The following is a 56206-nucleotide window of genomic DNA, read 5'->3' on the forward strand; positions in this document are numbered from 1 at the left end:
AGGAAATACACGGTGCGGAAGAAGTTCACTCCGCGGACCTTGGCGTTGACCAGCAGCGCCATGATCAGGGCCACCCCGGCCTGCAGCGGGACCACGATGACGGCGAAGTGCCCAGGCATCAGAATGGATCCGGGAACAGGTGCAGGCCCGTTACGGCATCGACGTGAACAACACGGGAGCGGACGAGGCGTCCGTTTCCGAAGCCCTCGTCCGGGCACAGCAGGCCCGCTCCGAAGCCGAAAGTGAACGGCCTAAAGCCTCAGCTGCCCGCACCGATGAAGCAGTCGCCGCGGCCGCGGTTGCAGGCGCCAACCGACAGGACGGGGCGGCACAGAAAGCCGAGGCCGAGCCTGCCTACGACTCCCACGAGCGGCGTCAGCAGCTCGGCGAAAGCCTCGAAGGTAAGGGCGATCGCGAAGCGGTCAACTCCCGACTCCTGGCAGACAAACACCAAGCCGCGCCGGCGACGGCGGCCGTGGCCGACAAGCCCTCATGGGCAAAGACATCAAAGATGGCAAAGCAGAGCGGCAAGGGCAAGACACTGGAACGCGGCGGGCTCGAACGTTAGGACACGGCACGCAAGCCCGCCAAAAGGGCCGTGCCCGTCCAGATGACCAGGGCAACCAGATTGCCTAAGCTGGACCAGGGTGGAAGGGCCTAGGTGGCCGCGACATCCATCCGGGCATTGGTGGGAGCCACGACGAAGTTCGAGACGAAGCCTATAAGCAAAGCAAATCCAGCTGCACGCCACACAGTCTGTGAGCTTCGGGTGCTGCAGGTTGCCTTCGGTGTCGCCGGATCGCTGATGGTGCCCATCGTCAATGTAGTCGGCACCGGACAGGCTTCCACCGTTGTCTCTGTTGCCCTGCATCCGTGTTGTGGAATTGGCGAAGCTCCCGTCAAATAGCGGTTGACCGGAGCTTCGCGACAACTATGCCCAGAGGACCCTCGGGATTGCCTGTGAAAGAGACGTTGCCCGTTAGCGACCGTTCGATAGGTTTCACTTCGGCGGCCGGCTGTTCGGCCACCTGGGCGCGCACCAATTTACGACGCCGGCCAAAGATCGTTCGCAGACAGCGGAGGCGAGAGGCTTCATCAGCACGCTGTTCGGCAGTTTGTCGGCCCTGCATCGCCGGCGTGCGCCGGGAAGACCAGCCTGTGCCGCCGTGAACGTATTTGGCGCCGATGAGTCATGAGTACGGCGCTTTGAATGTGTTGAAGTCGGAATGCGAAGACCTCGGCTGCTGGGCAGGCTTCATGGACAGCCCGGCGACTGGACCGACTGGCCTCCGAAGTGCGTGGGGATCATACGCAGCAAGTCTGCCAACTATTTCAGGACCTACAGGGAGGATGCTTCCTGCAGTCCAAGTCCCCGGGTCTCGGGCGCCATGCGCAGGCTGACAAGGAACCCCACCAACGTGATGGCCGCTGCGATGAGCATGGTCGTTCCGATTCCGAGCTCCGTCAGTGAGAGGGGAACAAGGTAGGTTCCGGCCGCCGCCCCAATCCGGCTCAGCGACGATGCGAGCCCGACGGCGGTGCCCCGTACCTCGGTAGGGAAGAGCTCGTTGGGGTAGACCCATTGCAGGATTTGCGTTCCGCCAATGAAGAGCGCGTACGCGGCGAAGAGGATCATGGTCACGGCGGGAGGGGCCTGGGGAAAGACACCCAGCCCCAGCAGGGCAAGGCCGGACCACAGGAAACTGTGTAGGATCACCTTTCTGCGGCCGAGGCGGTTGATCAACAGGACGAACACCAGCGTCCCCAGCAGGAAGAGGACCGTGATGAACGCGGATCCGACGTTGGCCATGGATCCGCCAAGTCCGAGCGCGTCGAGGATCCTGGGGGCGAAGGCGTAGATCGCGAACAGCGGAATGATGGAACAGGTCCAGAAAACGGAAATGAAGAAGATACGCCCACCGTACCCGGACCGGAACAGGACGCTGGCATTCACTTGCTCGCCCGGGTCCGCGTCGAAGCTTTCCAGTCTCACGCCTTCACCGAAGACCTTGGCCACGACGGCTTTCGCTTCGTCCAAACGGCCCTTATTAGCCAGCCATCGGGGAGACTCCGGAGTGCCATGTCGGAGGATGAGGAAAAACGCGGCTGGTACGGTGGCGCTTGCCAGCATCCATCGCCACCCATCATGTCCCGCCTGTAGAAGCAACTCCCCTACGATGTAGGCAACCGCGGCGCCCACAAACCACATGACGATTAGGCTACCCACCAGTGGTCCCCGATATTTTCGCGGAGTGAACTCAACCAGCAGCGACGTTGCGATCGGATAGTCGGCGCCCACCGCAATGCCAATAAGGAGCCGGAGCACGAAAAGCCAAAGAGCATCCTGAACCCAAAACTGAAGAGCCGAGCACACGACGATCGCGGCGAGGTCGAGCGTGTAGAGGGTTTGCCGTCCGAACTTATCGGTCAGCCATCCGCCGAGGAATCCGCCAATGAAGATTCCTACGAGCGCGGAGGCGCCGATGAGGCCTTCCCAGTAGACCGTCAGTTCGAGTTGTGGAGCCGCTTGGACCAGGGCAATTCCGATGATGCTCAAGACGTAGCCATCAAGGAAGGGGCCGCCGGCTGAATAGACAGCCAGCCGTTTATGGAAACTGTTGAGGGGAAGGTCCTCTACGTTTACTGGTAGTGACATCACCTTGAGTGTCCTACAAAAAGACCGATCCTGACGAGATCGTTCCGGGCGATAGATGCCTAGCGTGGAACGAGGCGCTTCTCGAGGCGCTGGCGGGCGCTTGTCAGCGACTCCTTGGTCAGCTTGGTGGCGGCCTTGGCATCCCTTGCACGGGCGGCTTCCAGGATGGCGGGTTGCGGGGTCCAGAGGCTGTCGTCGTCGTGCTCGATTGCTTCTGTGGCACCTATGACTTTGTAGGGCCGGCACTGAAGCCAGAGGTTTTCAATGACGTCCATCAGGACCGGGTTGCCGCCTGCTGTGTACAAGGTGCGCAGCAGGTCTTCGTCGTCATCCAAGGCGTCCCACACGCGACGTTCTTTGACTGCTTTTTGCATACGGGCGCAGGCTGCCTCCATTCGGTCCACGTCAGCGTCAGAGACGTTGGCAGCTCCACGCCGGGCGGCCTCAATTTCCAATGTGGCCCGTACTTCGTAGATATGGATCAGTTCACCGACGGTAAATTCACGAACCACTGCGCCGCGGTGGGCGGCCACGCGTGTAGCAAGCCCGGTCTCTTCAAGGCGGCGGATGGCCTCCCGGACGGGCATCACGCTCGTGCCGACCATTTCTGCAACGTCCCGGACCCTTAAGGGGGAGCCGCCGGCCAATTCGCCGGTGAGAATGGCGGTGCGCAGGGCCTCATAGACTTGATCCGCTACAAGGGTGGGTGTGATCGAAAAGGCCGGAGAGGATCCGGACTGAGGCCCCACCAAGGCCTTCTTGATTTCCTGTTGTTGAGCAGCATCCGCTTTTTTTCCTGGCATGGGAACGATCCTATGGCGAGTCGTCCTGTTTTGCTCCCATTGCCGGTGTCGATGGCATGCAGACAGCGCTTGTTCCAAAAAATGTTCCTCCAAACTATTGCGTGATTTGTGATCACATATCTAAAATAGAACCAGAGGCGGAAAGCACGCCAGAGGGAATTCAAGAAAGCAGCAGCGGCACGCAGCCGCTGCCTCATCACCCGACAGAGGCCGGGCCCCAAGGACAAGACTTGTCCAAGACCACTAAGACCAGGAAACCGCAGCCATGAAGAAGCTGACAGCCCCAAGGAACACCCAGCAGCGTCTGCACTACGACGCACATCCGGCCCTGAAGCAGGAAGCCGCGGACCGGCGCACATGGACAGGTTGCGCCGGCGGAGAGTTTTCGCTGGACTGCCCGTTCTGCTGGAATCCTGAATCCAGCCGTGAGGGCATCGTGGTCGACCAACTGTGCTGATATCACTGAGGACAGAATGCCTGAACTTCACGCGGGCCCCGAACCGCATCATATGCTCCCGGGCAAACCATTTCCCGGCAGCCTTTCCGGAACGCGTGTGGCTGGCATCGCAGATCGCGTTGGGACGCCGGTATGGATCTACGATGCCGGCACCATCAGGGACCAAGTAGACCATCTTCGACACTTCGACGTGATCCGGTACGCGCAAAAGGCAGGCTCGAACATCCACATCCTTCGCCTCATGCGCGAACTGGGCGTGCTGGTAGATGCCGTGTCTGCTGGCGAGGTTCACAGGGCGTTGACCGCCGGATACATGCCAGGCACTGCTGAGGAGCAGATCGTCTTTACGGCAGATTTGCTGGACCTCGAAGCACTGAAGCTGGTGGCTGACCGACGGATACCTGTGAACGCCGGTTCGCCGAAAATGCTGGAACAGTTGGGAAGGGTCTCGCCCGGACACCCCGTGTGGCTCAGGATCAACCCGGGATTTGGACATGGTCATAGCCGCAAGACGAACACAGGTGGCGATCACAGCAAGCACGGCATCTGGCACGAGCGTCTGGGAGAAACCCTGGGCCTGGTGGACCTTCACGGGCTTAAGCTTGTGGGCTTCCATATGCACATCGGCTCCGGCGTGGACTACTCCCATCTCGAGCAGGTGTGTGATGCCATGGTTGAGCAGGTCAAGCGACATGGCCGGGACCTTGAGGCGATATCGGCCGGAGGCGGCCTCTCCATTCCTTACGCTCCGGACGACCCGACTGCGGACACCGAGCGGTACTTCAATGCATGGGACGCCGCGAGGCATGAGATCAGTGACTACTTGGGCCACAGCGTCAGGCTGGAAATTGAACCAGGACGGTTCCTCGTGGCGGAGTCAGGAGTTCTGGCCTCAGAAGTCAGGGCGAAAAAGCAGGTTGCCCACAACCGATTCCTGCTGGTTGACGCGGGTTTCAACGACCTCGTCCGGCCGGCCATGTATGGTAGCGGGCACCAAGTGACCATCCTTGCGCCTGACGGATCACACTGCTCAGGCCCGCTATCCAATGTCGTCCTTGCCGGGCCGCTTTGCGAGGCCGGCGACGTCTTTACGCAGTCCGACTCGGGCGACGTTCAGGCCATGCAGCTGCCCGAAGCCGTCATGGGCGATCTGGCGGTTTTCCATGACACCGGCGCCTACGGCTCCAGCATGTCGTCAAACTACAATTCCCGCCCGCTGATACCGGAGGTCCTTGTCGACGGCGACAGCACGACGCTGATACGACGTCGCCAAACGGTTCGCGAACTTATCAGCCTCGAAACGGAGGCGCCGGGTCAGCTTCGCTGAATCCCCTGCTTCTCTAACAGGAAAGGTTGCCTCCGGCACGGCAATGCCGGGCTGGAGGCAACCTTCATAAAACTGGTTACAATTCTGGCCCGTATCCACCTCCGCCCGCGGTCTGAATGGACAGGCCATCGCCCGAGGTGAGTTCCGACGTCGACATCGCTTCCAACTCCCGGACTTTGCCGTCTGCGGCCAGCCGCACCACTGCGGGGTGTCCGGGGCTGCCGCCTTCGAGGCCCCACGGCCCTTCGGCAACCCTGCCGGTGGCAACGACGGCGGTGGCGCGTCCACGGGTGAGCGTCAGTTCGCGGATGAGACCGTCGCCGCCTCGGTGGCGACCATTCCCGCCGGTGCCCCGCGCAACCGCATAGCGCTCGACGCGTAGCGGATATTCGCGTTCGATAACCTCGCAGGGAGTGTTTCGTGTGTTGGTCATGTGCGTGTGGGTGGCGTCCGCACCTGCCTGGGAGGGGAGGGCTCCTTGGCCTCCGCCGTAAGTCTCCACGTAGGAGAAGTACCTGCCCGTGACGTCATCCTGGCCGCCCACCGTGAGAATGCTCATGCTGCCGCTGGAGGCTGCAGGGACGATGCCAGGGGCGAACGAGTGGAAGGCGCCGAGCAGAACGTCCACGATTCGTTGGGACGTCTGGGTGTTGCCATTGGCCACTGGTGCCGGGAAAACGGCCGAGACCAGGGAACCGGGACGGGTAGTGACAGTAATGGGGGCCATCAAGCCCGCGTTGGACGGCAGCGTCGGGTCCGCCAGGAGTTTTACGACATAGGCCACACATGCCTCGGCCACCGCATAGGAGCAATTCATGGCGCCGCGGACCTGGTCTGCCGTCTCGGACAGGTCAACCCGCAGTTCGTCGCCGATCTTTTCCACAGTGGCGATGATCGGGATCTGAATCTTGCGTACGCCGTCGTGCTCGAGGTAGTCCACGAACCGTCCCCGTCCATCGGGCAAGGATGCCAGCGCGGCCCTGGTCCGCCGTTCGGCGTACTCGATCAGCGCATCCGTGGCCGCCGAGAAATGCCCGGATCCCCAGTCCTCGACCAATTCGAGCACGCGGCGCGCTCCGAGCCGGTTGGCGGATACCTGAGCCATGAGGTCCCCGCGGGTTTTGTCTGCCGTTCGGACATTGGTGAGCATGAGTGCCAGGATGTCCTCGCACATTTCGCCCTCGCTGATCAGGCGAATCGGGGGAATCCGGAGTCCTTCCTGGAAGATCTCGGTGGCATGCGTCGCCATGGAACCAGGGGTAATGCCGCCGACGTCCACATGGTGTGCCATGTTCGCGACCACGGCGAGCAGCTCTTGGCCGCGGAACACTGGAGTGATGACGCAAGTGTCGGGAAGGTGGGAGCCTCCCAGGTAGGGGTTGTTAGTGATCAGGACATCCCCGGGGCGCAGCCTGTCGGCGCCGAATTCCTCGAGCGCCCGTCGGATCAGGGTGGGCATGAGTCCAAGGTGTAGGGGGATGTGTTCGGCTTGCGCGATGAGATGGCCGTTGGGGCGGTAGAGCCCGGCCGAGCAATCCCTGCGGTCCTTGATGTTGGGGGAGTAGGAGGTTCGGATCAGCGCCATGCCCACCTCTTCGGCGATGGATTCGAGCCGGTTCCTGGCGATTTCGAGATCGACGGCGTTGAGGGTTTGGGTCGGGTCGGGGACCAGCAGTTCCTGAACAGTCACAGTGCTGCCTCCTTCGTGTAGATGTGGAGGAAGCCGAAGTGATCAGTGCGGCATTCCTGTTCGGGGTTGACCACGATGGTCGAGTCGAACTGCTCGATGATGAGAGGACCCGCGACGGCCTGCCCTTGGGCCAAGTGGGAGCGGTGGTAGATGGGCGTATCCCTCCATTCGCCAGAGAAGTACACAGAGCGGCTGGAGACCGGGACCCCGTGTTCAGCGACTGTGTATTCGGACAGCCTGTCTGCGGTGGCCGAAGGATCGATGGCGGTGACCCTGACTGCCACGATTTCCATCTCGGCGTCGGAGTCGGCAAAACCGTACCGTTCTGCATGGGAGGCATCCAGGGACGAACGGACCACGCTGAAGTCGGGGGAATATGCCACCGTCAGTTCGTAGCTCTGGCCAACGTACCGGGCGTCCAGGAACCGGAGCAGTTTCACCGGAGACTTGCCGCGTTCAAGCTGCTCACGGCCGGCTGTCTCCAGGCTGAGGAACCGCGCTTCGAGATCATCCATTTCCTGCGGGCTGCGGATGAGGGTGCTGGCGGAGAAATCGTGCCGGACCGGTGCACCCAGCATTCCTACTGCCGAAGCGATACCAGGCATGGGAGGTACGACGGCGGACTTCATGCCCATCTCCACGACGAGATCTGCGCCGTGGAGCGGTCCCGCTCCGCCGAATGCCATGAGGTCGCAGCCGCGGATGTCGATGCCCCGCTCGATGCTGACCTTGCGCACGCCGCGGGCCATGTTGGAGTTGATGACACGGATGATGCCTTCGGCTGTTTCCTCCGTGGAGAGTCCCAGTTCCTGTCCGAATTCCTGCATCCGTTCCCTGGCCGCAGTGACGTCCAGCTTCAGGCGGCCACCCAGCAGGGCCTCGCCGAGCCGGCCCAGGACGGCATGGGCGTCCGTGACGGTCAGTTCGGTGCCACCGCGTGAGTAACAGATGGGACCTGGCGTGGCTCCTGCGCTTTGCGGTCCGACGCGGAGTCCGCCGCCGGAATCGCGCCAGGCAATGGAGCCGCCGCCGGCGCCGATGGTGTGGACGTCCACGGTTGGTAGCCTCAGCGGCAGGCCTCCGATTTCGCCCGAGATGATTTCTTCGGGGCTGCCGTCGCGGATCAGGGCGATGTCGGTGCTGGTCCCACCGATGTCGAAGCTGACCACCATGGGGAGATCCAGTTGGCTGGCCCATGATGCTGCGCCCACCACGCCGCCGGCGAGGCCTGACAGCACCGTGCGTGCGCTTTGGCTTCTTGCCGTTTCCGGGCTGAGCAGGCCGCCATTGGACTGCATGATCCACAGTTCAGAGTTGGCTGCCGTTTCCTCCACCTTGGTTTCGAGCCGCCCAATGTAGCTGTCGATCTTGGGCTGGACGTAGCCGTTGATCACGGCCGTGGATGTCCTTTCGAACTCACGGATTTCCGGGGAAATGTCGGTGGCCGCCACCACCAGGGGAACAGCTCCGGACTTCCGCAGGAAGGCACTTATCAGCCGCTCGTGATCGGGATTCGTGTAGGCATTGATCAGCGAGACGATGACGACGTCCAGCCCCGCGGCCTTGATGGCTGCAGCCAGTTCCACCAACGCGTCCTCGGTGGGGATGGTGAGGGGCTCGCCCTCGGCTGAGATTCGTTCGTGGACCTCCCAGACATCTTGGTGGTGGACCAAGGGGGTGGTGCGGCGCACCGTCTGATCGTAGAGGGAAGGCCGGGTTTGGTAACCGATGTCCAGAATGTCCTTGAAACCCCGGGTGGTGACCAGGCCCACGCGTGCGCCGGTCCTGGTGATGACAGTGTTGGTTGCGACGGTTGTTCCGTGGATGAGCCGGCTGACGTTCTCTGCGTCCACCTCCATCTGTTCCAGGGCTCCCGAGATTCCGCTGATGACCGCTTCGTCCGGGGCGTGGGGTGTGGAGGAGACTTTCCAGACGAAGATGCTTCCGTCAGGGCGTCGAACGGCTACGTCGGTGAATGTTCCGCCGGTATCTACGGCAATCTGGTGATCTTCGGGCAATACAGTGGTCATGGGGTCCTACTTCTCGCTCGTGGAGCTGGTAAGCGTGGGTTCTGTGGCCGTGGTGTGTTCGGCAGGAAGTGGGTCCTCGAGGATGTTCTTGTTCCGAGTCTCGGGAAGCATGGTCAAAGCGACGCAGCCCAGTAAGGCGCCGATCGCTCCGACCCACAGCACTGCCTGTCCGAGGCCGATGGCTGCGCCGAGGGTTCCCACGGTGAGTGGGCCGAAGGCGGCGATGGCGCGTCCCACGTTGTAGGCAAATGCCTGGCCGGTGGCCCTCATGGCCGTGGGGAAGAGTTCAGCCAAGTAGGAACCGGTGCCGCCTGCCTGTCCGGAGGCGAAGAAGCCGAGGACGAAAGTTACGGCCAAGCCGATTTCAGGCTGGGCAATTGGCGTCAGGACGAAGAGGGCGATGCTTGCGGCGGACCCGAGGAAGAAGATGAGGAATGTTGGGCGGCGGCCAATAGCGTCGTGGATGACTCCCGAAGCCAGGTAACCAACGAATGACCCGGCGATGGCAACCCACGTGTAATTGGCGGTTCCGATGACCGACATTCCGCGTTCGGTCTTGAGGAACAGTGGAAGGAAGACGAACACTGAGTAGTAGATTCCCTGGATTCCCACCCCAAGGAGCGTTGCGAAGAGGGTGATCTTGAGCTGCTTGGCGCTGAAGAGCGGCGAGAAGCTTCCCTTCTTGCTGCTGCGCGACGTCACGTGCACGGCGTCCTTGGTGGTCCTTCGGATGAGGAATGCGGCCAGGGCGGGCAGCACGCCACAGACAAACAGGTATCGCCAAGCGACCTCTGAGGGTGCCACGGTGAACATGAACAGGTAGGCGGCTGTCGAGACGGCCCAGCCAATGGCGTAGCAACTTTGGACGAAGGCAAGGGCTTTGCCCCGGTTCTTTGGATTTGCGTACTCGGCCACAAGAGCGGCGCCAACGGCCCACTCGCCGCCGAACGTGACGCCCTCCAGAATGCGCCAAATCAGGAACTGGGTTGAGTCTTGCGAGGTGGCTGTCAGTGCAGTGAAGATGCTGTAGCCCAGGATGACCCAGGTGAGCACCCGGACGCGGCCGAACCTGTCAGCCAACGCTCCGCAGACAACGCCACCGAAGGCGGAGGCGACGATGCTTAATGCGGTCACCCATCCGGCGGAAGCGGTGGTCATGTTGAGGGCGGGGAGCGCGGCGGTGAGTGCAAAGCCGTACATGGTCCAAGTGAAGCCATCCAGGCCCCAACCCATGCCGGCTGCAGTTATTGCCCGTCGCTTCATTTTTTGATCCGTTGTGACGCCGTTGTCAGGGACGCTTGTTGTGGGGTTCATGGCACCTCCATTTTTAGTATACGAACCGAATACTAAAATACTGTGGCCTGCATCACGAAGCAAGGGGTGTGCGGATAAAAGTCGTTGGAGTCCTGCAGCGTGACGCTCTCGTCATCAGGCTGATCCCGGGTTTCGAGGCATTCGTGGCAGCATGGAGACATGCCCAAGCGACACCGCAGTTCCATGGATCAAGCCGCCGCTGAGATCCGTTCCCGCATACTCGACCTTCGCCTGATGCCGGGCGAGAAACTCGACGACATCGGCCTTGCCGAAGACATCGGGCTGAGTCGAACCCCTGTACGGGAAGCGCTGTTCCAGCTCAGTTCCGAGGGCCTCATTGAAGTCGGGCTCCGGGGCGGATTTACTGTGAGGGGGCTGGAACTCGTGGACATCCGCGAGCTCTTCGAAGCCCACCAGGTGCTGGCCCGTTGTGTATCCAGACTTGTGGCTGTGCGCGCCACACCCGAGGATCTGGACCGTCTGGCAGCAGCATCCCTTGCCGTTGATCGTGCAGTGGAATCTGAAGACCCGGGGGACATTGCTTCCACCAACGCACTGTTGCACCGGCTGGAGGCTGAAATTGCCCGCAACGGGTACCTTGAAATGCTCGCGGGCCGGGTACACGGGCTGGGGCAGCGGTTGTCCTACCTCAGTTTCGGGGGCAAAGGCCTCGCGGAGGAAGGCTTGAAGGCGCATTACCAAAAGGCTTGCCATGATCACGCGGACAGCCTTGAGGCGTACCGCAGAAGGGACGCGGATACGGCGGAGAAAATCGCAGCCCGGCACGTCGCGTTGTTCCGCGGGCGCATCATGGACTTCCTCGCCAGCGGGGCATTGGATGGAGTATCGCTGGACAGCCTCGCCGTCGAGGGCGATTGATTCTCTGACGACGCTGGCGCCCTCGCTGCGCGGTGCCGCCGTCGGCGACCCTAAGAAAAGCTGGCGCCCGCGTCAGGCGGGTGCAGCCACGTGGCTGAGGTCCGCGGCTGTCTGGCGCGTGCTGTTGAGGAACCGGGAACGTGCATCCTCTGTGGCGGCGCGCTCGAGGGGAACCATGGTGGTGACGACACCGGCGAGGCTGTTTGTCTCGCTGAAGACGGGGGCGCTGACGCCCCAAACGCCGGGTGCGAGGGCGCCGGAGCTGGTTGCGTAGCCGCGCTCCCGGATATTTGAGAGGTCGGCACTGATGGTGGCTTCTTCTTCCCTGCTCAGGAAATGGCTGGCAAGAATCTCGTCGCTTTCCTCATCCGGCAAGAATGCAAGGATGGCTCGTGCACTTGCCCCATTCAAGAGGGGGCGGGAGCGTCCGGCAGCGTAGCTGCAACTGAGGATGTGGGTGCTTTCCACCGATTCGACGCAGAGGGCTTCGCGGCTGCTCTGCACCAGGTAGGCGGCCAGTTCGCCGGTTTCACGCGACAACTCCTCCAACCTCTGTCTTACCAAACCCTGTGCCAGAGCCTCCTGGTGGTAGTTGTCCGCTAGCCGAATCACTTCAGGTCCGGCCGAGTAGCGGCCGATGACCTGGCTTTCCACCACGAATCCCGCTTGCAGCAAGGTCTGCAGGTGCCGGTAGACGGTGGATGTGGGAAGCCGGAGAAGGCCCGAAATCTGCGTGCTGCTGAGGCTGCGGTGACGGGCGAAGAGGAGCAGGATGGACATCGCCGTTCCGCGTTCGTCCCGCCGTTTGGGGGATGCCGCCAGCGCGGTCTGGCTTGACGGGATGGCCTTTCGGGTGAGGATTCGTTTCTTCATGGGAGAACTTCCGAGGCTGTGTGGAAGGCCGGAGGGGGCAGCAGCCGCCGCCTGGGCATACTCAGGCGGCGGCTGCTGGAGAGCCGTTGGGAACGTTGCGAGGGACCCGACGGCGGTTGGAGGCTGAGTGCGCCAAAGCGCACCCGGCCGGTCAGGGGAGGCCCCGTCAGTGGGGCCGCGGTTTTTTACTGGGCGAGGTACGGCTGCCGCCATTCGCTGGACGGCGAGAAGTTCTCGTGGATGAACCGGCCGCTAAGCCACCGCTGCAGGGCCAGCCGGGAACCGGCCTTGTCATTGGTGCCGGAGCCGCGGCCGCCGCCAAAGGCGACCTGTCCCATGAGGGCGCCGGTGGGCTTGTCGTTGATGTACGTCATGCCCGAGGCGTTGCGGAGCTTGTCCAGGGCAAGCGAGACGGCGCGACGGTCATTGGCAAAGATGGACAGGGTCAGGGCATAGTTGCTGGTCTGGTCCACCAGGTCCAGGACGGACTCCCACTCGTTGTCCTCGTAAACGTAGACCGTCAGGATGGGGCCGAAGAACTCTTCGCTCATGGTGAAGGCGTGCGGATCGGTGGTCTCGAAGATCGTGGGTTCGACGAACCACCCCTCTTCGGCGTGGACGCTGCCGCCGGCCAGGAGGGTGTGGCTCGGAAGGGCCTTGGCTTTCTCGAGGGCACCTTCCAGTTTGCGGAGCGAGGTCTCGTCGATGACTGCTCCGAGGAACGTCTCGTGCTCGGCCACATCGCCCACGCGGAGCGACTTGACGGTCTCGACGAGTTCGTCCTTGATCTGGGTCCAGATGCTGCGCGGGATGTAGGTGCGTGATGCCGCGGAGCACTTCTGGCCCGAGTACTCGAAGCCACTCCGAACCAGGGCAGCGCGCAGGGCATCGGCGTCGGCGCTCGGGTGTGCCACCACAGCGTTCTTGCCACCCGTTTCGCCTACCAGGCGGGGGAAGGAGCGGTACTGGTCGATGTTGTCACCGGCTTTTTTCCAGAGGCTGCGGAACACGTCCGTGGAACCCGTGAAGGTCAGGCCCGCAAAGTCCGGGTGGCTCATCGCCTGGTCGGAGATCGCACGGCCCGAGCCGTGGACGAGGTTGATCACACCTGGCGGAACGCCGGCTTCCTCGAACATCCGCATAAGGACGTCATTGCTGAGGGCCGCCTTCTCGGAGGGCTTCCAGACAACGGTGTTTCCCATGAGTGCGGCAGTGGTGGGAAGGTTGCTGGCAATGGCGGTGAAGTTGAACGGGGTGATGGCCAGGACGAAGCCTTCCAGGCCGCGCTGGTCCAGCGAGTTGCCTTCGCCCTGCAGGGACTCGGGCTGATCAGCGAAGATCTGCTGGGCGAGGTGGGCGTTGTAGCGGAAGAAGTCCGCCACTTCGCTGGCGGCGTCGATCTCTGCCTGGTGGAACGTCTTGGACTGCCCGAGCATGGTGGTGGCTACCAGTTCGTCCCGGTACTTGCCGGCGGCCAGGTTTCCGGCGCGCAGGAAGATCGCGGCGCGTTCCCACCAGGGAGTCCGGGACCAGTCGTGCTGGGCGGCCAGGGCTGCGTCGATCGCAGACTGGACCACTGCCTCATCGGCCGTGGGGATGCGGCCCAATACCTGGGAGTGGCGGTGGGGAGCTGTGACGTTGCGCAGCTCCCCGGTCATGGAGCGTACCCCGTTGATGACGTGGGGCAGGTCGCGGACGCTGGATGAGACCTCGGCGATCATCTTCTTGACCGAGGCCGCCTCCGGTGAGCCGGGACGGAATTCCCGCGACGGCTCGTTATAGGGCGTAGGGACCTTGAAGTTTCCAGTAACGCTGACAGATTGGGTGGACATTATCTGGGTTTCTCCTTTTGGACGTTCCCGGGCCGGGGCCGCGGGTTGGTTATTGGATTTCGAGCCGCAGCTCCAGCCGGCGCAGCGCGCTGGCCAGGGAGTCCGCGGTGATGGTGGCGGCTGCGGCAGTGTCGCCGTCGAGTAGTGCCTGAACCAAGGCTGGTTGCGGAGTCCAGAGCGTGCTGTCGTTCTTGGCAAGGGCCTCCGTTGCGCCGATCACCTTGTAGGGCCGGCACTGGAGCCACAGCTGTTCGATGGTGCTGACGAGGACGGGATTGCCCGAACCCCGGTACAGGGTCCGGAGCACATCCTCATCCAGGTCCAGGGCGTCAATGATGTGCCCTTCGGCAACGGCCTTCTGCATCCTGCCGCACGTGGCTTCCATCTCCCGCAGGCTACTTCGGCTGACATGGGGAGCTCCCTGCGTGGCAGCCTGCACCTCGAGGATGGTCCGTACGTCGTAAATGTGGATCAGTTCAGTGGCAGTGAACGTCCTGACCACCGCACCCTTGTGGGGGATGCGGGTGGCCAACCCTGCTTCTTCCAGGCGGCGGATGGCCTCCCGGACCGGCATGACGCTGGTGCCCACCATGGCCGCCAGGTCGCGGACCCGAAGGGGTGACCCGGATTCCAAAGTGCCAGTCAGTATGGCGTTCTCCAGGACCTCATAGACCTGGTCAGCCACCAGCGTGGGGGTGACTGGACTCGTCATTTGAAGGCTCATGGACATCTCCGTTTCTAACTGCACGCCCGTAATTCTGATATGTGATCACATTCAGTCTACGGCAATCCCAGATCAGCCTCCGATCAGGGATCGAAGGAAAAGCAGCAGGTTGGCTGGCTTCTCAGCCATTCGGCGCATCAGGTACGGGTACCACTGCGTTCCATAGGGGAGGTACACGCGGACGCGGTATCCGTCGCGGACCAACTCATCCTGCAACTTCCTCCGGACTCCGTACAGCATCTGGAACTCGAAGCTTCGCTTGTCCAGTCCAAACTCGGCTGCGGTTTCCTTGATGACGTCGATGCAGGTGTCGTCGTGGGTTCCGAAGGCCGGGTCCGGCAGGTGCCGCAGCGCCCAGCGGGAGAGATACTTGTACTGCTCGGTGACCTCGTCCGCATCGCACAGTGCAGCGGAGGAGGACTCGTCAAAGGCGCCTTTGACAAGACGGATCCGGGGCTTGATTTCTGTAAAGGACAAAAGATCCTCGGGCGTTTGGCGCATGTTCGCCTGAATCGCGACCCGGGTATTCGGGTGGTCCGGAAGAATGCTCCTGTAAATAGCAAGCGTTTCCCGGCCCACCGAGCTGTGCTCCATATCCACCTCAACGGTCGCCCCGTGAGTCGCCGCTGCGTTGAGGAGCGCCTTCAGGTTGTTCGCACATTCCTGGGGGTCGATCATGATGCCCAGTTGCGAAAGCTTCACCGAGACGGTCGAGCCAGGAGCCTGGCCCCGGATGTTCTCGATGGCGCCCTGATATTCCTGGGTGGCAGCCTTGGACTGGGCAAGGTGGTGGACCGACTCGCCCAAAAGGTCCAGGCTGACATCAATACCTGCCTGATTCAGGGCCTTCGTGGCAGTCCAGGCTTCTTCCAGTCCGCGTCCCGCAACATACCGGTCAACGATGGGGCGGGTCAGCCGGTTGCGCGTGGCAATGGCTTCAAGTTTCTTATTCTCTGCGACATGCAGGAGAAGTCTGTTCGGCATAGCTGTACTTCCTAAGAGTCGCCGCGGCGGGACCGCGGTTCCCGGCTGCCGGCCATTCCCTGGATGCGGGGACCGGGCACTTAATGTGGCCCAACTCTCTTTCGAGTGTTGTTCAAACCACAGTAGCTTGTGATCACAAATCACACAATGGCTAGTTTTCAATTTCATGAAAAAGACGTTCGGGGCTTGAGGGCAGGGGCGTTTCCGTGCTTAGCTCTCTGCTACCACCGGCTTCACATGGATGATGAGCCTGCATCGGCGCGGGTCATGAAACAGGTGGTTGTCCGACCCTTTCGAGTTCGTTTGAGGGCGCCTAGGTGCCCTGCGGAACTTGAATGGATACCCATGTTTTTAAGTCATTGCACTTGTCCTGCCCGCGCGGCCCTTCTCCAGGCGCGGTGTTCACGTTGAGCACTGTCACCCGCGCATCCCGCCACGCAGGTCTTGAAGATGGGTCACTGACGCCCTTCCACCGCAAGCTCACGGTCTATTCCTCCGGCGGTCCCTTCCTGGACGGCTACATCATGTCGATCATCGGGGTGGCCATGCTCCAGATCAGCGACTACATGCACCTCTCAGTTGTGTGGGAGGGCGTCATCGGCGCCTCGGCGCTGGTTGGAATCTTCCTCGGAGGATTCGTCGGGGGGTGGCTCTCGGACCGTTTCGGCCGGCAGGTCCTCTACACGCTGGACTTGGTCGCGATCATCGTCTGCTCAGTGCTGCAGTTCTGGGTGGAGGGCCCGTGGATGCTGCTGTTGCTGCGCGTCGGAGTGGGCATTGCAGTGGGAGCCGACTATCCGATTGCCACGACTCTCTTGACCGAATTCCTCCCGCGCCGTCACCGCGGTCCTGCAATTTCCTTCCTCATGATCATGTGGTTCCTGGGTGCCGCTGTTGCCTATGTGGTGGGTGAATGGATCAGCGGACTGGGTGGCGAAAGTTGGCGGTGGATGCTGGCCAGCGCGGCCCTTCCTGCCCTCGTTATTGTCTGCCTGCGGCACGGCGCACCTGAGTCGCCGCGTTGGCTCATCCAGAAGGGGCGGCTTGCGGAAGCAGAAGTTGTGCTCAAGAAGGTCTTTGGTCCCTCAGCCAACATCAATGAACTGGAAGAGCAACAGGGCGGATCCGTCCGCGCACGGGACCTGCTCAAGTCCGGCTACTTGGGCCGCGTGGCATTCGTGACCACGTTCTGGACCTGCTCCATCGTTCCGCTCTTTGCGGTCTACGCCTTCGGCCCCCGCATACTGCAATCGATGGGATTCGATGAAGACAGCGCCAAGACCGGCACTGCCGCAATCAACTTCCTGTTCCTCGCTGGATGCCTTATCTGCGCGGTCTTTATCAACCGTTCCGGCCGTCGAAAGCTGGTTATTCACAGTTTCCTGTGGTCCGGTGCTGCCCTGGTGATCCTTGGCCTGTTCCCGGGAGCTCCGGGACCGGTGATCCTGGTCCTCTTCGCTTCCTACGCCATCGCAATCGGAGGCGCCCAGATCCTCCAGTTCGTCTACCCGAATGAGCTCTTTCCCACATCCATTCGGGGGAGCGCGGTGGGTCTTGCGTCCTCCCTCAGTCGCATCGGGGCTGCAGCGGGAACGTATCTTGTTCCGGTGATGCTCTCGGATCTCGGCATTGGCCCCACCATGCTGATTGCGGCAGGCATTACAGTCCTGGGTCTGCTCGTTTGCCTCAAGTGGGCACCGGAAACCAAGGACCTTGACCTCTCGGCAGCCGCCCGACTCAAGTAGCTCAGCGGCTGCCCTCGAACCATCACGCCATCATGAAAGGAATCACCCATTGAACAGGCTTCCAACAGCGGCCACGGCACTGCCTAACGAGGACGATGTCTGCAGGGGCGGCCTTGAAGTGGACGGCTGCGTCTACTGCACGGGACCTGAGACGGATTAGGATCCGTCGGCGGACCTGGCAACTACACAGGGCGCACCGTTGCGATAGCCACAAGGCACCCTTCGGCTTCAAGCTCCTCGGATTGTGCGCCCAGGACCAGCGTGGCCAGGTCCGCCAGTTTCCTGCCATCAGATAATGCAGCCGTGCCTTCCAGGACGGTTGCCGCAACAATGCCGGTGCTGGGATCCAGCGCCACCTTGCCGTCCAGCCGCTCAACGCTCATCGATCCGGTGCAGGAGCCACGGGGGGTCATAAGATTCAAGCCAAGCTGGGGCTCAGCCGTATCGAGTTCGACCGTTACGGCTGCTTCTCCCGTGAACTTAACTTTCTGACCCAGCCGCAAAGTGCATTCCAGGCCGTCTACGTTCAGTGTCAAAGGTCCGTAGCTTGCGAGCGTGAAGACCCGGTCGATCCCGGGAAGCAGCGAAAAATCTGCCGCCCGGGTCAGTTCGGCCAGGCTGAGCCGCCACTCGTAGGCCACGGAGCGCATGTCCGAAGAGCACTCGGGGCCGCTCTTGGTACTGACGCTGATTTCCTTCGTGTAGCCGGCGCGGTTGGCCCAAGGGGCTGGCGGCAGTTCGTGTGGCAGGGCGATGCGGGCGGCGTGCTGGGCGGTCATGGGCTTCCTTGCGGGCTCGGGCGGCGTGGTTGGAACGAGTTTACAAAGCTGTTACATCAAACTATTGACCTGATATGTGATCACAGATTACATTTTACGTGTGACCCCAACCACATTCGACCACCGTTCCCCGGAGGCCGATCTTCCCGGCACTGAACGCCAGGGCTAAAGACCACCAGTCGGCAGGCGAAAACCCGCCGGCACCAGCGCCTCCCGGCGCCCATCTGGAGGATGAGTACCCAGTGATCGACAATCAACAAGACCGGACCCAAGCTGCAACCGGCACAAACGCGACGCAGAACGTTCCGCAGCTGCAGCTGAAGAACATCCACAAGGAATTCAACGGAAACACTGTCCTGGCCGAGGTCTCATTGGACGTCAACGCCGGCGAAGTCGTTGCTTTCATCGGTCCCAGCGGCGCAGGCAAGAGCACGCTGTTGCGCTGCGTGAACTACCTGGAGACGCCATCGAGCGGCGATCTGCTGATCGACGGCAAGCCCACGGTAAAAATTGCTTCCAAACCGACGCGTAATGAGCTGATGAAGCTGCGTCGCCAGGTGGGCATGGTTTTTCAGTCCTTCAACCTTTTCCCGCACATCAGTGTGCTGCGCAATGTGGCCCTTCCGCAGGAGCGGGTCCTGGGCCGTTCCCGCAAGGAAGCCGAGGAACGGGCGATGGAGCTGCTGACCCGGGTCGGCCTTGGAAACAAGGCCGACGCCCGCCCGAGCAAATGCAGCGGGGGGCAGCAGCAGCGCATTGCGATCGCCAGAGCACTCGCGCTGGACCCCGAGATCATGCTCTTTGATGAACCGACGTCCGCCCTTGACCCTGAACTGGGCGGGGAGGTGCTGGCGGTCATGCAGGAACTCGCGGCGACCGGCATGACGATGCTCGTGGTGACGCATGAGATGTCCTTCGCCCGCAGGGTCTCCGACCGTACAGTTTTCATGGCCGACGGACGCATCGTGGAGCAAGGCGCCCCCGAGCAAGTGTTCGGCGCACCCCGCGAACCCCGTACCAAGAAATTCCTTGAGGCGGTGCTGGAACGGTGATCGAGGCAATCCCCTTCCTCCTCCAAGGCCTGGGCACGACCGTGATCATCACCTTCGGTTCATTCCTGATCGGTGCAGTGTGCGCCGTGCCTGTCGCACTGGCTCGGCTTTCCGAGATCGCACCGCTTCGTTGGGCGGCCACGGCCTTCATCGAGGTTGTCCGGGGCATTCCCCCGATTGCGTGGATGCTCATCCTTTTCTACGGGCTTGGACGTTACATCACGCTGCCGCCCCTTCTGGCTGCTTGCCTGGCCCTGGGAGCCGTTTCCACTGCCTACCTTGCCGAAAATTACCGTGCCGGTATCCAGGCCGTTGCCGGCGGGCAATGGGAAGGAGCCGGCGCACTCGGACTCTCCAACGGAGACACGTTCTGGCGCGTCATTGCGCCGCAGGGTATCGGTGTTGCGTTGCCGCCCTCGGCCTCCTACGCGGTGGGACTGCTGAAGGATTCCGCCGTCGCTTCCGTCATTGGTGTCAGCGACATAGCCTTCCAGGCCCTGACCCTGAACCAGCAGGGCAACCCGGGCCTCCCGATCTTCCTGGCTGCCGGCGTCGTCTACCTGATCGTCAGCGTCCCCATGGCTGTCCTTGCCCGCAAAGCTGACACCTTCATCCGAACCCGAAGCGCGGTGTGAACATGATTGAACAATGGATTCAATGGCTGCCGAGCCTCCTTTCCGGCCTCCAGACCAGCCTCGCAGTAACCGGTCTTAGCCTCCTACTGGGCCTGCCGCTGGGCCTTGTGTTCGCCTTCGGGATGATCTCCCGTACCCGCATCCTGCGCCAGGCGACCATTCTCATCGTCGAGCTCGGTCGCGGTATTCCGCTGTTGGTTGTCCTGTACGTTGTCTATTTCGGTCTGCCCGACGGCGGTATCGTGCTTGAGTCGTTTGCCGCGGCCGTCGTCGCCATTGCCTTCAACACCGGTGCCTACACCAGCGAGATCTTCCGTGCCGGACTCCTCAGCGTTCCCCGCGGCCACATCGAGGCCGCCCAAAGCCTGGGACTGAACTGGACTGATGAAGCCCGCTTCATTGTCCTCCCACAGGCCCTGAGAGCGATCGTTCCCCCGCTCATGTCGTACAGCGTCATCGTGTTCCAGGCCACAAGCCTTGGCTACGCGATCGCCCTTCCGGAATTGCTGAACAGCGCCTACCAGATCGGTTCGGTGACCTTTGAATTCCTGAGCGTCTTTATTCTTGCCGGACTTATCTACGCTGCGCTGTCCATCGTCGTATCGCGCTTCGTAGACGCCATCCACAGCAAGACCAGCAACTAACCCTTCCCACCTCTCCAGGAGCATCTTCCATGCGTAAGTTCACAATCACCGCCGTCATGTTCGCAGCGGCCCTGCCGCTGGCAGCCTGCGGCGGCACGTCAAGTACCGCCAACACCGTCGCGGCCGACTGCACCCCGGTGGTGTCCGGCGTCGAAACCGCCACCAAGGGCAAGCTCACCATGGCCGTCGCGGAGTACCCGCCGTACGTGTCCATGAAGGGCGGCTCGCTCTCCGGCGTCGACGGCGAAGTCCTCAAACGGGTGGCAAAGGATCTGTGCCTCGAGCCCGATGCCAAGACGTCCAGCTTCACGGCCATCATTGAATCTGTAAAGAACGGCAGCGTCGATCTGTCGGCCGGCAACTGGTACATCAATGAAGAACGCGGACAGCAGTTCGCCATCAGTAAGCCCGTGTACCTGGACAAAATGGCCCTGGTGACATCGAGCGGCGCGGACACCATCGACGCCGTGGCCGGCGGCACGGTGGGCACTCCGCAGGGATACCTGTGGGTCGGCGACCTCCAGAAGACCCTGGGCACTGACAAGGTCAAGCTCTACGCCACCGAGGACGCTGTCTACCAGGACGTGAAGTCCGGCAGGGCCGGCGCTGGCGTGATGACGTACGGCGCTGCACTGCAGTTGGTCAAGAACAACAACGACAACAAGCTGAAGGTCGCCGAACTCAAGCCGGACGAAAGGATCCAGGCTTCCGTAGGCGCGGCACAAACCGCCGTCCTGGTGAACAAAGGCAAGACCACTTTGCGGGACGCCGTCAACCAGGTCGTCGAGAAGATGCGGGAGGACGGGTCCCTCAAGAAGGCGCTCGAAGACAACGGCCTGCCAGGCACGGCCGCTGATGTGAAGGCTGCTGCCGGCAGCTGATCCGCAGACGGCGTCAAAGCAAGAGGCGGTTGGATCCCTCCAGGGGATCCAACCGCCTCTGCTTTGCCCGGGTGTTAGGGGGAAGCCTCGGTTACGCCGGCTGCGTCGCTGGCGCGCAACACACGGTAGCCATGCTCCTTGTCATAGCCATGAATCTCCCGCGTGTCCAGGGCAGCCATGAAGTCCAGCACGTTCGGGGTGATGAGTTGTCCCGGCACAAGGACCGGGAAGCCTGGAGGATAGGGTGTCACGAAGGCCGCGGAGATGACCTCGTGTCCTTGGGAGATCCGTTGGCGGACCCCGGCGTCCGTCAGGTACTCGCAGGCATCCGGCTTGTAGGTTTCAAAGTATGCCGTGCGAATACATCCGTCCGGCAGGGACTCGTCTGTCCGGAACCGTGTGGCGAAGCTGCTGAAGTCCGGCAGCGGTGGTGCTCCCTTGGTGAGCCGGGAGACCATCCGGCTGTGCGCCATCCTCGCGCGGGGACTCCGTGACTCCGCGGTGGAATCGAAGGACTCGGCGAGTTTGACCAGCACCTCGATCAGGTAGGCCACTGAACTGCGCGAAGTCCCGATGTTGGTCATGAACAGGACGCTGTTCCGGGAGGTTTTGTTGACCTGGATCCCGTGTCCGTCCATGAGGTGTTGGTGTTTGAAGGTATCGCCGTCCACGCCCGTTGCCCCGATGTACATGGTCAGTCGGCTCGGATCGACCACGAACTCATCGTTCTGCCAGGACTCGGCCATGCATGCCAGGCCGTCCACCAAGGGCATCGGGGAGTCGGTCTCACGGAATTCCTCCGGAACCAGCTCCTGGGTGTTCAGGATGCGGAAGTACTTTCGCAGCAGCGGATGCTGGTCGATCGCAGTGGCGACGCTCACGGCGAGGTCTGCCTGCTTCTGCACCAGTTCGCAGCCTTCGAGTTCGGCCTGCCGGCGCCCGATGTCCAGTGAAGCCAGGATCTGGTAGTTAGGGGACGTGGAGGTGTGGGTCATGTAGGCCTCGCGGAAGGCTTCTTCGCTCAGGCGGGCGAAGTCCTGATCGTAGACGTGGATCATGGAGCCCTGACGCAGGGAGGTCAGAGTCTTGTGCGTTGACTGCGTTGCGTAGACGCGGATCCTGGCTTTGTCCGGGTCCGGCACCAGCCGGGTGTCCAGCCACAGTTCGTCGTTCTTAGGTTCGCCCGTTTCGGGGTCGTAGAGTTCTGCGGCTTGGGCTGCGAACCGTTCCCGTGCTGCGGGGTCGCGGAACCGACGTTCCAGTGTCTGGCTGGCGGCCATCGCGGTGCGGCGGCGATAGATCGGATGGAACCCGGCGAAGGCGAACCAGGCTTCGTCCCATAGAAAGACCAGATCGGGCTTGATGGCCAGGCACTCTTCCATGACGCGTTCGACGTCGTAGACGATGCCATCGAAGGTGCAGTTGGTCAGGGCCAGCATCTTTACTTCGTTGAGGCGCCCGGCCGCGCGGTAGTCCAGCAGCATCTTCTTGATCCGGGACAGGGGCACGCCGCCGTAGAGTGAAAACTCGTTCATGGAGTAGGCCTCAAGGTAGGCCACTTTGGCGCCGGCCAGGAGCAGGGCGTAGTGGTGGGACTTGTGGCAGTTCCGGTCAACGAGGACGACGTCGGCTGGTGCCAACATCGCCTGGTGGACGATTTTGTTTGCGGTGGAGGTGCCGTTGGTGACAAAGAACGTTTGACGGGCGCCGAAGGCCCTTGCGGCCAGGCGCTGCGCGTCCCGGATCGATCCGTGAGGGTCCAGCAGTGAATCCAGACCGCCCGACGTCGCCGAAGTTTCAGCCAGCAGCAGGTTCAGGCCGTAGAACTCCTCCATGTCCTTGATCCATTTCGAGTTGGACACGGATCCGCCCCGGGACACGGGTAGTGCATGGAAGACTCCGCCGGGCCGTCTGCTGTGGTTTTGGATGGCAGTGAAGAACGGCGTTTCGTAGCGTTCGCCGACGCCTCGCAGAATGGACAGGTGCATTTCCAGGCTGTCCGCGCGCAGGAAGATCCTGCTGAAGCGGCTGGTGAGGGAACCGCCCAGCTTCTCAATGGACACGCCCGCTACCAGGTAGAGATCCAGGCTCGGACGTAATTCGGCGGCCTTTTCGGCAAGTATGAGTATTCTCTGGATGGGGCGGGCGGGATCCAGGTCCCGCGGGCCGTTGGCCGAAACAAAGTCGCGGATGTCCTGCTCCAAGGGCCGCCGCGAGCGGGTCATGAAACCGGGCCGGATGACACAGGCCTGGATATCGGTGTTCAACAACAGCGCAGCAACTGCATCTTCATAGCTGGGAACGATGTTGATCTCGTAGACAAAGGGATCCTGGGGGCGTCTTTGGCGCAGCATTTCCCGGACGAAGGCGGCACCGTCCGCCGGGGTGCAGTCGTCCACCAGCAGGACTTCAAAACGGGGCCGGCTGTCTGCAGTTCCCGTGGAGTCATTATCTGGGGGCCGTGAGCCGCCGGCGGGTGACGGCAATCGGCGCCGCTGCTTGATGCGCTCAACGGCCTCGCCCAATGCGGGAAAATCGCCTTCTTCCGTGAGGGTTCGGAGTTCGTCAATGGCAGCGAGTCCCGGGTTGGCCCAGTGGCCCTCCACCAGCTCCAGGCGGTCAAGGACACGAAGGATGTCCTCGCTGAGACGGAGGCTTGTTTCAGGGGAGAGGTCGCTGCCCATCTTCTCTGCCGTGTACGTCAGGTATTCCCATAGGTCTTCACGCATTCGCCACACATTGTGGGTTTTTGTTTCGCTGGTGCCGTCGACGGTGTACAGGTCTGGTGCAGCCGGATTCAACTGTATTCCTTTACTTTTGGGGAGCCTTGACGTTGTCTTTGTTGACAACGCGATGCCCGGGCTCCCGTGGTAACGAGTGGAGAAAAGGGAAAGAAAGGGAGGCTATAAGGCAACAGGAGAGCACCCGCGCCGAACAGGTCGACGCGGGTGCTCATATGCAGTTAGGCCATTAGTGCGTGAAGGGCATCAGCCAGGGTTCGTGCCCCGGTTTCGGCATCCTCGTCGACCACGTGTTCTTCAGGGGAGTGGGACACGCCGCTCGGGTTACGGACAAAGACCATGGCTGTTGGAACGTAGGGCGCCAGGACGCCGGCGTCATGGCCGGCTCCGGTGTCCAGGACGGGGGCCTGCGGCAGGGCGAGTTGGAGTTTCTTCTGCAGTCCGGGATCGAAATGAACGGTGCGGCTCAGCGACTCCTCCCGGAGCTCGACGCCGCAGCCTTCCTCGGCTGCAATGACCTGGGCCTGTCCGTGGATGCGCTCCACGAGGGCAGCTGTCACGGCGTCGTCGGGGTGCCGGACGTCCAGCCAGAAGTCAACACGCGAGGCGATGACGTTGGTCCCGCCAGGCACGGGCTGGAGCCGTCCGACCGTCGCCCGGGCGTGGGCCTGGTTCCGGGCGATGTCGCGGATGGCCACCACCATCCTGGAGGCCGACACCATGGGGTCATGCCGGTCGGCCATCAGCGTTGTTCCGGCGTGGTTGCCTTGCCCGTGGACGCTCAGGCGCCAGCGTCCGTGTCCGAGGATGGACGAAGCAATCGCTATGGGCTGGTCGAGGTCGATCAGGCCGCGGCCCTGCTCAACGTGCAGTTCAACGAAGGCGCCGATTTGGCTAAGGAGTTTTTCGTCCCGGCCAACGAAACGGGGATCGAGGCCGTTTGCCTGTGCGATGTCCGCGAAGGTTGAGCCGTCGGGATCCCGAAGGTTTCGGGCCTTGTCGGGATCAATGGCGCCGGTCATCAGCCGTGAGCCCAGGCACGCGACACCGAACCTCGATCCTTCCTCTTCCGGGAACACGACAACTGCCAGCGGGCGCGTGGGTGTGGTCATCCGTGCCTTGAGGATGTCGACTGCCACCAACGCGGAGGCCACGCCGAGGGGACCGTCGAAGGCCCCGCCGCCAGGCACCGAGTCGAGGTGGCTTCCGGTGACCAAGCTGTTGCCGCGGTCTCCGCCGGGCACATCCCACCAGGCCCAGATGGCGCCATTGCGATCCGTTTCCACGGCCAGACCGCGCTTCGAGGCCTGTTCGACGAACCAGTTGCGCAGGTCCAGCTCGGCGGTGGAGTACACGGGCCGTGTGTAGCCGCCGCGGAGCGCGTCGGTGCCGGTGCCTGCGATGTCGGACAACAGCCCGGTCACCGTTGCTGGCAGCGCCTGGTGCAGGGGAGTGGTTTCGGTGCCGTGCGCCATTAGCGGGCCGCCGATGCTGCGTGCCCGGCCTGGGCTGCGATCCGGAACTGATCCGGGACGGCTCCTGCGCCTGTGGCCAGGTCCGCGGCGAGCTGACCGATCAGCGGGGCAAACTTGGCGCCGTGCCCCGAGCAGGGGGAGAGGATGGTGATGCCGTCGACGCGGTCGATGATGAAGTCCTCGCTGGGGGTGTTGGTGAATAGGCATGTGGTTTCGGCGTATGGTTCCGGGACCAGGCCAGGCAAGTACTGTTCGACGTACTCGATGACTCGACGGCGGTTCCCGGGATCGATCCGTCCGTCCTGTTCTGCGGCGGATGGCAGGATCTTCCCGCCGTTGTATTCGGCGACTTTCTGTCCGCGGAAGCCGGCATCCCGGCCGCCCGGCAGGCCGTAAGCCTGCCAGCCCGAGCGCTTATGAATGAAGGTCGGCCACGGCGAAGAGTTGTGGTCCGTGTTGTCCGTGTAGGGGAAGTGGTAGGCCTGTTCCTGGCGCACCTCGATCGAGGGCATGGCGGACAGGAACGATGATGGCAGCGACAGCGATCCCAGGAGCCGGGGGAGCCAGCCGCCGGCGGCGACGATGACGTTGGCGGCGTGCAGGGACCTGCCCTCTTCGGAGGTCAGTACGTAGCCGCCGTTCGATGCCACGATTGAGGCGACAGCCCAGTTGTTGTGGAGTTCCGCGCCGTGCGCCACGGCCTGGTCAACCATGGAAGCGACGGATTCGTGGGCGTCGATGACACCGGCGTCCGGGTGCCAGAGCACCTGGGTATCAAAGGCGATTTGGGGCCACCGACGGTTGGCCTCTTCCGGGCTGAGAAGTTCGTGGTCAATGCCGCGCGCCGCCAGCACAGCGGCCAGGCGTTCTGGCTGGCGGATCGCCCCGTAGTCCACGGCGCCGGTGGGGGTGATGAGCTGTTTGCCGCTGAGACGGGCCAGCTCGTCCCACCCAACCTTCGCTTCCTGGACGAGGGCGGTGTAAAACTCCTCCGGATAGGCGTAACGGAAGATCCGGGCTGAGCCATGGGAGCTGCCGGCATCGTTCGCAGGGGTTGAACGTTCGAGCAAGGCAACGTCGTGGCCGCGGGCGGCGAGGTGCCAGGCAGTGGCAGCTCCAGACAGCCCTGCGCCGACGACGGCGTATTCGGTCGATTCCATGGATGGCTCCTTAGGCGCGGGATGGGCAACTGGGGGATGCCCGCTCTACATCCAGTAACTCACCCGCAAATGCATCCAGTCCAATATCATTTGACTAGCAATTATTAGCGTCAATCGAAAGAATCCCCATGGAACTCCGGCAGCTTCGGTACTTCCTCGTCGTCGCAGACGAGCTGCACTTCGGCCGGGCCGCAGAACGCCTGCACCTCACCCAGCCGCCACTGACCGTCGCCGTCAGGAAGTTGGAGCGCGAGCTTGGTGTCCAGCTCTTTGACCGCACCACCCGTCGCGTGGCCTTGACTGCGGCCGGTCAGGCCTTCAAGGAGCGAGTCCAGGCCGCCGTTTCGGACCTCGACGACGCGGCCGGGGATGTTGCCGATGTCGCTGCAGGCAAGAGCGGCAGGATCAGGGTGGGATTCGTCAGCTCCGCGAGCTACACCACCGTTCCGGAAGCCATCCGGGCCTTTCGCCAACAGCGTCCGCGCATAGACCTGGTCCTGAATCCGCTCACCAGCGGGGAGCAGATTGAGCAGTTGTTGGACGGGAACCTTGACCTTGGCCTCATCCGGGATCCGGGCGACATCCCCGGACTGAACCTTGAACTCCTGAGCACAGAAGACCTGGTGGTGGTCCTTCCCGATACACACCATCTGGCGGCCGTGGAGGAAATCCGCCCCCGGGATCTCGAGGGGGAACCCATGATCCTCTTTCCGTACCGCCTGATGCCGGGCTTCGTGGCACGGGTCCTCCGACTCTTCGACCCGCTCCCCACGCCGCCGATCATTGTGCAGCAGGCCATTCACCAGGAAACTGTTCTGGGACTCGTCGCCGCAGGCTTGGGGATCTCCGTCCTCCCGGAGTCCGTGCAGCGGTTCCAGATGCCGGGAGTTACCACGCGGCGCTTTGTCGGCAGGCCACAGACGGAGCTCCACGTGGCCCGGGCCTTTGGTCATTCGCCGGCCGTGGATGATTTCATCCGGTGCCTCAAGGGAGAGATTCCAGAATAGCTCTTGTGTGATCACATATCCCAGTCGTAATCTGAGCGGACTGCTACCACCGCCGCCCTGCTTCGGCTGCGGGCGCTTCCCGACCCCAGAGGACGTCCATGATCCAGCCAACCGCCGTCCTCGAACGCTTGTGCCGTCAGGCCGCGCTGGAAGCCGGTGCTGCTGAAGCTGCCGCTTCAGCCCTCGCCGATGCCATCGTCCACGCAGAGTTGCGCGGACGCCCCTCTGTGGGTGTCGCGCACCTCTTTGACTACCTTGCTGCGCTGGAATCGGGCGCGATTGACGGAATGGCAGTCCCCAGGATTTTAGTCCGGGGAGCAATCATCAGCTGCGACGCCCGCGGGGGCATCCCTCACGCCGGTTTTCTCCAGGCCTTCGACACCCTCTTGGACGTGGCAGGCGTCCATGGCTGCGCCGTCTTCATGCAGCACAATTCCTACACTTGCGGCGAGCTCGGATACTTCACGGACCGGCTGGCCGAAGCCGGACTGGTCGCTTTCGCCGCGGCAAATTCCCCCGCCTTGATGGCAGTGGGGTCCAGCGGGGGTCGGGTTCTGGGCACAAACCCAATATCTTTCGCCGCCCCCACCGGCGCGCAGGAACCGTTCCTCGTCGACCAGGCATCAAGTGAAACAGCCTTCGTAGCCGTCCGCGAGGCGGCGGCGGCCGGAAAAGAAATACCAGCCGGATGGGCTGTCGACTCCCGAGGCGAGCCGACCACGGACGCCAGTGCCGCCCTCGAAGGGTCCCTTTTGCCGTACGGAGGCCATAAAGGCGCCAACATGGCACTAGTTGCAGAGGTGCTGGCCGGGCTGGCTGGCGGACTCTGGTCCGTTGACGCGCCGCCCTTCACCGAAGGAAGTGCAAGCCCTGAAATTGGCATGACCATCCTGGCTATCAATCCGCGCTTCGCTGATGCCGCCTTCCCGCAAAGGCTCGGCGCACATTTGGACCGGCTATCCCGGGACTACCAGGTAAGGATTCCGGGACGGCGCCCAGAGGGAACAGCAGGCCAAGGCGTATTGGAGATCGACAGCGGGCAGTTCGAACGGCTTCAGTCCGCTGCGCAGAAAAACACGAACAGAAAGTTGGGACAAGCATGAACGAATTGCACGATGTCGTGGTGGTTGGGGCCGGACCGGCGGGGCTGGCCCTCGCGTACGATCTCCGCGACCTGGATCTTGACATTCAGGTGTTGGAGGCCGGCGACGACATTGGCGGACGGACGCGGAGCGTCCACCTGGCCGGCGCCACCGTCAACACGGGTGCCATGTTCATCTATCGCGGAACGCGCGCCGAAGCGCTCGCGAAGGAACTGGGTCAGGAGACCGTACCGTTCCATCCGGCTACTTATGGCGTGCATATCGACGGCGTTACTTCCGTTGCGGGGTCCACTTCCGAAGTCGTCGAACATCTCCCGCTGGCTCCTGAGTCCAGGGACGCGCTGGTCGATTTCATGGAAGGACTGGCGCGCGAATACAGGGCAAATGTGTCGGGGGGAAACATCACCGACCAAGCCGCGGCGCTGGAGCATGAAACCGTGGCCGCCAGGCTGGAAGGGCTCCCGGGACCCGCCCGGAGCATCATTGAGTCAGCCGTCCGGGGCGGTTCGGTAGGAGAGGCTGCCCAATTGTCGGCCAAATACGCTCTCCGCTATCTCGCCAGTTACATCGCCCACGAACGCGACAACCGCCTCTATCCCGTTAACGGCATGCAGGCCCTTCCGCGCGCACTCGCCGCCAATGTTGGCGCCCGGACCTCGATTGCTACGGGAATCCGCGTCCACGTCGTGCGGGAACGGGGGGACCTGCTTGAAGTCACTGCCGGTGACGGGGAGCATCAGCGGGTATTTCTGGCCCGCCACGTTGTGGTGACGGTGCCGGCTCCGCAGGTGGCAGGCATTTGTGGTGCCCTTCCCGGCTGGAAGAATCAGGCCCTACAGGCCGCTGAGACGCCGGGCAGCACGACGCTCACCATTGCCGCCAACGTAGAGGGCCTGCCGAAGTTCGTGGACTGGTCCTTCATCTCGACCGTCGGCAAGAAGTTTGACGCCATCATCAATCCGCAGCCCGGCGTTCTGCCGGGCGACGGAATCGTCAGGTTTACGTGCTACGGAAACTCGGCAGGATTCATCCCGGGAATCGAAAGCGACGGACAGCAGATCCAGCAGTGGATTGAAGACTTCCTGGAGGTCGCTCCGGAGCTCCAAGACCGGATTGTGGGGTCAGTGGCCGCTACCTGGGAGCACTGCTTTTCCGTGCTGTCCCCGAACCGCAACGACGCCTTGCCCGACCTCCAACGCAGTATTGGCAATCTGCATTTCGCGGGGGACTACACCTCGGAAACGGCAGGTTCGCACGGTGCGTACGGGGAAGCCCGCCGTGTGGCGCAGGTGTTGCGGGCAGATTTGTTGGCGATGGCCTGACGCCGGATCAGGCAAGTCCGTCCGTGGCGAGGCGCAGACCTCAGGGGCTGCGTTTCCTGCGTTTAGGGTGCCTCGTTGCAGCTGCAAATGTCCCAAAAGAATCACTGAAAAAGGACTAGTTGTGATCACATATCTCATCTATACTGTGATTCAGCCGAGTTTCTACGAGGTGTTTTGAACCTCGATGACGGTGACCAAATTCTTGCTTCCCCGCTAAGGGCGCCCCCTATGAGCGACCCCCGAAGCCAACTCGACACTTTGACGTGAGACGTGGACGTCTATGACCGCTAGGGAGATAACGTGGCCCCCACCCGAATTGACGCAGACACCCGTATCCTCATCATTGGCGCCGGCGTGGTTGGTGCCGCGCTGGCCGACGATCTGACCCGGCACGGCATGAAGTCCGTAACAGTGGTGGACCAAGGTCCCCTCTACCGGACCGGTGGCTCCTCATCCCATGCCCCTGGTTTCGCGTTCCAGACGACGGGTTCATCGGTGATGTCCGAACTGGCCCGGCGGACACTCGACAAGCTGGACGGGCTGACGTTGGATGGCCAGTGGATCCTCAAGAGGGTGGGCGGCCTCGAACTGGCTTGTGACGGGGAACGGCTGGAGTACCTGCATCGCCGGCACAACCTCGCGCAGTCATGGGGCGTTCCCTCCCGGCTGGTGTCTCCTGTCGCGTGTGGGGAGCTGTTCCCGGGTCTCGACACTTCCGCCGTGCTCGGCGGATTGCACACTCCAACAGACGGAGTGGTCAAGGCCGTACGTGCCGTGGAGTGGCAGGCCCGTCGTGCCATGGCGAACGGGGCACGTTTTTATGGCCTTACCGAGGTCACAGGGTTCCGTGTAGAACGTGGGCGGGTGACCGGCGTCGACGTCCGACCCACACCGCCTGTGCCGGGCAACCCCTCCAAGGGTGACCAGCTTCCAGACGGGACGTCATTCCTGGAAGCCGATGTCGTCGTCGTTTGTGCCGGGTTGTGGGGCCCGGGCCTCGGCAAACTTTTGGGCCTGGAGCTTCCCATGGTTCCCATGGAGCACTGTTCCTCATCCACCAATGCCCTTCCGTCGCTTGCCGGCTTCAGCGACGATGTCGAGATTGACCGACCCATGGTGCGGCACCAGGCCACTGGTTCCTACTTCCGCCAAATGGGTGAGCGGCTTGTGTGGGGCACGTATGAGCATCGTGTTATCCCCGTGGACCAGGACGAGATCGCCAGTCCTGAGGACTTTGCCCAAACGCAGATCGAACCCGCCATCCATCCTTTGACGTGGAACGATCTCAAGGACGGGTGGACGGAAGTCAAGCGGCTGTTCCCGGATGCTAACAGTTGCGAACCAGCAGAGGGATACAACGGAATCTTCTCGTTCACTCCGGACGGCAACCCGCTCCTCGGGGAGGTTCCGGGCATCAGGGGACTTTGGCTGGGCGAGTCCGTGTGGCTGACCCAATCTGCAGGCGTGGCCAACGTCCTGGCTGACTGGATTGTGACCGGAGATCCCGGCATTGACACGACGAGCCTCGACTTCCGTCGCTTCGATCAAGCGCACCTGACGCGTAGCGTCAGCATCGCGCGGGCCAGCGAGAACTACGACGAGGTCTACGACGTCAGCCACCCGCGCAAGCGGACGAAGCAACTGAGGAAGTTCGCCACGACGCCCTTCTATGTTCGGCAGGAAGCCCTGAAAGCAGAGTTCGGGACCTCACAGGGTGGCTGGGAGCGTCCCCTGTGGTACGGCAGTACCAAGGCGAATCTACCATCGGTGCCGAGGGATGCTTGGGGGACGTACGGATGGTCTCCCACCATTTCTGCCGAGGCGCGCCAGGCTGCAAACGGTGTTGGGCTCGTCGACAGGGGAGCGGTCAGCGTCTTCGAAGTCCGCGGCAACAATGCCGGGAAACACCTGTATGAACTCCTCGGCTCACATGTGGCCTTGCAGGTCAACTGTTCAGGACACGCCTTCCTGAAGAGTCCGTACGGGGGTATCGCGGCCGATCTGACACTCGTGCGAACCGCCGATGACTCATATTTCGTCATCGGCAGCAGCCCCGAGGACGTCTGGCACCTTCGCCGGGAGACTTCGCACTCTGACACGGTCACCGTTTCCGATCTGTCGTCAGCAACAACCGCGTTGGCGCTGATAGGTCCGGATGCAGCAACAGTTCTCGGTTCGGTCACGCGAGGTGCCGCGCCCGCGGCCCACTCACCTGAGGCGCCAGTGCTCGACGTCGGAGGCGTTCCGGTCCGCGTCGTCGCAGAAACCGCCGCAGGTGCGGGCGGCTGGACACTGTATGCGGCCACAGAGCATGGCCTGTACCTCTGGGATCTCCTCGTTGAAGCGGGTGCACAGCATGGGATTGGTCTCGTCGGCGACGAAGCATTTACCGCGCTGCGGATCGCCAACGGAGTACCTGCATTCGGTGTTGAGTACGGCCCCCGGGACAATGCCTTTGAAGCTGGCCTTGCCGGTCCTTCCACCGGTGAGGGCGCACGTCCTGGACACCGATTGCTCGTGCGCCTGAGAATGCGCAGCGATCTCCACGCCGTCGTAACGGGCGAACCGGTATCGAAGGACGGCTCTGTCGTCGGGTTCGTCACAAGTTCCGCCGAGGAACCCGCCTCAGGTCATTTCCTCGCGTTCGCCTGGGTCGACCCGGAAGCCGCGGCGGCGGGCGCTGAGGTGGAGATTTCACACCTCGACCAGCGTTGGGCAGCGTGCATCGATCGTACCCGCTAAGAGACAAGTCGCTGCACCGCGGCATAGGTGGGGCGTTGCGCCACGACTTGCTGCTCAGTCTTGGGAACGGCGTTCGGGCGCAGTCGCGGCCTGCCTATCTTTCAAAAATGGCCGTGGGCCGCGATAGCCCGCCCAGAGTAGGGCAGGTGTGTTACACGGCCGGCTCAATTCCGCCTCCCAGGGAGGAAGCCTTGCAGTACCCCATTTACGATGATGCCGGCGCTTGGAAGCGAAATCTTTGGCGCATCAAAGAGCTTGCGCCGCCGCATCAGGAGATGCTGCTGCAAATGCAGCCGTTCAACAGCGACCCAGATGCTAACTTCCTTGGCTGGATCAATCGCCTAGCCAGAATCGACAGGCACCGAAACCTCGTGGATGGCACATCGCGCCTGGTGGAACTTGAACCCGTCTTCGCAATCAAAGGCGGTCGCGGGAAGTACAACTTCACACCCCACTTGCAGTGGGGGGACCGCGTTCTCCGGAATGGGCGAGCGGATGCCGCACGGATCACCATTGTTCCATGGGATGAGACAGTACAAGTTGAGTGCAATCCTCGCGTTGGCATAGACCCGGAGATAGCAGAGTGGTCATTGTCCGAATTTTGGGGACCAACGCGTTTCTCTGAGCGGCTCCAACTGCTGCAACCTGGGTTGCCGCAGAAATAGCAGTCTACGAATATGAATGCACCGGAACAAGCAGGAAAGAAAGCCTGCTCACGGATTTCCTTCCGCGAAGACAGCGACGCCAGACGATCGACGGGATCCATGAACCGTGCCGAGTTTGATGCCGCTTCCTTTTTTGTGAAGGATTGCGATTATGCCCAAGCGATACCCCCAGGATCAGCGTGAGCGTGCCGTGCGGATGGTCCTGGACCACCTCGGTGAGTACGACTCCGTTTTTGCCGCCTGCTCTGCCATCGGCCCGAAGCTGAACATCGGTAGGGAGTCCCTGCGCCGGTGGGTTCTCCAGGCCCAGGTCGACGCGGACCAACGCCCCGGCGTCAGCAGTGCCGATCAGGCCCGGATCAGGGAGCTGGAACGGGAAAACCGTGAGCTGCGGGAGGCAAACGAGATCCTGAAGAAGGCCTCGATTTTCTTCGCGAGGGAGCTCGACCCTCGCCGCCGCAAATAGCCGGATTCATCGACGAACTGCGTGCTGATGGCTACGGGGTCGAGCCGGCCTGCAAGGTCCTGCGTGAGCAGGTCGTGCAGGTCGCCCCGCGGACCTACCGGTCCTGGAAAGCCAAAGCACCCGCCGCCCGGACCGTCACAGACGCCGCCATCGTCAACGCGCTAAAGGACACGGCTGAGACGCTGGAATCCCTGTACGGACGGTGGAAAATGACCGCCTGGCCGCGCCGTGAAGGCCATGACGTCGCCAGATGCACTGTAGACCGGCTCATGCGCCAAGAAGCCATGAACGGCCTGATCCGTGGCCGGAAACCCAAAGCCGGAGCAGCCCCGAAGGACTCCCAAAGGGCCCCGGATCTACTCAACCGTGACTTCACCGCGGCCCGGCCAAACGCCGTGTGGGTCACAGACTTCACCTACGTCAGGACGTGGTCCGGATTCGTCTATGTGGCCTTCGCCATCGATGTCTTCTCCCGAGCGATCGTGGGCTGGCACACCTCCGGCATCAAAGACACGGACATGGTGCTCACCACCCTGAAAATGGCGCTCTGGCACCGGGACCAGGCCGGAACGCCAGTACGCAAGGGCATGGTCCATCACAGCGACGCCGGCTCCCAGGGCGAATTCAAGTGGTCGTCGCAACACCTCGACCGATTTCAGGGCCTTGGTGACCGGTCTGTCGATGGGACGCACCGGCGTGTGCCTGGGACAACAGCATGGCAGAATCGTTCTTCTCAGCCCTGAAAAACGAGCGCGTCTAAATCACAAGCCCGGTCCGACGTCATCCGCTACATCGAGGGGTTTAACAACAGCCGGCGCCGTCACTCCGCGCTCGGCTACCGTCGCCCTAACGAAATCCACTATGGTTATCAACGGCCAACCCTGGCAGCGTAGAAGAATCCACTAATTCCGCTGGCCTAAATCTCCGCGGCAGCTCACAACCGCCGCACTCATCGTCACGTTTTGCCCTCGACGAGGAACGACAGGCTGACGTTGCCGGGACTCAAACCTCAAGTTCCTTCTCGAAGCAGACTGACGACGGTATCGCGGTGTCGTAGGGCGGATAGGCCGGTATTTGTCTGTAGCCGATCTTCCGGTACAGGGCCTCTGCTTCTGGTTGTTTGCCGCCGGTTTGAAGAATGACCCGCCTGGCGCCAGCCGCAGCTGCGATCTGCTCCAGTCCGGCCATGAGTTGAGTCGCCGCTCCGAGGCCACGCGCTGCTGGGTCAACGATGACACGCTTGACTTCCCACTCCCCTTCCAGCAGGCGAAGTGCCCCATGCCCTATCGCCTGCCCGAAGGAGGTAACAACGAGGACATTCGCGACAAAGTCTCCAGCCGGGACGCTTAATGCAGACCTGACGGCAGCCGAAAGGGTGGGCTCTTCCGCCGTGGCGTACCGGGCGAGGAGTTCCTTGTTCAGCAGATCCCGTAATCGGGCAGCCCGCGGATCCTCAAAACGCACTTCTTCGAGATTCAGAGCCAACTTCTCAGCCGACACGACACCCTCCTTCGGCTTAGCCTGATCGCAATTCCTTCTTTGAGCATGAGCTTTCTGGGCGCTCTTCTGTTTAGTGCCCTGTCAAGCTTAGGCCGTAGGCACCGGGAACGGCGTCGGCGGATCCACATCGGCTGTCCCTGGGACAGCGACTACGGCGCCGCCGGGCCCTGGAAGAGGGAGTGCGGCTGGACCGCGGACACCCCGTATTGGAGTCCCCAGCGCGGGGACTCCACTACGGGGTCATTGTTCTGCTCTGGGCCGCCCAGCGGCTCAGGCAGATGCCAGCTTCCGGATGCGGGGATGGTTCTCCAGCGCCCACCGCAGGGTTTTCGGCGGGCGCCCGAGGAGGGTTTCCAGCTGTTCGCTGACGCCAGCGGCGCCGTAGCGTCCGCCGGCGACCAGCCGGGTCAGGGCCTTTAGGTGCTCCGCTATGTGTGGATAGGCGGCCAGGGCACTGTCCACGTACTGCTTGTTCCAGGTTTCTACATCTTCGGGAACGTAAGTGACCTGACGTCCCAGTGCGGCTGCGTAGTCGTCCGCGAACTCGTTCATGTCTTTCAGTTCGGGACCGGTGAGCTCGTAGGAGTTCGAGATGTGTGGTGCCGGGTCGAGGAGGATCTTTGTGCACAGCTCCGCCACGTCGTAACCGGCGATGGGCGCGAACCGCTGGGCGTCGAAGGGCAGGCGCAGTTCGCCATTGCCCAGCGGCTCCAGCGCCAGCCAGGTCAGGATGGGGTTCTCGACGAAGATGGCCGCCCGCACGTTGACGGTCGGGAGGCCGGACCAGTCCAGCACCTGCTCGGCGACCCAGTGGGCCCGTTGCTGCGGTGACCAGTCCGTGACGAGTCCGCCGAGCCACGAACGCCGTTCTTCGACTGGTGCTGTCATTTTCTCGAACGGCATGAACCACTGCTCGTACTCGGAGATGTTGACGAAGACTTCGATGTCGCCCTGGGCCCGCGCCGCGGCGGCCATCAGGGCGACGGCGTCGGTGTAGTACGGCGACAGGCTCATGCTGAAGTAGATGCGCCGGCAGCCTTTCAGTGCGGCGGTGACGTCGGCGATGTTGAGTAGGTCACCGACGAAGACCTCAGCCCCGGCCTGGCGGAGCGAGTGCGCGCGTTCGTCGTCCTGTCGCACGAACGCGCGCACCGGGTGCCCTTGTAAAAGCAGCATGTCGACCATCGTCCTGCTCACACCGCCGATTTCGCCGGCCGCGCCGGTGATCAGGATGGGATTGCGCTCCGTCATTTGTGTCCTTTGTCTCGTTGAGGTTTGTCTGGTTGGGTGGGTCAGATGTTCAGATGTTCAGAGGGCCAAGGATGTGCCTGGCGACTGTCTTGGCCTGCTTGAGGTGCAGGAAGTGCTCCGCCTGGGCGAAGGCGATGAGCTCGATGGCTGCCTCCACAAGGGCCTTCGGCCCTGTTCCAGCCGGATGGTGCCGGCCAGCCGGGGTGGCATTTTAAAAGGTCGCTGGGAAGCGTATTTGTTAGCTGGGCAGGTGGTTCAGCTTGCGGATCTGGCTGTCGAAGGCCGACGCAGGGACGTAGCGTCGGAGCATGCTGACCTGGCGGACGCGGGAGCCGGCGGCATAGCGGAGTCTTGGCTTGGAATCCTGCGCGGCAGCAACCACTGCGTCGGCAACTACTGATGCTGGGTAGCCTTCCTTCACGGCACCGGCCATGTACTCGGTAAAGATTTTCCGCTGTTTGGCATAGGCATCCAAGGGTTTGTCAGCCTGCAGGTTGTGAGCATCAAAGTCGGTGTTGGTCCAGGCCGGCTCGACCAGGACGGCGCGGACACCATGCTCGCGGAGTTCGTGGTCAAGGGATTCCGTGTACCCCTCGATCGCGTGCTTTGACGCGGAGTATGTGGCCGTGTACGGCTGCGGGATGAAGCCGACGATCGAGGAGACATTCACGATCCGCCCCGCTTTCCGGGCTCGCATGTGCGGCAGAACGGCCTTGGTCATCCGCATTACGCCGAACACATTGATGTCGAAAACGCGACGGTCCTGGTCAAGCGAGCTTTCTTCAGCTGCACCCGAAGACCCGATACCCGCGTTGTTGACCAAGACATCGATCTTTCCGAAACGGTTGATGACCTCGTGGACTGCAGCTGCTACGGAGTCGTCACTGGTGACGTCGAGGTCAATGAATGTCACTCCGGGGACGGGCGTGATGCCTGCCGAGGCGCGGCTGGTCCCGACAACCTCGTATCCGGCGCCTGCAAGGGCGGTAGCCACGGCCTTCCCGATCCCTGAGGATGCGCCCGTAACGAGGGCTAGCTGGCGTGCTGTTGTCATTGCTGGCTCCTGCTGCTGGATAAAAGAAGGGACGGTGGAATTCTGGGGCGAGTGCTTGCTGAATGCGCCCCGAACTTCGGTATCACCAGTGTAGCAACTATTTGGTGAATCGCAACAGCGATGTTCTATTTATGCGACTAGTTGTGTCTTTGCAGTTGCGGCTAGGATGGGAAAGACGAAGATAGGAGTGAACTGTGACGAGAACCTTGAGGGCCGACGCAGAGCGGAGCGTACGGGCAATTCTGGAGGCAGCGGAACAAGTGCTGAGCCTCGATCCGGGTGCTTCCATGGAACAGATCGGCGACGCCGCCGGAGTCGCCAGGACGACGGTTCATCGCCGATTCGCCAACCGCCAGGCCCTTATCGACGCTTTGGCGGTTTCTGCAAGCCAGCAGTTGGCTGAAGCCGTTGAAGACGGCAGGCCAGATACAGCCCCGCCACTGGTGGCGCTGTATCGGGTAACCGCCAACGTCTTGAAGACAAAGAACGCCTGGAAATTTACACTCGGGAACCGCCGGACGGAAACCAGCGCCGCTGCGTCAATCTGGGAGAGAATCAACACGCGCTGCATGGAACTGCTTGCCAGGGCACAGCGGGAGGGTCTACTGGACGCGGCCGAAGACCTGGAGTGGACCCGTCAGGTCTACTACGCCCTCATGAGCGAGGCCTTGCAGCGGGCCACCGCAGGGCCAGCCGACACCGATGCCCTGGCTGAGCTGGTGGTTCACACCCTGCTCTACGGCGCCGGGCGACGGACGCAATGAGGAGCGGGTCCTCCTTCCATACCTACTGTCCGCAGCGGAGGTGCCGCAATGCATAAAAATTCACGACTTCTCCTAAGGAAAATGGTCATCATTTGGCGGAAGACAGACTTGGAAGCCACCCTCACGACACCCGATCCGACTTCTGCAGCGACCACTATCAGATAAGAGCTCTGTGATAACCACCAGAACCATTGAGACAACGAACTTCGAGAGCCAGCGACTCGCAATAGGAACCAATACTGACTTCGACCGGTTCGTCGAAACGTTCGAAGCGGAAGTTCCGGCGATGCAGCAGTCCATCTTCATCGAGGCGTCGGACTGGGACGATGTCACACGTCACACGGCGCAGATCGCGACGCACGGGTTCCTCCTCTTTTGGAAAATGGCCCCGAGTGACGGGATGATTCTTGCAGGAGACACGTTACGGTCCAGGCTCTACCTAATGGGTAATCCGGTCATCGCCGAGTCGATGTACCGGCACCACCCCGCCGTCATGCTGTATGCCCCGTTGCGCGTGGAGATCTACGAAGAGGCCGATACTGGACTGGCCGTCCTCGCGATAGACCTACCAAGTCTTCCCTTCGGAAGCTTCGGCATTGAGGAAATTTCGAAGGTCGGGCACGAACTCGACACGAAAGTTGAGAACCTACTCGCAGCGCTGGGGCTACCACCGGGGATGCTCTCAGCTAAAACAGCCTGAAGAGCTCAGAACGATAACGGATGTTATCTCGTGGTGTGACATTGTCCGAATGTCAGGACATCTCCCCAAAGTCGCAATCTACAGCATTCTCCTCACGGCGGCCCAAGGAACAGGATCGCCTCTCGTGTCTCAATATTTGTTGGCAAGAATCTCAGTAGACAGGGCAATCTACGATCGCCGGAGCCCAACACGTCCTGATCAAACCGCGCCGCCCCTGGCAGAACGCTTCAACCGCACCCTCCAGGAAGGCTGGGCCTACCGGCAGCCCTTCACCTCCAACCAGGCACGCACCGACGCCCTGCAACCATGGCTGGACTTCTACAACAATCACCGGCCCACGGCAGCCTCGGAGGCAAACCACCCGTCAGCACGTGCAACTAACCTACTGACTGAGTACAACTAGGCTGCCGTTTTGGCGGGCAGGGTGAGGGCGCGTCGCATTTCGGGCGGGGTCAGGTCGGCGCCGAAGATTTCCGACCCGGGCTGGAGCGGTGCGCTGGCGGCGAGGGAGCCGGCGATGACCGATTCGAAGCCGAGGTCGTCGATAAAGCGGGCGACCGCATTGACCGCTTCCGGGTCGTCTCCGGCGATTGCGAGGGCGACCCGGCCGGGGCTGTCTGCGGGGCGGGCGAGCTCCTCGATCTCGTGGTAGCCGATGTGGTTGAGCGTCTTGACCAGCCGGGCCGACGCGGGCAGGCCGTTAGCCACGATCAGGCTGGATGGGCGTTCGTCCTCGAACTCGGGGAGCGTGCCGTCCACGGGTGGCCAGTAGTTCATGACATCGATCACGACCCGGCCCGCGAGGGCATCCGGCGGAAGGGTACGCCAGGAGCGCAGCGGGACAGCGAGTACGACGATGTCCGCGCCCTCGGCAACCTGCTCGCTGTCGACCGCGACGGCCCCGCTGAGGTTGCCGGTGACCAGGGCTGTGCGCTCCGCGGAACCGGAAGTCGCGATGCGAACCCCGTAACCGGCAGCCAGTGCACGGCGGGCGATCGCGGTACCGGACTTGCCTGCGCCGATGATACCGATGGTGTGGCGCGGCGGTGAGGTTCCGGTCATCGGGCGGCCTCCAGGTCCGGCTTGCCGGCATGGGTCGGATCGGCAATGGACTGCTTGGTGGTGGGCTGCTCGCGGCGTGCCACTTCGGCCCGCACGATGGGCGCGACTTCGGTGCCGAGTAGTTCGATGGCGCGCAGGATGTCGCGGTGGGGGACGGATCCGACTCCCAGCTGCAACATGGTGCGCTGGTGCCCGAGTATGGCTGCAGTCATTCTTGGCATTGACCTGCCTCAATTCTTCAGCTCATCCAAGTGGTCCGAGTGATGCCCGATGCCGGACCTCTCGTTGCAACAGGGACCTGTCTTGAGTGGGGTGTGGCGGCTGACTCCCCGCGGCACAGTTCCATTTATGTTCGGGAGTGGTTACGCAGCTTCCCCATATGTTCCCAGCTCCGTTCGGCGGCCGCGATGCTTTGGTTCGAGCGTGCCCGGTCCAGCGAGGCGAGTTCCACAGTGACGCCGTGGACGACTGCGAGGGCGTGCTTCACCCCGCCGGCCGTTCGGTCCTGAACACTGTGGGCAGCCCTGTTCAAACCCATCATGGTTACCCTCCCGGCCTGTGGATCTTTTGACCAGCCTGCGCCGCGGCTTCCGGCCGGGAAACGCTGCGAAGGTCTCAAACGAACGTTTGTGAGCGATCAGTTCTCCGCCATGACCCGCGACGGGCCAAGGAAATCCGCGGTCACGTGGGCATGGTGTTCCAGCAGTTCAATCTCTTCCCGCACTTGACCGCGCTCGGCAACGTCACCCTGGCTCTGGTCAAGGCGCGCAAGATGCCGGCCACTGCGGCCAAAGCCAAAGCCATGCAAGCGCTGGAACACGTGGGACTGACGGAAAGAGCGGGCAACTACCCCTCCCAGCTCTCCGGTGGCCAGCAGCAGCGCGTCGCAATCGCACGCGCCCTCGCAGTGGAGCCCAGCATCATGTTCTTTGACGAAGCCACCTCTGCCCTCGATCCCGAGCTGGTCGGTGAAGTCACCAGCGTGATGCGGACACTCGCCAGCGAAGGAATGACCATGGTCGTGGTGACCCACGAAATGAGCTTCGCGCGGCAGACGGCGGACCGTGTGGTCTTCATGGACCAGGGCGTCATCGCCGAACAAGGCACTCCGGAAGAGGTCTTCGGTAATCCTCGCAACGACCGCACCAAGCAGTTCCTGCACCGGGTCCTTGAGGTCTGAGCAGCCGTGGAGCAAGCCGTCGCCGGGTGCGGACCCGTTGTACAAGTCCGCACCCGGCAGCGGCCGGAACCCGGCCCCTGCCGGAATGCAGGTCTTTGCGGGGGAAGTATTTTCGCCCGTCATGGTGCTCCAAGAAGCCGCTCTTGAACACAACCTGGGCGCCGTGGCCGAATACTGTTCTGATCACCGCATTGATATCGCGTTTCATGGCAAGACGTCCCTGTCGCCGGCGCTGACCGCCGCACCTGGACAAGGTGGCCGCCGAGGCACGGTGCGGATGGCCTCCAGGGTGGGTGCCACCATGCCGGAGTACTGCACGGCGGTGGGGAATGCCATGATGGCGTACTGTCCCGATGAAGTGGTGGCCACGGTACTGGCCGGGGAGCTCAGGCCGTTCACGGACAGGACCATCACGGATCCGGAGCTGCTCCGGGCTGAATTCACTGCCATCCGGCGCCACGGCTGCTCCGTTGGCGACCGTGAAAACGAGCCGGAAGTGCGCTGCGTGGCGGCTCCGATATTTGGCAGCGACGATCACGTGGTGGCTGCCCTGAGCGTTTCCTCACTGTCTTCAGGGATGACCGCCAAGCGGGTCAGCGAAGTGGGGGCTGTGGACACAGAAGCCAGCCTGCGGATCTCCGCGGAGCTCGTCTCGCGGGGGGCCAGCGCCGGGCTTGCGGAGCTCGGACTGGGCCGGGCATGAACCCCGCTGCCGAGTACTTCCGCGCCAAGCTGCACTTCGAGATCGACGTGATGGACGTTGCGGACAGCCTGCCGGGCGGCGGCATGGTGCTGGTGGACACCCGGCGCAGGGTCTCCTGGGAGCACGGCCACATCCAGGGAGCCCTCCACTTGCCCACGGCGCACATCCCGGAGCAGGCCCAGGGCCTGATTCCGGCCGGCACCAACGTGGTGGTCTACTCGTGGGGTCCGGGCTGCAACGGCAGCACCTTCGCCGCCTTGGCTTTCGCTGAGCTCGGGTACCCGGTGCGGGAGATGACCGGCGGCATTGAGTATTGGGCCAGAAACGGCTTGCCGGTTGAAACGGCAGATGGCGTCAGCGCCGGGACGGCAGACAGGCTGGTGACTGCCCATCTGCCGGCCGCCCCGGAACTGACGCCGCCGGCGTCCTAATTCCTTGCGGTGGAGACCTACGCGGTGATCGCCAGCGCGTCGATTTCCACGAGCATCACTTCGTGCGGCAGGTCCACGAACACCGTGGTGCGGCTGGGAAGGGCGCCGCTGGGGACGTTTTCGCGGATGAACTCGCCGTAGACGTCGTTCATGGCGGCGAAGTCATCGCGGGTGGTCAGGTAGACGCGGAACATCAGCACGTCTTCCACCGAGGAGCCGCCGGCTTCCAGGATGGCCTTGACGTTTTCCAGCGTGCGGCGGGTCTGGACGCGGACGTCGCCTTCGCCGATGTACTGGTTGGTGGCGGGGTCCATGGGGCCCTGCCCGGAGACTTGGAAGAAGCCGCCCTTCTGGATGCCCTGCGAGAAAACGTGCGCCGGGGCGGGGGCGTTCTCGGTCAGTACTACTGTCTTTTCACTCATGGGGTGGTCCTTTCGTGGTTGATCCAGCCGAGGTCATGCGAGATGGCATCGGTGCTGGCTTTGAGTCCGGGGAGCAGGCCCAGCAGGCCTTCGTAGCTGAGCATGACCACCGGCACCGAGCAGGAGGCGGCAGCTACCACTGCGCCGCTGGCATCCCTGATGGGTGCCGCGACGCAGTGCACAAAGGCCTCATGTTCGGCGTTGTCCTGGGCCCAACCCTGTGCCTTGACCTGCTCCAGTTCGGCGAGCAGGGCCTCGGGTGAGGTCAGGGTGTTGTCCGTGACCTTGATGTAGTCAAGGCCGGCGGCGATCCGTTCCTGCCGGCTGCGCGGCATGTCGGCGAGGAGCACCTTGGCGACGGCGGCCGAGTGCAGGGCCGCGGTGAGCCCGATCCGGGAGTACATCCTGACCGGGTGGTGGGATTCGAACTTGTCGATGTACACCACTTCGTTGCCTTCGAAGGCAGCCAGGTGGATGGTGTGCCCGGTGAGGGCGTTGAGTTCGGCCAGGTGCGGGCGGGCCACGGCGCGGATGTCCCGCTGTTCCAGGGCCAGCGACGAAAGTTCGAACAGCTTGGAGCCGAGCCGGAACCGTTGCTGCTCGTCACGGACCACGAACCTCTTCTCCTCGAGGGCATGCAGCAGGCGCATCACGGTGGTCTTGTGGACCGAGGCCTTGGACGCGAGTTCGTCCAGGGTTGCGGGCTGCCCGGCCAGTGCATCCAACAGGTCCAGGGCCCGCAGCAGGCTTTGGCTCATGATGCCGCCGGCCCGCGTGTCCCGGCCTCCAGGCCGGTCGGGAGGCCGGGGGCGCTGAACTGTCCGCGTGAAACATGCGTTCCGGCCCACTGGGCATCGCTGCTGTCCAGGATGGCGGACATCAGCCCGGCTTCGGGCAGCGGGCCGCGGTCACCCTGGACGGTGAGGGTGCAGGCGGCGCTGACGTGGCCCCTGCGGAGACTTGCTTTGTGATTGAGTCCGAACAGCATGCCACTTAGGTATCCGGCGGCGAAGGAGTCGCCGGCTCCCACAGGTTCCAGCACGTCCACGGACAGTGCGGGAACTTCCTCGCGGGTGCCGTCCCGGCCCAGGGCTATGGCGCTGATGGCCTCGTTCTTGATGACCAGCACCTCCGGGGCCGGAAGCAGGCGGCGGAGCTCTGCTTCGTCGGTGGTGCCGAAGGCATGCCCGGCCTCGTCCTTGCCCACCAGGACGACGTCGGCCCGGTTGGCCAGGTCCCGCAGAACGGAGCTCTCCTGTCCCGCCCACAACGGGGCGCGCCAGTTGACGTCGAAGCTGATGATCCGTCCCTGCCGGGGTGCGTCAAGGATGGATTCGATGAGGGCCAGGCAGCCTGCCGACAGCGCCGCGGTAATGCCGCTGAGGTGGATGAGGCTTGCCTTCTCCAGCAGCCCGGCGACGGCCGGGTTCTCCAGTGTTGCCGGCCCCATGGCCGAGGCGGCGGAGCCCTGGCGGTAGTAGAGGACTGAACTGCCGGCGTCGGGATCCGGCTCCTGGGCCGGGATCTTGACATACACGCCGGTGGGAAGCCGGGGGTCCGCTTCGACTCCGGTGACGCCCACGCCGTGGCTGCGCAGCTCGTTCAGAATGCGGGTGCCGAAGCCGTCATGGCCTACCCGGCCCACCCAGTGGGAATCCAGCCCCATGGCCGCGAACCCCATGGCGACGTTTGATTCGGCGCCCCCGACGCCGACGTGCAGCTGGGTGGCTTCGTGCAGGGGCACGTCCTGGGGCGGGGTGAGCACGGCCATTGTCTCGCCAATACATACGGCTGAAAGCATGTAAGTCCTGCACTCCCTCTTGCGCTTTGCAGCGGCACTCAGCAAGCCGTGGAGCGGAACTGTCCGACGGCGGAAGGGGCGGCCGAGGCGTGCGTTCAGCCTTGACTCCCGTCCCTGCACCATGTTAGACATATCATCAACAGGTTTGCAACACGCGTTGCAAAATACGCAACGCAGGACTTATTGTGCGCTCCTGAAGGGAACGAACTCGTGACTACACCCACCACCGGCGCTGGCGCTGGCGCTGAAGCCATCGCGGCACACACCGTGGCACAGCTGGACAACGTCCTGCTAGATTGGCGGCACAAGGCTGTCCCCGCCACGGCAGCCGGACTCACGGCACGCGACTTCGCAGCAGCGCGCCACGGACTGGGCGACCTCCAGACACCCCTGCTCACACTGGATGCAGGGGCGCTGCGCAACAACATGGACCGCCTTGCCGCCTGGTGCGACGAGCACGGGGTGCTGCTGGCCCCCCACGGCAAAACCACCATGGCCCCGCAGCTGTGGGCCGAACAGCTCAAGCGCGGAGCCTGGGGAATCACCGTGGCCAACTATGCGCAGCTTCGAGTGGCGCGCGAATTCGGCGTGCAACGGCTGCAGCTGGCCAACAGCCTCACCGATCCCCATGCCATCGAGTGGGTGGCCGCCGTGTCCAGTCCGGACCGGCCGATCCTGTCGTGGGTGGATTCCACGGCCACGATCGACGGAATCGGGCGCGCCCTGGAAGCTGCCGGCAGCAGTACCGTGCTGGATGTGCTCGTGGAACTCGGCGGTACCGGTGGCCGTACCGGCGCCCGCGGCGTGGACACCGCCCTGGACGTCGCCCGGGCCGTTGCGGCATCGCCGTTCCTGCGCCTGGTGGGTGTCAGCGGCTATGAAGGCTCGCTGGCACACACGGCGGATCCGGACAGCCTCGCCGCCGTGCGCGGCTACCTCGGGCAGATGAAGCAGCTCCACGAGAACCTGCTGGCCGGCGGCCTCTACGCCCCCGGTGCCTCCATCATTCTGACCGCCGGCGGCAGCGCCTACTTCGACGACGTCGTCGACGTGCTCTCTCCGTGCATTTCCGCCGGCGCGGCGGACGGCGGGCGCGCCGTCGAGCTGATGATCCGCAGCGGCGCGTACATCATCCACGACGACGGCTTCTACCGCGGGATCTCGCCGTTTTCCCGCGACGGCGGCGAGCCCTTTGCCGCAGGCATGCACGGATGGGCCCGCGTCGTGTCCCAGCCCGAGCCGGGCCTGGCCATCCTCGACGCCGGCAAGCGCGACCTGCCGGTGGACGAGGGCTTGCCGCAGCCCCAGCTGATCGGCCCGGCCCTGGGCGGCCCCATGCAGCCGCTGGCCGGAGCCAGCATCACCGCGGTCAATGACCAGCACTCCTTCATGACGTTCGACGCCGGCACCACCACCGTCCGCCCGGGGGACGTGGTGCGCCTGGGCCTCTCGCACCCGTGCACGGCCTTCGACAAGTGGACGCTCATCCCGGTGCTGGCCGACACGGAACGTGACCAGACCGTCGTCGACCTCATCCACACCTTCTTCTAGGCGGACCGGATGAAAACCCTCATCAGCAACGCCGTCCTGGTGGACGGCACCGGGGATCCCCGGCGGCCGGCGGACGTTCTCCTCGACGGCACCGTGATCGCTGAGCTCGCTCCTGCCGGTTCCCTCACGCCGGAAGGCACCCGCGCGGACCGGACGATCGACGCCACCGGTCTGGTGCTCAGCCCCGGCTTCATCGACATGCACGCGCACTCGGACCTGCAGCTCCTCATCACGCCGGACCACTACGCCAAGCTCAGCCAGGGCGTGACCACGGAACTCCTGGGCCAGGACGGCCTGTCCTACGCGCCGGTGGATGACGCCACCCTGGCCGGGGTCCGGCAGAAGATTGCCGGCTGGAACGACAATCCCGAAGACTTCGACTTTTCCTGGCGGACCGTGGGCGAGTACCTGGACCGCCTCGATACCGCCGACGGGGGCGGCCGGATCGCCACCAACGCCGCCTACCTCGTGCCGCAGGGCACTGTCCGGGCCATGGTGATGGGCTTCGCCGAAGGTGTTGCCACGCCGGAGCAGCTGGAACAGATGCAGACCGTGGTCCGGACCTCCATGGAGGAGGGCGCGGTGGGCATGTCCTCCGGCCTGACCTACACGCCGGGAATGTACGCCAGCACGGAGGAACTGGCGGAGCTCTGCCGGACGGTCGGCGAGCTGGGCGGCTTCTACGCGCCGCACCACCGCTCCTACGGCAAGGGAGCCCTGGACGCCTACGCGGAGATGATCGGCCTGAGCCGGGACACCGGCTGCGCCCTGCACCTGTCCCATGCCACCATGAACTTCGCGGAAAACAAGGGCCGGGCAGGCGAGCTGCTGGACCTGATCGATGAAGCGCTGGACGACGGCGTGGACATCACCCTGGACACCTACCCGTACCTGCCCGGCGCCACTACCCTCTCCGCCATCCTGCCGAGCTGGGCGTCCTCCGGCGGCACTGATGCGACGCTCGACCGGCTGGCCGATCCGGCCACCGTGGACCGGATCCGGGAGAGCGTGGAAATCTACGGATCGGACGGCTGCCACGGAGTGGTGGCCGAATGGGACACCCTGGAAATCAGCGGCGTGCAGAACCCGGCGCTCACCGGCCACGTGGGCAGGACCATTGCCGGCATCGCCGCGGAAACCGGAGCCGCGCCGTTTGATGTCTTCGTGGAGATCCTGCGCGAAGACCGCCTGGGCACCGGCATCCTGCAGCACGTCGGCCACGAGGAAAACGTGCAGACCATCATGAAGCATCGCAGCCACACCGGCGGCAGCGATGGCATCCTGGTGGGCGCCAAGCCGCACCCGCGGTCCTGGGGAACATTCACCCGCTATCTGGGCCACTACTGCCGGGACCTGGGCCTGCTCACCCTCGAGGAAACCGTCCACCATCTCACCGGCCGCCCCGCAGCCCGGCTCAAGCTGCACCGGCGCGGACTGGTCCGCGAGGGCTACGCGGCAGACCTGGTGCTCTTCGATCCGGACACCCTCCGGGATGAAGCCACGTTCGACAACCCCCGCCAGGCGTCCGCCGGCATCCACTATGTGTTCGTCAACGGCACGGCAGCGATCGCCGGCGGGCAGCCCACCGGTGCCCGTGCCGGCCGTGCCCTGCGCCGGCAGCGCGACGGACGCACCCAGGAAGGAAGCACCGAAACCCATGACTCCTGAAGATTTCATTCTGCAGCTCGAAGTCGACCGCACCCTGGCGGTGGTCCGGGCCCCGGCCATCCCTGACGCCGCGGAGCTCTGCCAGGCACTGGCCAACGGCGGCATCCGCACCGTGGAGCTGACCTTCACCACCCCGGACGTGCTCCGGCACGTCCAGCGGGCGGCGGAGACCGCCGCACAGCACGGCGCCGCGGTCGGCGTCGGCACGGTGCTGACCGGCGACCAGGCCCGGGCGGCCATCGACGCTGGCGCGCAGTTCCTGGTGACCCCGGGCCTGCGCCCGGACGTCGCGGCCGTTGCCGCGGCGGCCGGCATCCCCTTCAGCCTGGGCGCCATGACACCCACCGAAGTGGCGCAGGCCTTGGACCTGGGCTCCTCGGTGGTCAAGATCTTCCCCGCCAGGCAGCTTGGCCCGGCCTACCTCAAGGATCTCCAGGGGCCCTACCCCGGAATCCGGCTTCTTCCCTCCGGCGGCATCGACGCAGCCAACGCCAGGAGCTATCTCGACGCCGGAGCCACGGCCGTCTGCTGCGGAACCAGCGTTGTACCCCCCGCAGCGGTGGCAGCCGGCGATTGGGCCGATATTTCGGCCAGGGCCGCCGCCTTCACCAGCGTCCTCGACTAAACCCTCTCCCGAAAGAACCCCCATGAACGAGTTTCTGAACTGGCTGCGGCACGACACCGCCGGCCTGCTCCTCCTGGCAGGGGTGGGCATCGCCCTCCTGCTGTTCCTGATCATCAAGGTCAAGGTCGAACCCTTCATTGCCCTGGTGGGCACCGGCGTGATCGTTGCACTCGCTGGCGGCGTCTCCGTGGAGGCTCTGGTGGGCTCGGCCACCAAGAGCAGCGACGCCCTGATTGAGAAGGGCTTCGCCGGCATCCTGGGCCACATCACCGTGATCATCGGCCTCGGAACGGTGCTGGGCGCCATCCTGGAACGGTCCGGCGGCGCGGAGGTACTGCTGGGGCGCCTGGTGAAGATCTTCGGCGAAAAGGGCACCCCGCTGGCCATGGGCATCACCGGCTTTGTGCTGGGCATCCCGGTGTTCTTCGACATCGGCATCTTTGTCCTGGCGCCGCTGGTGTACGTGGCAGCGATCCGCGGCGGAAAGTCACTGGTGCTCTATGCACTTCCGCTGCTGGCCGGCTTGTCCGTGACGCACGCGTTCCTTCCGCCGCACCCAGGACCCGTTGCTGCTGCCGGCCTGTTCCATGTGGACCTCGGCTGGATCATTCTCATGGGCCTGGTCTGCGGCATTCCGGCGTGGTTCGCCTCCGGCATCCTTTGGGGCACCTGGATCGGCAAGCGCGTCATGGTCACGGTTCCCGAGGATCGGATCGTCGCCGAATCCGAGGAGGCCAAAGGGCACGAACCGTCCATCGGCCTGGTGCTGCTGGCAATCGGCCTACCGATGATCCTCATTCTGGGCGGCACTTTCGGCAACATCTTCTCGCCCGAAGGCCCCATCCGCTCCACCCTGCAGTTCTTCGGCAACCCGGCCATTGCATTGACTGTAGCCGTCCTGTTGGCCATGTGGCTGCTGGGCACCCGACGCGGCATGACTTCCGCAGAGTTGAGCGAAATCACCTCCTCATCTCTTCGGCCCGTCGGGATGATCCTGCTGGTAGTGGGTGCCGGTGCGTTCTTCGGGGCCGTGCTCTCGGCCACCGGCGTGGGCACCGCAGTGGCGGGCTCTCTGTCCCAGGCCGGACTGCCGATCATCGTCTCCGCGTTCGTGATCAGCGCCGGCATGCGCATCGCCCAGGGCTCGGCCACGGTGGCCATCGTCACCACCGGCGGAATCCTGGCCCCGAGCCTGACCACCGGCGCCTTCTCCCAGCCCCAGCTGGCCCTCATTGTTGTGGCCATCTCCTCGGGTTCCATCATTGCCAGCCACGTGAACGACGGCGGCTTCTGGATCATTTCCAAGTACTTCAACATGTCCGTCAAGGACACCCTGAAGACCTGGACCGTCCTGGAAACCGTACTGTCCGTGGTCGGCTTCGGCATGGCAGCGCTGCTCTACCAGTTCGTCTAGCAGTTCATCGAACTTTGTTGGCCATCGGCAGACCGAAGCGGTATCTGCCGCAGATCGGCTGGCACCCGATTTGTCCGGCGAAGGCCAGCATGGCGTGGCGGGCCAGATCGACTATGTCCAGTCTGTGGTGAAGTACTGCGCAGGTGGAGAAAGGACAGCGCTCGTTGAGTTTCTTGTTCCCGCGCCGGCTGGTGTGTTCACCGTCCGGCAGCACGATCCCGGCCGCCCTGGTGCCCGCAACGCCACGGATCCTGTCGCGTTCACCGGCAACGACCTCAGAGCTCCACCAACGGACACGGTGCCAGCTTAAATGAGACAGGGGACACGATCCCGCAGGCTGCCATGTCTAATGAGATTTTTGCCAACAAGACTGAGACAGGACAGAAAAAACCGCGCCAATTGGCCCCTGCATCAACGAGCGGCTGGCAGGCCTGCGCGATGCGCTCATCCGTGTCTCGCATGCGCCGACGGCTTACGCCAGCGGCGGCGTCCGTGGGGGAGCTGTTCGGCGAGAACCTGTCGCCTCAAACGCGGCGGCCAGTGTCAGCAGTGAGGTGTCGTCGTAGGCCCGCCCCGCGATGGTGAGCCCGACGGGCATGCGGATATCGGACAGGGTTCCCATCGGCACGGTGACGGTCGGGATGCCCAGGTGACGCGGCACCAGGTTGCCGTTGGCGACCCACACACCGTTGCGCCAGCCGAGATCTGCCGAAGCCTCGTTTACGTCCATGTCCGACGGCCCGACGTCGGCGGAAGCGGGGAACAGCACAGCATCCAGTCCTAGTTTGTCCATCCACTCCTCCAGGTCCACGCGGCGGGTCTCCTCCAGGCCTCGTAGCCCGCCTTCAAGATGCGGGATCTCGGTGAGCGATGAAACGCCGTGCTCGCGGACGTGCGCTGGGAACTCGGCGATGTCGTCGTCGAATCCGGTATAGCGGTCCGGGAGTGCTCCTTCCGCGTGGGGGAAGATCGTGCCGCCGTCAACGGCAGCCAAGCTGTTCAGTGCCGGGTCGCCGTTGGCTGCGAGGAAGTCGTCCCAGGCCCAGGCCGAGAGATCCATGATTTCCCGCTGCAGGTATTCCGGGCTCACCAGGCCGCGCGTGGCGATGGTTGGTGCGCCGGGGCGGTCTCCTTCATAGTTGGAAACCACAGGAAAATCGACCAGTACAACCTCGGCGCCGGCCGCCTCAAGAGCGCGCCGTGCCGCAGCCCACAGTTCCATCACCGAGTCGCGCGTTTGGATGCGCTGGCCGGTGGATCCGCCGATACCGGGCTTCTCGCTGCTGCCGGCGTCGGGATCCGCGTTGACGTACATGCGGGGCACTCCCAAGCGCTTGCCCTTCAAAGCCGCCCGGGCGGCGTCGGCATCTTCTGGCGCCAGCGCAGGGTAGGAGGCCGGGCGGAGCGAGGAAGCGGCCGGGATCTCAACCCACGGCTGCACCCGCCAAAAATCGCCTCGCGTTTCGGCGTCGTCCGCCACTATCACATCCAGCACTTCCAGCAGGTCCGCCATGGAACGCGTGTGCGGCACCACCACGTCCATGGTCGGCACCAGCGGCCAGTTGCCGCGCACCGAGATGACCCCGCGCGACGGCGTGTACGCGCACAGCGCGTTGTTCGACGCCGGTGCCCGCCCGCTGGACCACGTCTCCTCCCCGAGGCCGAATGCCGCGAAGCTTGCCGCCGTCGCGCTACCCGAGCCGTTGGAGGAGCCGGAGCCGAAGGCCGCGGTGAGAAAATCGGCGTTGTAGGGGCTCTCGGCGCGGCCGTAGACCCCGCGCTGCATGCCGCCGTTGGCCATGGGTGGCATATTCGTGAGGCCGATCAGCACCGCGCCTGACGCCCGCAGGCGTTCAATGGTGAACGCGTCGCGGTGTGCCGCGAGGTGCTCGAAGGCAGGAGAACCGGCGGCGGCAGTGAGGCCCTTCGCCAGATAGCTGTCCTTGGCCGTGTACGGGATGCCGTCCAGCGGGCCGAGCGTCGTGCCCCTGGCCCGCCGCTCGTCAGATGCCCGGGCGTCCGCCAAAGCATCGTGGTTCATGACGACGAGCGCGTTCAGCTTAATGCCGTTGCGGTCGTAGGCTTCGATGCGGTCAAGGTAGGCCTGCGTGAGTTCCTCACTGCTGACCTGTCCGGATTCCAAGGCGGCTCGCAGCTGGGCGATGGACGCCTCGACGACGTCGAATCCCGTCATCACGCCACCGTCGGCTCGAGCTTGGGCTGCTGCTGGGTGATGCAGTGGATGCCCCCACCACGGGCCAGAATCGGGCGGGCGTCCACGGTGACCACTCGGCGGCCAGGGTAGGCCTCCCCGAGGATTTCCGCGGCCATCGCGTCCGCCCGCGCTTCGCCGTAGCCGCAGGCGATCACACCGCCGTTGACCACAAGATGGTTGACGTGGCTCCAATCCACGTAGCCCTCCTCGTCGCGCAGTGTCTCCGGAGCCGGCATCTGGACAATCTCAAAGGGCCTGCCTGCGGCGTCCGTCTGGGTTTCGAAGAACGCTTGCAGTGTGCGGCTGACCTCGTAATCGGGATGCTCGGGATTCGTCTGGGTATGCAGCAGGACCTGGCCGGGGGAGGACAGGGTGGCCACCATGTCGATGTGGCCGCGGGTGCCCAGATCCTCGTAGTCGCGGGTCAGGCCGCGCGGCACCCAGACGGTCTTGCTGGCACCGATGGTGCGTGCCAGCTCCGCCTCGACGCGGGCTTTGTCCGAGTACGGGTTCCGGCCCGGGTCCAGCTGCACGGTTTCGGTCACGAGCACGGTGCCCTCGCCGTCGACGTGGATGGCACCGCCCTCGTTGACCAGCAGCGAGCTCACGAGCTCCGCACCGGACTTTTCGGCCACGAAGCGGGCTATCTCGGCGCTCTTCTCCCATTCGGACCATTTGGGTGCACCCCAGCCGTTGAAGACCCAGTCCACCGCGCCGAGCACGCCGGGACGTTCGTCGTCGACGACGAAGCTCGGTCCGACGTCGCGCATCCAGAACTCGTCAAGGGGGGCCTCAAGCTGCTCGATGCCGCTGCCGAGCAGGCGGCGGGCGCGCTGCCGCTCGCTCGGGTCCACCACCATGGTGACCGGCTCGAACTCGGCAACCGCGAGTGCGACGGCAGTCCAGGCCCTGTACGCTTCCTCGGCTGAACCGGCGTCCTCGCCAAGGGTCAGGCCGGTGCGGGGGAACGCCATCCAGGTGCGCTCGTGGGGTGCGGTTTCGGCTGGCATTCTCCAAGCCATGGAGGACTCCTCTGTTGTTCGTGGGGTGGATGTGCAGACATCCTCGCCGGGGCGCACTGCCGCTGTGATTGCGGCTCCCAAGCGCGCGTCCCAGCGTTGTTGATCGCCCGATCAATAATTGCTGAGAACTTACTTTAGACTGTTCTGTGATGTCAAGTTCCCCCCAGAAACGCGCTGTCCGGAAGGCGCCGGCAGAGCGCGCCGCCGAAATCGCCGAAGCCGCCCGGGAACTCGCCCTTGAGCGGGGGCTTCCGGCGATCACGCTACGCCGTGTGGCGGCGCGGGCCGGCGTGGCCTCAGGTCTGGTGGCGCACTACCAGCCCAATATGGACGCGCTGGTGGCGGCCACCTTCACCGCGATCGTCGCGGCCGAGACAGATGAGGTGGCGGGTATGCTGGACCGCCTTCCGTCCCCGCTGGATCGGCTTGCGTTTCTCCTGGACACCCTGCTGGACGGCAGCCGCCTCGACGTAACGGCGATCTGGGTGGATGCGTGGACTCTGGGGCGCCGGAACGAGGCCCTCGCCGTGTGCGTCCGTGAGCGAATGGATGCATGGCAGGGGGTGCTGCAGGGCGTCGTCGAGGCTGGCATTGCGGCGGGGGAGTTCGAGACTTCAGACACCGCGTCCGTCGCCTGGCAGATCCTGGGGATGATCGACGGGTTGAACGCCCAGTCGCTGGTGCGCTGGGACGGCGTCAACGACCGCGGCACGCACCTGGCCCGCGCTGTCGAAGGCATGGTGGGCGCCGCGCGCGGTTCGCTGCGGCAGCAGCGTTCTCCCGAGGGCTGACGCCCTTCCGCCTTAGCCTCCTTGGCCGTCTCATTGGGCGAACTGCACGCCAGTGCCGTCGAAGCGGCGGTGCACCGCAGAATGTCGGAGAATCACGTTCGGCAGTCGCGCTGTTCCGTGTAGCCGAAGGGGACGAGCTCGCTCAGCCCGACGCGGCAGAGCCTGTCGTCGAGGCGGGTCACCAGGATGCCGTGGGTGGCAAGCCGGACCGCGACTTCCGTCATTTGTTCCACGGCGGCATTGAGGCCGCGGTCCATCGACTCGCGGTCCTGGGCCACGACATCAATGCTCAGCGTGGTTTCGGCATCGGCTATGAGGTTCACGGCGCCGCCTCGCAGACCGGTTTGGCAGAATAGCCGTCCGCTTTTTGATAGAGCGCCCGCCCTTCCACGCCATGGCCTTCGAGCCAGAGGGCACCGGCAGCCTGGGCGACGTCGTCCACGTAGCCGGTCCGGATGAGGTGCCCGTTCTTCCACACCTGCACCGGCCGGCCGATCAGGTTGTTCCACTCGTGCTCTGTGCCGCCGTTCATGATGTCGCCTTTCTTGGAGCGATACGTAGGTTTTCAGTGCTAGGACAAGCACGATGATGCCTGTCTCCGGGGCGTGGGCGCGCCTTGCAGCCAACGCATTGTCGCCGTTGATGGGGCTCTGGCTCTGACGGAAAGACCGCGACGCCGCTTGCGGGTGCCGTCATGAGAGCAGCGTCACAGTAAATGAATAGCATTCATTATTGGCTGAGAACCATAGGATTGTCAACCGGAGTGTGTGCAGAAACGCCGCAGATCAGGTACGGCTGGAGGACGAGGCATAACGGCAAGGGCACTTTTGACGCCGCGCATGTCCGCAGAGCCGCGTCCAGAGCAGGGCCTATGCGGGGGCACAGGGGACGAATTCCCAACGTTTGAACATTTTCGAGGTCTTCATGAACGGGACGGGTTCTCGAACCATATGAGGGGTCGCTGGTGTATTCGAGCTTCTCAGGGGTTTCCCGACCCCGGGTCAGCATGCCCGACCGACACCCAAGAACGGAGATGACCGCGCTTTCCCCTATTCCCGCAGGTTACTGCCGCAGTGCCCCGAGTCCAGAGATCAGCGCCTCGAGCCCGAGCGTGAACGCCACATTGGCCGGATTCGCGTGGCCCTGCGTGGCCAGGCTGCGCACCGCGCCGGTGAAGCTTGGGGTCGCCTCGGCCATGGAGCCGGAGTCAAAGATGTCCGCGGGCGCGGTCACGTCGTAGGCCGAGCCGAAGATAAACGACTCCAGTGCCACGATGGAGGAGACGATCCGCCCTGCCGGGAAGCCTGCGTCGCGGAAGCCTGCGCTCACGGTCTCGTACATCGCGAGTGTTTGCGGGGCATCGGTTACGGGCAGTACGGCGATGACCGGAATCAGCGGGGTGTGCCGCGAAAACACGTCGCGGTAGCTCCACGCCCATTTCCGCACAGCTTCCTCCCAGGGCCCGGAGCTGAAGGCTGAGACATCAACTAGTGCGGTGAGGTGGTCCTCCACGAGGAGTAGCACGTCGCGTTTGGATTCCACATGGTTATAAAGGGCCGACGGCGCCACGTTCAGTGAGCGGGCCAGCGCGGCCATCGTGAGGCCGTCATAGCCCTTCCTTTCAATGAGCTGCAATGCGGCGGCGGTGAGGCCCGCCTTGTCAAGGACCGCCGCCACTGGCCGGCCCGCGCGGCGTTTCCCCCCGGCCTCGGCTTTCGGCGCCCGCTGGGCAACGTCACGCTGGGCAACGTCACGCTGGGCGGCATCCGCCGGGGCAGCGCCTCCCGGAGTGTTACCGAGGGTGGTGCTTCCGGAGGCGGCGGGTACTGCCGGCATAGCTGGCCTTTCTGCGGGCGGTCTCCACCAGTATTCCATCAGCATCTTCCGGTACTCCGGCAAAACAGCCGGGACCTTCCCCGCAATATATGAATAACCTTGCTTCCCCCTTGCGTAGGTGGTGGTGCAGACCCCATACTAAATGAATTCCGTTCATTTTGTGATCCACGACTCACCTGGCAATCACGCTTGAACTGACAAAACTGGATCCGCCGAAAACGTGCCCAGGT

At 63.5% G+C, this 56206-nt stretch carries 53 protein-coding genes, 1 pseudogene and 1 other annotated feature; of the genes and pseudogenes, 27 read left to right on the top strand and 27 right to left on the bottom strand.

Annotation, left to right across the window (positions count from 1 at the left end; genetic code table 11):
• Positions 1-139 precede the first annotated feature (139 nt).
• Positions 140-568, top strand: coding sequence for a hypothetical protein (locus ABIB26_RS19755; RefSeq protein WP_354247061.1), 429 nt, complete (start codon positions 140-142; stop codon positions 566-568).
• A 771-nt stretch (positions 569-1339) separates the two neighbouring features.
• Here the strand turns inward: ABIB26_RS19755 and ABIB26_RS19760 are convergent.
• Positions 1340-2656 (bottom strand): MFS transporter, encoded by a 1317-nt coding sequence (locus ABIB26_RS19760; RefSeq protein ID WP_354247064.1) that lies wholly within the window; start codon positions 2654-2656, stop codon positions 1340-1342.
• A 59-nt stretch (positions 2657-2715) separates the two neighbouring features.
• Complete coding sequence (locus ABIB26_RS19765; protein WP_354247068.1) at positions 2716-3459, bottom strand: GntR family transcriptional regulator; 744 nt, start codon at positions 3457-3459, stop codon at positions 2716-2718.
• 265 nt (positions 3460-3724) lie between these two features.
• Between ABIB26_RS19765 and ABIB26_RS19770 the strand changes: the two genes are divergently transcribed.
• The gene (locus tag ABIB26_RS19770) at positions 3725-3916 is read left to right on the top strand and encodes a hypothetical protein (protein WP_354247071.1); all 192 of its coding nucleotides are present in this window, start codon (positions 3725-3727) and stop codon (positions 3914-3916) included.
• Between the two features lie 16 nt (positions 3917-3932).
• Entirely contained in the window at positions 3933-5243 is a 1311-nt protein-coding gene (gene lysA / locus ABIB26_RS19775; protein WP_354247074.1) for a diaminopimelate decarboxylase, read from the top strand.
• Between the two features lie 76 nt (positions 5244-5319).
• Here the strand turns inward: lysA and ABIB26_RS19780 are convergent, their stop codons facing one another.
• Genes ABIB26_RS19780 through ABIB26_RS19790 form a run of 3 tightly spaced genes read right to left on the bottom strand, consistent with a single transcriptional unit; the run spans position 5320 to position 10277 of the window.
• On the bottom strand, positions 5320-6933 hold the full coding sequence (locus ABIB26_RS19780) for a hydantoinase B/oxoprolinase family protein (protein ID WP_354247076.1): 1614 nt from the start codon (positions 6931-6933) through the stop codon (positions 5320-5322).
• Complete coding sequence (locus ABIB26_RS19785) at positions 6930-8963, bottom strand: hydantoinase/oxoprolinase family protein (protein ID WP_354247079.1); 2034 nt, start codon at positions 8961-8963, stop codon at positions 6930-6932. Before ABIB26_RS19785 ends, ABIB26_RS19780 begins: the two co-directional genes overlap by 4 nt.
• 6 nt (positions 8964-8969) lie before the next feature.
• Positions 8970-10277, bottom strand: coding sequence for an MFS transporter (locus ABIB26_RS19790; protein WP_354247082.1), 1308 nt, complete (start codon positions 10275-10277; stop codon positions 8970-8972).
• 159 nt (positions 10278-10436) lie between these two features.
• On the opposite strand from ABIB26_RS19790, the gene ABIB26_RS19795 reads away from it, so the two are divergent.
• The gene (locus tag ABIB26_RS19795; RefSeq protein WP_354247085.1) at positions 10437-11156 is read left to right on the top strand and encodes a GntR family transcriptional regulator; all 720 of its coding nucleotides are present in this window, start codon (positions 10437-10439) and stop codon (positions 11154-11156) included.
• Between the two features lie 72 nt (positions 11157-11228).
• On the opposite strand, the gene ABIB26_RS19800 is transcribed toward ABIB26_RS19795, so the two are convergent.
• From ABIB26_RS19800 to ABIB26_RS19815, 4 genes are all read right to left on the bottom strand, one after another.
• Complete coding sequence (locus tag ABIB26_RS19800; protein WP_354247087.1) at positions 11229-12029, bottom strand: IclR family transcriptional regulator; 801 nt, start codon at positions 12027-12029, stop codon at positions 11229-11231.
• A 185-nt stretch (positions 12030-12214) separates the two neighbouring features.
• Positions 12215-13861, bottom strand: coding sequence for an L-glutamate gamma-semialdehyde dehydrogenase (gene pruA / locus ABIB26_RS19805; protein ID WP_354247090.1), 1647 nt, complete (start codon positions 13859-13861; stop codon positions 12215-12217).
• A 49-nt stretch (positions 13862-13910) separates the two neighbouring features.
• On the bottom strand, positions 13911-14585 hold the full coding sequence (locus tag ABIB26_RS19810) for a GntR family transcriptional regulator (RefSeq protein ID WP_354247092.1): 675 nt from the start codon (positions 14583-14585) through the stop codon (positions 13911-13913).
• 72 nt (positions 14586-14657) lie between these two features.
• Positions 14658-15569 carry a proline dehydrogenase family protein gene (locus ABIB26_RS19815; protein ID WP_354247095.1) on the bottom strand — a complete coding sequence of 304 codons (912 nt, stop codon included), beginning with the start codon at positions 15567-15569 and terminating at the stop codon, positions 14658-14660.
• Between the two features lie 407 nt (positions 15570-15976).
• Here ABIB26_RS19815 and ABIB26_RS19820 point away from each other — a divergent pair, with 407 nt between their 5' ends.
• Positions 15977-17314 carry an MFS transporter gene (locus ABIB26_RS19820; RefSeq protein ID WP_354247097.1) on the top strand — a complete coding sequence of 446 codons (1338 nt, stop codon included), beginning with the start codon at positions 15977-15979 and terminating at the stop codon, positions 17312-17314.
• A gap of 182 nt (positions 17315-17496) precedes the next feature.
• Here the strand turns inward: ABIB26_RS19820 and ABIB26_RS19825 are convergent, their stop codons facing one another.
• Positions 17497-18093, bottom strand: coding sequence for a HutD/Ves family protein (locus tag ABIB26_RS19825; protein ID WP_354247100.1), 597 nt, complete (start codon positions 18091-18093; stop codon positions 17497-17499).
• A 242-nt stretch (positions 18094-18335) separates the two neighbouring features.
• Here ABIB26_RS19825 and ABIB26_RS19830 point away from each other — a divergent pair, with 242 nt between their 5' ends.
• Genes ABIB26_RS19830 through ABIB26_RS19845 form a run of 4 tightly spaced genes read left to right on the top strand, consistent with a single transcriptional unit; the run spans position 18336 to position 21305 of the window.
• The gene (locus tag ABIB26_RS19830) at positions 18336-19145 is read left to right on the top strand and encodes an amino acid ABC transporter ATP-binding protein (RefSeq protein ID WP_502913722.1); all 810 of its coding nucleotides are present in this window, start codon (positions 18336-18338) and stop codon (positions 19143-19145) included.
• Positions 19142-19780, top strand: coding sequence for an amino acid ABC transporter permease (locus ABIB26_RS19835; protein WP_354247103.1), 639 nt, complete (start codon positions 19142-19144; stop codon positions 19778-19780). The genes ABIB26_RS19830 and ABIB26_RS19835 overlap by 4 nt, the downstream gene beginning before the upstream one ends.
• 2 nt (positions 19781-19782) lie before the next feature.
• Positions 19783-20424 carry an amino acid ABC transporter permease gene (locus ABIB26_RS19840; protein ID WP_354247205.1) on the top strand — a complete coding sequence of 214 codons (642 nt, stop codon included), beginning with the start codon at positions 19783-19785 and terminating at the stop codon, positions 20422-20424.
• A gap of 29 nt (positions 20425-20453) precedes the next feature.
• Positions 20454-21305, top strand: coding sequence for a substrate-binding periplasmic protein (locus tag ABIB26_RS19845; RefSeq protein WP_354247106.1), 852 nt, complete (start codon positions 20454-20456; stop codon positions 21303-21305).
• Positions 21306-21379: 74 nt separating this feature from the next.
• On the opposite strand, the gene ABIB26_RS19850 is transcribed toward ABIB26_RS19845, so the two are convergent.
• The 3 genes from ABIB26_RS19850 to ABIB26_RS19860 all read right to left on the bottom strand — a co-directional run bounded on the left by ABIB26_RS19850 (position 21380) and on the right by ABIB26_RS19860 (position 26681).
• Positions 21380-24034 (bottom strand): aminotransferase class I/II-fold pyridoxal phosphate-dependent enzyme, encoded by a 2655-nt coding sequence (locus tag ABIB26_RS19850; protein ID WP_354247109.1) that lies wholly within the window; start codon positions 24032-24034, stop codon positions 21380-21382.
• A 233-nt stretch (positions 24035-24267) separates the two neighbouring features.
• Positions 24268-25521 carry an allantoate amidohydrolase gene (locus tag ABIB26_RS19855; protein WP_354247112.1) on the bottom strand — a complete coding sequence of 418 codons (1254 nt, stop codon included), beginning with the start codon at positions 25519-25521 and terminating at the stop codon, positions 24268-24270.
• On the bottom strand, positions 25521-26681 hold the full coding sequence (locus ABIB26_RS19860; protein ID WP_354247114.1) for an FAD-dependent oxidoreductase: 1161 nt from the start codon (positions 26679-26681) through the stop codon (positions 25521-25523). Before ABIB26_RS19860 ends, ABIB26_RS19855 begins: the two co-directional genes overlap by 1 nt.
• A 128-nt stretch (positions 26682-26809) precedes the next feature.
• On the opposite strand from ABIB26_RS19860, the gene ABIB26_RS19865 reads away from it, so the two are divergent.
• The 7 genes from ABIB26_RS19865 to ABIB26_RS19895 all read left to right on the top strand — a co-directional run bounded on the left by ABIB26_RS19865 (position 26810) and on the right by ABIB26_RS19895 (position 34729).
• Entirely contained in the window at positions 26810-27688 is an 879-nt protein-coding gene (locus ABIB26_RS19865) for a LysR family transcriptional regulator (protein WP_354247117.1), read from the top strand.
• Between the two features lie 98 nt (positions 27689-27786).
• The gene (locus tag ABIB26_RS19870) at positions 27787-28791 is read left to right on the top strand and encodes an Ldh family oxidoreductase (RefSeq protein ID WP_354247119.1); all 1005 of its coding nucleotides are present in this window, start codon (positions 27787-27789) and stop codon (positions 28789-28791) included.
• Entirely contained in the window at positions 28788-30113 is a 1326-nt protein-coding gene (locus tag ABIB26_RS19875) for a flavin monoamine oxidase family protein (RefSeq protein ID WP_354247122.1), read from the top strand. Before ABIB26_RS19870 ends, ABIB26_RS19875 begins: the two co-directional genes overlap by 4 nt.
• Before the next feature lie 300 nt (positions 30114-30413).
• Entirely contained in the window at positions 30414-32855 is a 2442-nt protein-coding gene (locus ABIB26_RS19880; protein WP_354247125.1) for an FAD-dependent oxidoreductase, read from the top strand.
• 191 nt (positions 32856-33046) lie between these two features.
• Positions 33047-33520, top strand: a complete 474-nt coding sequence (locus tag ABIB26_RS19885; RefSeq protein ID WP_354247128.1) for a hypothetical protein — start codon at positions 33047-33049, stop codon at positions 33518-33520.
• Positions 33521-33671: 151 nt separating this feature from the next.
• Positions 33672-33986, top strand: coding sequence for a transposase (locus ABIB26_RS19890; RefSeq protein ID WP_354247130.1), 315 nt, complete (start codon positions 33672-33674; stop codon positions 33984-33986).
• Positions 33941-34075 (top strand) — a sequence feature (AL1L pseudoknot). It overlaps the preceding gene by 46 nt.
• Positions 34004-34729 (top strand): IS3 family transposase, encoded by a 726-nt coding sequence (locus tag ABIB26_RS19895; RefSeq protein WP_354247208.1) that lies wholly within the window; start codon positions 34004-34006, stop codon positions 34727-34729. It overlaps the preceding feature by 72 nt.
• 259 nt (positions 34730-34988) lie before the next feature.
• Here the strand turns inward: ABIB26_RS19895 and ABIB26_RS19900 are convergent, their stop codons facing one another.
• The 3 genes from ABIB26_RS19900 to ABIB26_RS19910 all read right to left on the bottom strand — a co-directional run bounded on the left by ABIB26_RS19900 (position 34989) and on the right by ABIB26_RS19910 (position 37791).
• Entirely contained in the window at positions 34989-35486 is a 498-nt protein-coding gene (locus tag ABIB26_RS19900; protein ID WP_354247133.1) for a GNAT family N-acetyltransferase, read from the bottom strand.
• A gap of 270 nt (positions 35487-35756) precedes the next feature.
• Positions 35757-36737, bottom strand: a complete 981-nt coding sequence (locus ABIB26_RS19905) for an NAD(P)H-binding protein (protein WP_354247136.1) — start codon at positions 36735-36737, stop codon at positions 35757-35759.
• Positions 36738-36975: 238 nt separating this feature from the next.
• Positions 36976-37791, bottom strand: coding sequence for an oxidoreductase (locus tag ABIB26_RS19910; RefSeq protein WP_354247139.1), 816 nt, complete (start codon positions 37789-37791; stop codon positions 36976-36978).
• 194 nt (positions 37792-37985) lie between these two features.
• Between ABIB26_RS19910 and ABIB26_RS19915 the strand changes: the two genes are divergently transcribed.
• From ABIB26_RS19915 to ABIB26_RS19925, 3 genes and pseudogenes are all read left to right on the top strand, one after another.
• A complete protein-coding gene (locus tag ABIB26_RS19915; RefSeq protein WP_354247141.1) occupies positions 37986-38555 on the top strand; it encodes a TetR/AcrR family transcriptional regulator in 570 nt (189 codons plus the stop codon).
• Between the two features lie 172 nt (positions 38556-38727).
• A complete protein-coding gene (locus ABIB26_RS19920; RefSeq protein ID WP_354247144.1) occupies positions 38728-39255 on the top strand; it encodes a DUF302 domain-containing protein in 528 nt (175 codons plus the stop codon).
• A 220-nt stretch (positions 39256-39475) separates the two neighbouring features.
• Positions 39476-39636 (top strand): annotated as a pseudogene (locus ABIB26_RS19925) (integrase core domain-containing protein); the annotation flags it as partial.
• Positions 39637-39654: 18 nt separating this feature from the next.
• Here the strand turns inward: ABIB26_RS19925 and ABIB26_RS19930 are convergent.
• The 3 genes from ABIB26_RS19930 to ABIB26_RS19940 all read right to left on the bottom strand — a co-directional run bounded on the left by ABIB26_RS19930 (position 39655) and on the right by ABIB26_RS19940 (position 40858).
• Entirely contained in the window at positions 39655-40317 is a 663-nt protein-coding gene (locus tag ABIB26_RS19930) for an NADPH-dependent F420 reductase (RefSeq protein ID WP_354247147.1), read from the bottom strand.
• Positions 40314-40529: a hypothetical protein gene (locus tag ABIB26_RS19935; protein ID WP_354247149.1), complete on the bottom strand. Its 216-nt coding sequence runs from the start codon at positions 40527-40529 to the stop codon at positions 40314-40316. The genes ABIB26_RS19930 and ABIB26_RS19935 overlap by 4 nt, the downstream gene beginning before the upstream one ends.
• Before the next feature lie 134 nt (positions 40530-40663).
• Positions 40664-40858 carry a hypothetical protein gene (locus ABIB26_RS19940; RefSeq protein WP_354247152.1) on the bottom strand — a complete coding sequence of 65 codons (195 nt, stop codon included), beginning with the start codon at positions 40856-40858 and terminating at the stop codon, positions 40664-40666.
• A gap of 63 nt (positions 40859-40921) precedes the next feature.
• Here ABIB26_RS19940 and ABIB26_RS19945 point away from each other — a divergent pair, with 63 nt between their 5' ends.
• From ABIB26_RS19945 to ABIB26_RS19955, 3 genes are all read left to right on the top strand, one after another.
• On the top strand, positions 40922-41497 hold the full coding sequence (locus ABIB26_RS19945; protein WP_354247211.1) for an amino acid ABC transporter ATP-binding protein: 576 nt from the start codon (positions 40922-40924) through the stop codon (positions 41495-41497).
• Positions 41498-41618: 121 nt separating this feature from the next.
• Complete coding sequence (locus ABIB26_RS19950; protein WP_354247154.1) at positions 41619-42200, top strand: IclR family transcriptional regulator domain-containing protein; 582 nt, start codon at positions 41619-41621, stop codon at positions 42198-42200.
• Positions 42197-42631, top strand: coding sequence for a rhodanese-like domain-containing protein (locus ABIB26_RS19955; RefSeq protein ID WP_354247157.1), 435 nt, complete (start codon positions 42197-42199; stop codon positions 42629-42631). The genes ABIB26_RS19950 and ABIB26_RS19955 overlap by 4 nt, the downstream gene beginning before the upstream one ends.
• 17 nt (positions 42632-42648) lie before the next feature.
• On the opposite strand, the gene ABIB26_RS19960 is transcribed toward ABIB26_RS19955, so the two are convergent.
• Genes ABIB26_RS19960 through ABIB26_RS19970 form a run of 3 tightly spaced genes read right to left on the bottom strand, consistent with a single transcriptional unit; the run spans position 42649 to position 44854 of the window.
• Positions 42649-43053 carry a RidA family protein gene (locus tag ABIB26_RS19960; RefSeq protein ID WP_354247160.1) on the bottom strand — a complete coding sequence of 135 codons (405 nt, stop codon included), beginning with the start codon at positions 43051-43053 and terminating at the stop codon, positions 42649-42651.
• Positions 43050-43811 carry an IclR family transcriptional regulator gene (locus tag ABIB26_RS19965; protein ID WP_354247163.1) on the bottom strand — a complete coding sequence of 254 codons (762 nt, stop codon included), beginning with the start codon at positions 43809-43811 and terminating at the stop codon, positions 43050-43052. The genes ABIB26_RS19960 and ABIB26_RS19965 overlap by 4 nt, the downstream gene beginning before the upstream one ends.
• Entirely contained in the window at positions 43808-44854 is a 1047-nt protein-coding gene (locus tag ABIB26_RS19970) for a sugar kinase (RefSeq protein ID WP_354247165.1), read from the bottom strand. Before ABIB26_RS19970 ends, ABIB26_RS19965 begins: the two co-directional genes overlap by 4 nt.
• A 210-nt stretch (positions 44855-45064) precedes the next feature.
• Here ABIB26_RS19970 and ABIB26_RS19975 point away from each other — a divergent pair, with 210 nt between their 5' ends.
• From ABIB26_RS19975 to ABIB26_RS19990, 4 genes are read left to right on the top strand one after another with little or no spacing between them, the layout of a single operon-like run.
• Positions 45065-46405, top strand: a complete 1341-nt coding sequence (locus tag ABIB26_RS19975; protein WP_354247168.1) for an alanine racemase — start codon at positions 45065-45067, stop codon at positions 46403-46405.
• A gap of 9 nt (positions 46406-46414) precedes the next feature.
• Positions 46415-48073, top strand: coding sequence for an N-acyl-D-amino-acid deacylase family protein (locus tag ABIB26_RS19980; protein ID WP_354247171.1), 1659 nt, complete (start codon positions 46415-46417; stop codon positions 48071-48073).
• Complete coding sequence (locus tag ABIB26_RS19985) at positions 48063-48698, top strand: bifunctional 4-hydroxy-2-oxoglutarate aldolase/2-dehydro-3-deoxy-phosphogluconate aldolase (RefSeq protein ID WP_354247174.1); 636 nt, start codon at positions 48063-48065, stop codon at positions 48696-48698. Before ABIB26_RS19980 ends, ABIB26_RS19985 begins: the two co-directional genes overlap by 11 nt.
• Positions 48699-48720: 22 nt before the next feature.
• Complete coding sequence (locus tag ABIB26_RS19990; protein WP_354247177.1) at positions 48721-50112, top strand: GntP family permease; 1392 nt, start codon at positions 48721-48723, stop codon at positions 50110-50112.
• A 472-nt stretch (positions 50113-50584) separates the two neighbouring features.
• Here the strand turns inward: ABIB26_RS19990 and ABIB26_RS19995 are convergent, their stop codons facing one another.
• Both ABIB26_RS19995 and ABIB26_RS20000 read right to left on the bottom strand, forming a co-directional pair.
• Positions 50585-52306, bottom strand: coding sequence for an amidase (locus ABIB26_RS19995; RefSeq protein WP_354247180.1), 1722 nt, complete (start codon positions 52304-52306; stop codon positions 50585-50587).
• Positions 52306-53349: an agmatine deiminase family protein gene (locus ABIB26_RS20000; RefSeq protein ID WP_354247183.1), complete on the bottom strand. Its 1044-nt coding sequence runs from the start codon at positions 53347-53349 to the stop codon at positions 52306-52308. Before ABIB26_RS20000 ends, ABIB26_RS19995 begins: the two co-directional genes overlap by 1 nt.
• Before the next feature lie 149 nt (positions 53350-53498).
• On the opposite strand from ABIB26_RS20000, the gene ABIB26_RS20005 reads away from it, so the two are divergent.
• Positions 53499-54140 carry a TetR/AcrR family transcriptional regulator gene (locus ABIB26_RS20005; protein WP_354247186.1) on the top strand — a complete coding sequence of 214 codons (642 nt, stop codon included), beginning with the start codon at positions 53499-53501 and terminating at the stop codon, positions 54138-54140.
• Positions 54141-54232: 92 nt separating this feature from the next.
• Here ABIB26_RS20005 and ABIB26_RS20010 read toward each other — a convergent pair whose 3' ends face one another.
• The 3 genes from ABIB26_RS20010 to ABIB26_RS20020 all read right to left on the bottom strand — a co-directional run bounded on the left by ABIB26_RS20010 (position 54233) and on the right by ABIB26_RS20020 (position 55976).
• On the bottom strand, positions 54233-54463 hold the full coding sequence (locus ABIB26_RS20010) for a hypothetical protein (protein WP_354247188.1): 231 nt from the start codon (positions 54461-54463) through the stop codon (positions 54233-54235).
• On the bottom strand, positions 54460-54672 hold the full coding sequence (locus tag ABIB26_RS20015) for a hypothetical protein (protein WP_354247191.1): 213 nt from the start codon (positions 54670-54672) through the stop codon (positions 54460-54462). The genes ABIB26_RS20010 and ABIB26_RS20015 overlap by 4 nt, the downstream gene beginning before the upstream one ends.
• A gap of 530 nt (positions 54673-55202) precedes the next feature.
• Complete coding sequence (locus ABIB26_RS20020; protein ID WP_354247194.1) at positions 55203-55976, bottom strand: TetR/AcrR family transcriptional regulator; 774 nt, start codon at positions 55974-55976, stop codon at positions 55203-55205.
• Positions 55977-56206 lie beyond the last annotated feature (230 nt).

It is taken from the genome of Arthrobacter sp. UYEF20, assembly GCF_040546335.1.
Lineage (GTDB): Bacteria > Actinomycetota > Actinomycetes > Actinomycetales > Micrococcaceae > Arthrobacter.

Bases quoted from the DNA above. Each gene is read 5' to 3' on its own strand.
- ABIB26_RS19760 (WP_354247064.1), bottom strand. From the start codon at position 2,656: ATGTCACTACCAGTAAACGTAGAGGACCTTCCCCTCAACAGTTTCCAT.
- ABIB26_RS19765 (WP_354247068.1), bottom strand. From the start codon at position 3,459: ATGCCAGGAAAAAAAGCGGATGCTGCTCAACAACAGGAAATCAAGAAG.
- ABIB26_RS19770 (WP_354247071.1), top strand. From the start codon at position 3,725: ATGAAGAAGCTGACAGCCCCAAGGAACACCCAGCAGCGTCTGCACTAC.
- lysA (WP_354247074.1), top strand. From the start codon at position 3,933: ATGCCTGAACTTCACGCGGGCCCCGAACCGCATCATATGCTCCCGGGC.
- ABIB26_RS19785 (WP_354247079.1), bottom strand. From the start codon at position 8,963: ATGACCACTGTATTGCCCGAAGATCACCAGATTGCCGTAGATACCGGC.
- ABIB26_RS19790 (WP_354247082.1), bottom strand. From the start codon at position 10,277: ATGAACCCCACAACAAGCGTCCCTGACAACGGCGTCACAACGGATCAA.
- ABIB26_RS19795 (WP_354247085.1), top strand. From the start codon at position 10,437: ATGCCCAAGCGACACCGCAGTTCCATGGATCAAGCCGCCGCTGAGATC.
- ABIB26_RS19800 (WP_354247087.1), bottom strand. From the start codon at position 12,029: ATGAAGAAACGAATCCTCACCCGAAAGGCCATCCCGTCAAGCCAGACC.
- pruA (WP_354247090.1), bottom strand. From the start codon at position 13,861: ATGTCCACCCAATCTGTCAGCGTTACTGGAAACTTCAAGGTCCCTACG.
- ABIB26_RS19810 (WP_354247092.1), bottom strand. From the start codon at position 14,585: ATGAGCCTTCAAATGACGAGTCCAGTCACCCCCACGCTGGTGGCTGAC.
- ABIB26_RS19815 (WP_354247095.1), bottom strand. From the start codon at position 15,569: ATGCCGAACAGACTTCTCCTGCATGTCGCAGAGAATAAGAAACTTGAA.
- ABIB26_RS19825 (WP_354247100.1), bottom strand. From the start codon at position 18,093: ATGACCGCCCAGCACGCCGCCCGCATCGCCCTGCCACACGAACTGCCG.
- ABIB26_RS19840 (WP_354247205.1), top strand. From the start codon at position 19,783: ATGATTGAACAATGGATTCAATGGCTGCCGAGCCTCCTTTCCGGCCTC.
- ABIB26_RS19845 (WP_354247106.1), top strand. From the start codon at position 20,454: ATGCGTAAGTTCACAATCACCGCCGTCATGTTCGCAGCGGCCCTGCCG.
- ABIB26_RS19850 (WP_354247109.1), bottom strand. From the start codon at position 24,034: ATGCGTGAAGACCTATGGGAATACCTGACGTACACGGCAGAGAAGATG.
- ABIB26_RS19855 (WP_354247112.1), bottom strand. From the start codon at position 25,521: ATGGCGCACGGCACCGAAACCACTCCCCTGCACCAGGCGCTGCCAGCA.
- ABIB26_RS19860 (WP_354247114.1), bottom strand. From the start codon at position 26,681: ATGGAATCGACCGAATACGCCGTCGTCGGCGCAGGGCTGTCTGGAGCT.
- ABIB26_RS19865 (WP_354247117.1), top strand. From the start codon at position 26,810: ATGGAACTCCGGCAGCTTCGGTACTTCCTCGTCGTCGCAGACGAGCTG.
- ABIB26_RS19870 (WP_354247119.1), top strand. From the start codon at position 27,787: ATGATCCAGCCAACCGCCGTCCTCGAACGCTTGTGCCGTCAGGCCGCG.
- ABIB26_RS19875 (WP_354247122.1), top strand. From the start codon at position 28,788: ATGAACGAATTGCACGATGTCGTGGTGGTTGGGGCCGGACCGGCGGGG.
- ABIB26_RS19890 (WP_354247130.1), top strand. From the start codon at position 33,672: ATGCCCAAGCGATACCCCCAGGATCAGCGTGAGCGTGCCGTGCGGATG.
- ABIB26_RS19905 (WP_354247136.1), bottom strand. From the start codon at position 36,737: ATGACGGAGCGCAATCCCATCCTGATCACCGGCGCGGCCGGCGAAATC.
- ABIB26_RS19910 (WP_354247139.1), bottom strand. From the start codon at position 37,791: ATGACAACAGCACGCCAGCTAGCCCTCGTTACGGGCGCATCCTCAGGG.
- ABIB26_RS19930 (WP_354247147.1), bottom strand. From the start codon at position 40,317: ATGACCGGAACCTCACCGCCGCGCCACACCATCGGTATCATCGGCGCA.
- ABIB26_RS19935 (WP_354247149.1), bottom strand. From the start codon at position 40,529: ATGACTGCAGCCATACTCGGGCACCAGCGCACCATGTTGCAGCTGGGA.
- ABIB26_RS19940 (WP_354247152.1), bottom strand. From the start codon at position 40,858: ATGATGGGTTTGAACAGGGCTGCCCACAGTGTTCAGGACCGAACGGCC.
- ABIB26_RS19950 (WP_354247154.1), top strand. From the start codon at position 41,619: ATGGTGCTCCAAGAAGCCGCTCTTGAACACAACCTGGGCGCCGTGGCC.
- ABIB26_RS19955 (WP_354247157.1), top strand. From the start codon at position 42,197: ATGAACCCCGCTGCCGAGTACTTCCGCGCCAAGCTGCACTTCGAGATC.
- ABIB26_RS19960 (WP_354247160.1), bottom strand. From the start codon at position 43,053: ATGAGTGAAAAGACAGTAGTACTGACCGAGAACGCCCCCGCCCCGGCG.
- ABIB26_RS19965 (WP_354247163.1), bottom strand. From the start codon at position 43,811: ATGAGCCAAAGCCTGCTGCGGGCCCTGGACCTGTTGGATGCACTGGCC.
- ABIB26_RS19970 (WP_354247165.1), bottom strand. From the start codon at position 44,854: ATGCTTTCAGCCGTATGTATTGGCGAGACAATGGCCGTGCTCACCCCG.
- ABIB26_RS19980 (WP_354247171.1), top strand. From the start codon at position 46,415: ATGAAAACCCTCATCAGCAACGCCGTCCTGGTGGACGGCACCGGGGAT.
- ABIB26_RS19985 (WP_354247174.1), top strand. From the start codon at position 48,063: ATGACTCCTGAAGATTTCATTCTGCAGCTCGAAGTCGACCGCACCCTG.
- ABIB26_RS19990 (WP_354247177.1), top strand. From the start codon at position 48,721: ATGAACGAGTTTCTGAACTGGCTGCGGCACGACACCGCCGGCCTGCTC.
- ABIB26_RS19995 (WP_354247180.1), bottom strand. From the start codon at position 52,306: ATGACGGGATTCGACGTCGTCGAGGCGTCCATCGCCCAGCTGCGAGCC.
- ABIB26_RS20000 (WP_354247183.1), bottom strand. From the start codon at position 53,349: ATGGCTTGGAGAATGCCAGCCGAAACCGCACCCCACGAGCGCACCTGG.
- ABIB26_RS20005 (WP_354247186.1), top strand. From the start codon at position 53,499: ATGTCAAGTTCCCCCCAGAAACGCGCTGTCCGGAAGGCGCCGGCAGAG.
- ABIB26_RS20015 (WP_354247191.1), bottom strand. From the start codon at position 54,672: ATGAACGGCGGCACAGAGCACGAGTGGAACAACCTGATCGGCCGGCCG.
- ABIB26_RS20020 (WP_354247194.1), bottom strand. From the start codon at position 55,976: ATGCCGGCAGTACCCGCCGCCTCCGGAAGCACCACCCTCGGTAACACT.